This is a genomic window from Sphingobium cupriresistens (genome assembly GCF_004152865.1).
Classification (GTDB): Bacteria; Pseudomonadota; Alphaproteobacteria; order Sphingomonadales; family Sphingomonadaceae; genus Sphingobium; species Sphingobium cupriresistens.
This window is the reverse complement of sequence record NZ_SEOO01000031.1, coordinates 1-42,150: the sequence shown is the minus strand read 5'-3', so window position 1 is coordinate 42,150 and position 42,150 is coordinate 1. Positions and strand designations below refer to the sequence as shown.

40 protein-coding genes and 2 pseudogenes are annotated in these 42,150 nt (G+C 60.4%); 30 read left to right on the top strand and 12 right to left on the bottom strand.

Going from position 1 to position 42,150, the window contains the following annotated elements; genetic code table 11:
• Window positions 1-127 (top strand): annotated as a pseudogene (locus EWH12_RS16590) (IS5 family transposase); the annotation flags it as partial.
• Between the two features lie 172 nt (window positions 128-299).
• Here the strand turns inward: EWH12_RS16590 and EWH12_RS16585 are convergent.
• The 3 genes from EWH12_RS16585 to EWH12_RS16575 are packed head-to-tail and all read right to left on the bottom strand — an operon-like array spanning window position 300 to window position 2,301.
• Window positions 300-638, bottom strand: a complete 339-nt coding sequence (locus tag EWH12_RS16585) for a helix-turn-helix domain-containing transcriptional regulator (protein WP_129927272.1) — start codon at window positions 636-638, stop codon at window positions 300-302.
• Between the two features lie 4 nt (window positions 639-642).
• Window positions 643-996, bottom strand: a complete 354-nt coding sequence (locus EWH12_RS16580; RefSeq protein ID WP_242496099.1) for a type II toxin-antitoxin system RelE/ParE family toxin — start codon at window positions 994-996, stop codon at window positions 643-645.
• 36 nt (window positions 997-1,032) lie between these two features.
• Complete coding sequence (locus tag EWH12_RS16575) at window positions 1,033-2,301, bottom strand: tyrosine-type recombinase/integrase (RefSeq protein ID WP_129927271.1); 1,269 nt, start codon at window positions 2,299-2,301, stop codon at window positions 1,033-1,035.
• Between the two features lie 707 nt (window positions 2,302-3,008).
• On the opposite strand from EWH12_RS16575, the gene EWH12_RS22300 reads away from it, so the two are divergent.
• The 28 genes from EWH12_RS22300 (at window position 3,009) to EWH12_RS16435 (ending at window position 24,717) form a co-directional block, all read left to right on the top strand.
• Window positions 3,009-3,173, top strand: coding sequence for a hypothetical protein (locus EWH12_RS22300; RefSeq protein ID WP_165363648.1), 165 nt, complete (start codon window positions 3,009-3,011; stop codon window positions 3,171-3,173).
• A gap of 105 nt (window positions 3,174-3,278) precedes the next feature.
• Window positions 3,279-3,758, top strand: coding sequence for a hypothetical protein (locus EWH12_RS16570; RefSeq protein WP_129927270.1), 480 nt, complete (start codon window positions 3,279-3,281; stop codon window positions 3,756-3,758).
• Window positions 3,759-4,137: 379 nt separating this feature from the next.
• Window positions 4,138-4,455: a DUF736 domain-containing protein gene (locus tag EWH12_RS16565; protein ID WP_129927269.1), complete on the top strand. Its 318-nt coding sequence runs from the start codon at window positions 4,138-4,140 to the stop codon at window positions 4,453-4,455.
• Window positions 4,456-4,621: 166 nt separating this feature from the next.
• Entirely contained in the window at window positions 4,622-4,768 is a 147-nt protein-coding gene (locus EWH12_RS16560) for a helix-turn-helix domain-containing protein (protein WP_231382252.1), read from the top strand.
• Between the two features lie 226 nt (window positions 4,769-4,994).
• Window positions 4,995-5,258, top strand: coding sequence for a DNA -binding domain-containing protein (locus EWH12_RS16555; protein ID WP_129927268.1), 264 nt, complete (start codon window positions 4,995-4,997; stop codon window positions 5,256-5,258).
• Between the two features lie 137 nt (window positions 5,259-5,395).
• Window positions 5,396-5,593, top strand: coding sequence for a transcriptional regulator domain-containing protein (locus EWH12_RS16550; RefSeq protein ID WP_129927267.1), 198 nt, complete (start codon window positions 5,396-5,398; stop codon window positions 5,591-5,593).
• 118 nt (window positions 5,594-5,711) lie between these two features.
• Window positions 5,712-6,167, top strand: coding sequence for a DUF2285 domain-containing protein (locus EWH12_RS16545; protein ID WP_129927266.1), 456 nt, complete (start codon window positions 5,712-5,714; stop codon window positions 6,165-6,167).
• Between the two features lie 118 nt (window positions 6,168-6,285).
• Window positions 6,286-6,537: a helix-turn-helix transcriptional regulator gene (locus tag EWH12_RS16540; protein ID WP_006964014.1), complete on the top strand. Its 252-nt coding sequence runs from the start codon at window positions 6,286-6,288 to the stop codon at window positions 6,535-6,537.
• Complete coding sequence (locus EWH12_RS16535) at window positions 6,537-7,421, top strand: replication initiator protein A (protein ID WP_129927265.1); 885 nt, start codon at window positions 6,537-6,539, stop codon at window positions 7,419-7,421. Before EWH12_RS16540 ends, EWH12_RS16535 begins: the two co-directional genes overlap by 1 nt.
• A gap of 247 nt (window positions 7,422-7,668) precedes the next feature.
• Entirely contained in the window at window positions 7,669-8,190 is a 522-nt protein-coding gene (locus EWH12_RS16525; protein ID WP_129927264.1) for a DUF2840 domain-containing protein, read from the top strand.
• Window positions 8,187-8,780, top strand: a complete 594-nt coding sequence (locus tag EWH12_RS16520; protein WP_129927263.1) for a S26 family signal peptidase — start codon at window positions 8,187-8,189, stop codon at window positions 8,778-8,780. The genes EWH12_RS16525 and EWH12_RS16520 overlap by 4 nt, the downstream gene beginning before the upstream one ends.
• Window positions 8,777-9,109 carry a DUF736 domain-containing protein gene (locus EWH12_RS16515; RefSeq protein WP_017183359.1) on the top strand — a complete coding sequence of 111 codons (333 nt, stop codon included), beginning with the start codon at window positions 8,777-8,779 and terminating at the stop codon, window positions 9,107-9,109. The genes EWH12_RS16520 and EWH12_RS16515 overlap by 4 nt, the downstream gene beginning before the upstream one ends.
• A gap of 144 nt (window positions 9,110-9,253) precedes the next feature.
• A complete protein-coding gene (locus EWH12_RS16510; protein WP_129927274.1) occupies window positions 9,254-9,886 on the top strand; it encodes a lytic transglycosylase domain-containing protein in 633 nt (210 codons plus the stop codon).
• Between the two features lie 235 nt (window positions 9,887-10,121).
• A complete protein-coding gene (locus EWH12_RS16505; protein WP_129927262.1) occupies window positions 10,122-11,876 on the top strand; it encodes a relaxase/mobilization nuclease domain-containing protein in 1,755 nt (584 codons plus the stop codon).
• Between the two features lie 34 nt (window positions 11,877-11,910).
• Window positions 11,911-13,971, top strand: a complete 2,061-nt coding sequence (locus EWH12_RS16500) for a conjugal transfer protein TraG (protein WP_129927261.1) — start codon at window positions 11,911-11,913, stop codon at window positions 13,969-13,971.
• Window positions 13,968-14,390, top strand: coding sequence for a ribbon-helix-helix protein, CopG family (locus EWH12_RS16495; RefSeq protein ID WP_129927260.1), 423 nt, complete (start codon window positions 13,968-13,970; stop codon window positions 14,388-14,390). The genes EWH12_RS16500 and EWH12_RS16495 overlap by 4 nt, the downstream gene beginning before the upstream one ends.
• Window positions 14,391-14,497: 107 nt before the next feature.
• A complete protein-coding gene (locus EWH12_RS22705) occupies window positions 14,498-15,061 on the top strand; it encodes a hypothetical protein (RefSeq protein ID WP_242496098.1) in 564 nt (187 codons plus the stop codon).
• Between the two features lie 249 nt (window positions 15,062-15,310).
• Window positions 15,311-16,246 (top strand): P-type conjugative transfer ATPase TrbB, encoded by a 936-nt coding sequence (gene trbB / locus EWH12_RS16485; RefSeq protein ID WP_422917740.1) that lies wholly within the window; start codon window positions 15,311-15,313, stop codon window positions 16,244-16,246.
• Complete coding sequence (locus EWH12_RS16480; RefSeq protein ID WP_129927258.1) at window positions 16,243-16,575, top strand: TrbC/VirB2 family type IV secretion system protein; 333 nt, start codon at window positions 16,243-16,245, stop codon at window positions 16,573-16,575. The genes trbB and EWH12_RS16480 overlap by 4 nt, the downstream gene beginning before the upstream one ends.
• Window positions 16,575-16,844, top strand: coding sequence for a VirB3 family type IV secretion system protein (locus tag EWH12_RS16475; RefSeq protein ID WP_129927257.1), 270 nt, complete (start codon window positions 16,575-16,577; stop codon window positions 16,842-16,844). The genes EWH12_RS16480 and EWH12_RS16475 overlap by 1 nt, the downstream gene beginning before the upstream one ends.
• A complete protein-coding gene (gene trbE / locus EWH12_RS16470; RefSeq protein WP_129927256.1) occupies window positions 16,841-19,297 on the top strand; it encodes a conjugal transfer protein TrbE in 2,457 nt (818 codons plus the stop codon). The genes EWH12_RS16475 and trbE overlap by 4 nt, the downstream gene beginning before the upstream one ends.
• Window positions 19,294-20,013: a P-type conjugative transfer protein TrbJ gene (gene trbJ, locus EWH12_RS16465; protein WP_006964039.1), complete on the top strand. Its 720-nt coding sequence runs from the start codon at window positions 19,294-19,296 to the stop codon at window positions 20,011-20,013. The genes trbE and trbJ overlap by 4 nt, the downstream gene beginning before the upstream one ends.
• A 1-nt stretch (window position 20,014) precedes the next feature.
• Complete coding sequence (trbK-alt, locus tag EWH12_RS16460) at window positions 20,015-20,269, top strand: putative entry exclusion protein TrbK-alt (protein ID WP_129927255.1); 255 nt, start codon at window positions 20,015-20,017, stop codon at window positions 20,267-20,269.
• Window positions 20,266-21,546 carry a P-type conjugative transfer protein TrbL gene (gene trbL / locus EWH12_RS16455; RefSeq protein WP_129927254.1) on the top strand — a complete coding sequence of 427 codons (1,281 nt, stop codon included), beginning with the start codon at window positions 20,266-20,268 and terminating at the stop codon, window positions 21,544-21,546. The genes trbK-alt and trbL overlap by 4 nt, the downstream gene beginning before the upstream one ends.
• 21 nt (window positions 21,547-21,567) lie before the next feature.
• Window positions 21,568-22,251: a conjugal transfer protein TrbF gene (gene trbF, locus EWH12_RS16450; RefSeq protein ID WP_129927253.1), complete on the top strand. Its 684-nt coding sequence runs from the start codon at window positions 21,568-21,570 to the stop codon at window positions 22,249-22,251.
• Window positions 22,248-23,165 (top strand): P-type conjugative transfer protein TrbG, encoded by a 918-nt coding sequence (trbG, locus tag EWH12_RS16445; protein WP_129927252.1) that lies wholly within the window; start codon window positions 22,248-22,250, stop codon window positions 23,163-23,165. Before trbF ends, trbG begins: the two co-directional genes overlap by 4 nt.
• The gene (locus tag EWH12_RS16440; RefSeq protein WP_129927251.1) at window positions 23,162-24,493 is read left to right on the top strand and encodes a TraB/TrbI/VirB10 family type IV secretion system protein; all 1,332 of its coding nucleotides are present in this window, start codon (window positions 23,162-23,164) and stop codon (window positions 24,491-24,493) included. The genes trbG and EWH12_RS16440 overlap by 4 nt, the downstream gene beginning before the upstream one ends.
• On the top strand, window positions 24,490-24,717 hold the full coding sequence (locus EWH12_RS16435; RefSeq protein WP_066283704.1) for a DUF2274 domain-containing protein: 228 nt from the start codon (window positions 24,490-24,492) through the stop codon (window positions 24,715-24,717). The genes EWH12_RS16440 and EWH12_RS16435 overlap by 4 nt, the downstream gene beginning before the upstream one ends.
• Here the strand turns inward: EWH12_RS16435 and EWH12_RS16430 are convergent.
• A complete protein-coding gene (locus EWH12_RS16430; protein ID WP_129927250.1) occupies window positions 24,705-25,601 on the bottom strand; it encodes a LysR family transcriptional regulator in 897 nt (298 codons plus the stop codon). The two genes, EWH12_RS16435 and EWH12_RS16430, sit on opposite strands and share 13 nt — an antisense overlap.
• Window positions 25,602-25,807: 206 nt before the next feature.
• Here EWH12_RS16430 and EWH12_RS16425 point away from each other — a divergent pair, with 206 nt between their 5' ends.
• Window positions 25,808-26,560 (top strand): NYN domain-containing protein, encoded by a 753-nt coding sequence (locus EWH12_RS16425; RefSeq protein ID WP_129927249.1) that lies wholly within the window; start codon window positions 25,808-25,810, stop codon window positions 26,558-26,560.
• A 75-nt stretch (window positions 26,561-26,635) separates the two neighbouring features.
• Here the strand turns inward: EWH12_RS16425 and EWH12_RS16420 are convergent, their stop codons facing one another.
• The 8 genes and pseudogenes from EWH12_RS16420 to EWH12_RS16385 all read right to left on the bottom strand — a co-directional run.
• Entirely contained in the window at window positions 26,636-27,418 is a 783-nt protein-coding gene (locus EWH12_RS16420) for an HNH endonuclease (RefSeq protein WP_059152382.1), read from the bottom strand.
• Between the two features lie 24 nt (window positions 27,419-27,442).
• Window positions 27,443-30,100, bottom strand: a complete 2,658-nt coding sequence (locus tag EWH12_RS16415; RefSeq protein WP_129927248.1) for an ATP-binding domain-containing protein — start codon at window positions 30,098-30,100, stop codon at window positions 27,443-27,445.
• Window positions 30,093-30,443, bottom strand: coding sequence for a hypothetical protein (locus EWH12_RS16410; protein WP_129927247.1), 351 nt, complete (start codon window positions 30,441-30,443; stop codon window positions 30,093-30,095). The genes EWH12_RS16415 and EWH12_RS16410 overlap by 8 nt, the downstream gene beginning before the upstream one ends.
• Entirely contained in the window at window positions 30,440-34,390 is a 3,951-nt protein-coding gene (locus EWH12_RS16405) for an Eco57I restriction-modification methylase domain-containing protein (protein WP_129927246.1), read from the bottom strand. Before EWH12_RS16405 ends, EWH12_RS16410 begins: the two co-directional genes overlap by 4 nt.
• Window positions 34,390-37,179: a DEAD/DEAH box helicase gene (locus EWH12_RS16400; protein WP_242496097.1), complete on the bottom strand. Its 2,790-nt coding sequence runs from the start codon at window positions 37,177-37,179 to the stop codon at window positions 34,390-34,392. The genes EWH12_RS16405 and EWH12_RS16400 overlap by 1 nt, the downstream gene beginning before the upstream one ends.
• Complete coding sequence (locus tag EWH12_RS16395; protein WP_242496096.1) at window positions 37,176-40,814, bottom strand: Zn-binding domain-containing protein; 3,639 nt, start codon at window positions 40,812-40,814, stop codon at window positions 37,176-37,178. Before EWH12_RS16395 ends, EWH12_RS16400 begins: the two co-directional genes overlap by 4 nt.
• A 110-nt stretch (window positions 40,815-40,924) precedes the next feature.
• On the bottom strand, window positions 40,925-41,770 hold the full coding sequence (istB, locus tag EWH12_RS16390) for an IS21-like element helper ATPase IstB (protein WP_129927245.1): 846 nt from the start codon (window positions 41,768-41,770) through the stop codon (window positions 40,925-40,927).
• A pseudogene (locus EWH12_RS16385) lies at window positions 41,767-42,150 on the bottom strand (IS21 family transposase); the annotation flags it as partial. The gene istB and the pseudogene EWH12_RS16385, both read right to left, overlap by 4 nt.

Sequence of the window (42,150 nt, the reverse complement as noted above, 5' to 3'; positions counted from 1 at the left end):
CTTCAACAAGCTCAAGAATGCCCGAAGGCTGGCAACCCGTTACGACAAAACCGCCGACAGCTACCTCGGCTTCATCCACATCGTCTCAATTCGCCTGTGGACCCGTCAATTTGTCAACGCCTCCTAGACGATCTTCGGGCGAAGCGACGCCGCCAGCGATTGACAATTCGCGCCGAGCGAAACCCTTTTTGGGCGAGCAATGTACGGGTAACTGGCAAGTTTCATTATAAACCTAACCAACATCATGCTGAACCAAAAATCCAGTCATTCCCCTTAACTTTCAAGGGCTTGAAGCGCGATTAAAGGATTGCGTTCTTAAGCTGATCTACGGCGTGTGCCTCGAATGCGACACCGAGCCTTTTGCGCACTGCGCCAAAAATGGCAGCGAGATTATCCATGCTCGGGTTACCCTTTTCGGACAACATCCTATGGAGGCTCTTGCTTGGATGCTTGGTGTCCGCTGCCAAAGCCTCGAAACCCAATGACCCATTGACCAAATCGCGCAGGATCAGGCGCGCCACATGCGGTTCGCCATTCAGAAATGCAGTAGCCGCCTCATCAAGCATGGCCTTGGAGAAGGCTGGGTCGCGCATGGCGCGTTCCTTCACTGTTTCCTTGAAATCTCGGGTCAGCGCCATCTCGCTACTTCCTGCCTTTTTTGTCAGTCGCCTTGCGGACCTTGTATTCATTCAGCAGCACCCCCGCCTGATCGATGTCTGACTGCTGCCGCTTCTTCGTCCCACCTACGAACAGGATGACGAGTTCATCCCCTTCCTTGGCGAGATAGAGACGATAGCCTGGTCCCCAGTCGATCCGATATTCTCCCAGGCCGCCGCCGATCCATTTTACATTCGAGGCATTACCCAACTCCAACCGCACTATGGCTGTGGCCACCTTAGCGGAGGCCTGTGGATCCAGACCGTCGAACCATGACCGGAACGGACAGGAACCGTCCTCGCGGATATATTCCTGAACTATCAACTCATAGCCTTTCAAGTAACATATATGTTACCATATGTCCAGCGTCTGCGATCAGGCGACCAGTCGCAGGCGGTCAAGCTTGGCGGCCCCTTGTGCCAGCAGCTTGGCGATTTCATCCGAAGTCCGTCGGACGGCCAGTTTCAGGGCTTCATCGACGTGAATATAGTCCTGCGTCACATTCTGTGATGCGTGACCCAGCATCGCGCGGATCGTCAGTTCAGAAAAACCAAGTTCGGCAGCAATACTGGCAAAAGTGTGCCGCAAGGTGTGGGGCGTAACGCCCACTATGCCTGCAAATCCGCAGATACGTTGCAGGCAGGCACTGGCCGCAGTGAAGGGGCCGTCGCCTGTCGTGGCCGGGAAAACATGGGGATTGCCTGCGACCTGTGGCTGCGCCACGATCACCTTGATTGCTTCCGGTCCGATAGCCCGGATTTGCCCGCCGGTTTTGGTGTCGGGGAAGGCTACAAAACCGCCCATCGGGTTCACCCATGAGCGCTCCATCGCTTGGCCTTCTTCACGGCGATATCCCGTCAGGAGCAACAATTTGATCACCGAAATCCCGGTGGGACTAACACCCTGCTGCTCGGCATATACCATCGCCTTGCCCAACGTTTCGATCTCTGCAACGCTGAGCCGACGGGTCTTTTTGTTGCCTGCCAGCTTCTTGGCGCCTTTAGTGGGGTGTTCGGAAAGCAACCCTTTATGCCTGGCATGGCCCAGGATCGCCTGGATCGTTCCGAGGCAGCGCGCAGCTACGCCGGGACCACCGGTCGCCTTACCACCACGCCCGCCACTGCGGCTCTTCTGCGTCTTATGATTTTTGACGTCGTCCTGCATTGCCTCGACGTCGGCGATTGTCAGATGCCGTGCTATGCGCTTGCCGATCAGGGGCTTGATATGCGTCTTGATCCGGCTTTCATCCATTGCCAGCGAGGATTCCTTGATCGGACGGTTCTTGCGGCCCAGAATCCTGCCGGCCCGAGCCTCCGTCAGATACCAATCGCACAGTTCCGTGACGGTCATCTCCTTACGCGCACGACGTGCCTCTTCGGCAGGGTCTTCGCCGGCAGCAACCTCGCCAAGCTTGATCTTCGCCAGATCGCGCGCCTGATCCACCGTAATGACGCCGAAGCGACCGATCTTGACGCGTCTGATGCGGCCTTCCTTGTTCATATATTGGATGACGAAGGTCTTGGTGCCGGTCGGCCCTATGCGGACCCCGAACCCTTTGATCTCGGTATCCCAAACGAACCCCTGGCCCGATTTGGGCGGGGTGAGAGCATCGACCGTTCGCTTGTTGAGCTTGGCCTTCGCCATGCGCGCCTCCTCCATTTTATTACGCGAGCCCTGAAAAGCCGAAAAGTAATAAGGACGTAATAAAAATCGGTCGTTTCGTGGCAAATCGGAGGTTACTGCGTCGTAACTGTCATGGCAATATCCATTTGAAAAGGCGTAGAAAATCGTAGGATGGCGAATTCTGGCGTAACGGTGCAGATCGGGTTGCCAAGGTTGGGGTCGAGGGTTCGAATCCCTTCGCCCGCTCCAGTTTTCTCCCAGAAAACTAACGGTTTAGACCTCGCGTAGCTCGCGAGCGGGTGGTGACAAAGCCCTCTCTGTTGATCATTGTCACCACATTGTCACCAGCAGGAAGACTGCTCGGGGCATCTCCGGGAAGCTCCCGGCGAAAGCCAAAAAATTACCGCAGCGTTTCGGGCTTAGATGAAGCGGCGCACAATGGCACGTCATTCGGATTGGCTCGGTGACGTTGGTGTGAATCGCCGTCGGTGCATTCCAGTCCAACACACTCATGTGCGCAACGGATTGGGGGCTTGCTTCACAGAACCACTCACTCGCATTAGCCGCTGATCCCTGGGCTCGAAGCCTGTCCTCCTTCAATCAACCCGTGAAGGGTCCGCTACGCTTGCGCGTGCGGCCGCAGCGTTACTGCGGTGATTGCGGCCAGTCCCCGGCCTGTGGGGCGACTGTCGAGCGGGGTGGTCCCGCTCCAAGGCAGGAGCCGCAACATGCCACTGGCAACCGCACAATCGCTTGGCTGGAACCTCTCCCGGACGCTGATGACGGTCATCGTCCTCATTGAAACCAATCAGGGCTACTTCGTCATCCCTGCTGCCGAATTTGATGGCGACCCCGAACAGGTGGTTCGCGAATATGACCCCTTCAGCCGCTAATCTCAGGCACATTTCGCCTTTTCGGCCTGCGCCTTGCCGTGCTATTCTTGCACGGCAGATTGCGCTGAGGTGGTGGTGGCGAGCGCGTCCAGTCAAGGGACGCTTATGACCATTTTTCTCATCCTCGGGGCCGTTGCAGGCCTCTATGTGCTCGCGCTGCTCTTCCGCCTCGCCAGCTACGCGCTGCCTGTCTATGCCGGGCTCACTTGTGCTTTCCTGCTGCTCCGCCATGATGTCGGCCATCTCGGAGCAATCCTGGGCGGACTGGCGGTAGGCATTGCCACGCTTCTGATTGGGCAGGGCCTCATTGCCCTTATCCGCTCTCCCTTGCTGCGTGCCGGGATCGCGCTCCTCTTTGCTATACCCGCGGGCATCGCCGGTTTTCAGGCCGCGCACGCGCTTGGATCACTGGCAACGGACAACAGCATGCTGCTGGCGATCCTTGGATACATCGCTGCAATGGCGACATCCCTCTCGGCATGGCGAAGCGTGACGATGTCGGAGCGTGACACGTGCGTCACCTCACAGTTTGCCGGTCCCGTCGGTGGGCAATCCTCTACAGGCCAATCGATGTCGGCCGAGTGATGCCGCGAGGGGGAAATACCGGCGGTCCACTTGCTTCCTTTGCTTGGCCGATTTTGATCCGAGGATTCAGGACCAGCGTTCACCCGGGCCAGTGTATGCGATCAGCATCTGGCGTCCTTCCCGGCAGAACCGACCAGTGCGGCCTCTTTCGATCCGCGCCCATGTCAGCAAGACGCTTCGCTTGGTAGGCTTGCCGCAACGGTGCTTGCCGAACTTTCTTCCCCCGGCGTTCCGCCGTTCCTCGCGAAACAAGAAAGCCCGGCCACACCGTCCTTCGCTGACGCTGCGGGCTGACGCTGCGGCGCCTGCCACTGGCTGACCCTTATCCGCGCATCGAGGCCGCACTGGCGCGGTCCCGTCCAACGGAAAGGAAATACCCATGGCAAAGATCGGCAACTTCAAGATGGTTTCAGGTGAACTCCGAGGCCAGATCGTCACTCTCGCCCTTCAGGCCAAATCGGTCAGGATCGTCGCGGAAGAAAACGCTACCGGCAATGCCCCGACCCACCGTGTCCTCGTCGGCGAAGTCGAAATCGGCGCCGCCTGGAAAAAGCACACCCAGGACGACCGGCCTTACCTCTCGGTGAAGCTCGACGACCCCAGCTTCACAGCCGCTATCTTCGCTCAGCTCTTCGAGGCCGAGGACGGCAGCCACGATCTGGTCTGGAACCGCCCCAGCCGCCGCAGCGACCATTGAAAGCCCCCAAGTCATCGCCCGGGTGAAACCGGGCGATGACGAATCCCTAGTATATTGGGTGGCAGTATATTAGGGTAACGCCGACCCACGAAGCATGAGGCTTCGGGAGATTTTTGGGACGAATTTAAGGCGATTGCGACACGCCAGTGGGCTTTCGCAGGAGGAATTGGCGCATCGTGCCGGAATCAACCGAAACTATGTCGGCCTTCTCGAACGCGCAGCCAACTCGCCGACGCTCGACACGATTGAGCGACTCGCAGAAGAACTTGCCGTCGATCCTGTGCGATTTTTCGAAAAACCTGGCGGTCGTTGAACGCAAACCCACCGCCATTCACCGAATCTCAGCAGCAATTTTACAATTTCTGAACTACAACAGGCAGATCATTGCCTCTGGGAATGTTTTGTCCCGGCAATCTGGGCTCGGCATTATCCCGTGCTGGGGATAGCGCACTGCCCGATTGGGGGTAAGTTCACCCCGCTTCTCTGCGCGCGTTGCAGGGGCGCAGTCACTAAACAGGTTTTGCTACAAGGAGAGACCCATGTCGGCTCCTGAGTTTGCCGATGAACCACCGCAGTCAGACCGATTGAGCGCTTATGATGAGCGCCACCTTGTCACGTATCTTCGCCTGCTGGATGCCGAAAAGGACGAGGCATCATGGGAAGAGGTGGTTTCAATCATCTTCGCCATCGATCCTGCCAGTGAGCCGGTGCGCGCGCGAAGGGTCTATGATACCCATCTCGCCCGCGCCAAGTGGATGACGCAACACGGCTACAAGCACCTTCTGGTCCCACGAACCCAATAAAACCCGGCAGTTAACACCAATATGGCGCAATCGATTGTGCCCTGCCGCGGGGGAGCCCGGAACTGACTCGAGCACTTCTCTCGTGACGGCTCCGACGTGATCGTTCGACTCCAAAAAAACCTCATAGGAGAGGTGCGATGGAGAAGCCGCCCGACTGGCGTTCGGAGAATTACGCCAAAGCGTATGAAACCTATGACCGCACGGATTTCGCGCAGGAATTCCTGCGCCGCAATCCTGAATACCGCGACCAATATGCTGAAGCCGTTGACGCTGCGCCACTCGCGCTGAGTCGTCTGGCCCGGCACTGGGGGTTGGTCTTTCGCTGCGGACCCTGATCTTCCAGCCCACCATCTCCCGATCATCTGGCACCCATCTACAGCGGCCAGCGTCATCCTTCTGCGCTCGGTGCCTTTCCCTTGCGACGGCTGCAGCCAAGCCGAAATTGTCGGGAGCATGAATATCGCGGCCCAGCACCGCGATGAGGAAGGCCTGCATCTCGTCTTATCGACGGGGAAGCGCCGCTACCGCCTGAATATTTGCGGCGAGACAACAGAGACCGAACCGCTCGCCTACGTTCTTCCGGGCGATGCATTTTGGGAAACACGGCAGGCCGCTGTTTCCGACTTTCATGACCATTGCCATCTCGGACATGTGAAGAAGCTCCCGTTCTGCCTTGCGCCCGGTCTTTCAGAACACTGGCGCTTAGTCCAATGGCTTCGGTTGCTCGATGCGCTGTCCGGCGGTGCAACCACGCGAGAATTGGCCATCGAACTTATCGCCCGCGATGCCGGGCGATATTCGGCCGCCGAATGGGACACGTCGAGCGAGCGCAAACGGATTGCTCGCTGGCAGCGACAGGCGCTCGCTATGCGCGACGGCGGCTATCTCGCCCTGTTGAGCGGCCACTGATCGGGACATTCGGCAGCCACGCCTTATGTCCGTTCACCCAAGTCCCTGAAAATCTCAAATCTCGCCTCCTGCTCGCCGGGCCAACCCCTTGTGTCCGGCACTTCACAGGAGACGTTTCATGGATGGAGATTTCGTCCCGGTATTCCCGCGCTATGTCAGGACGCCCGATGCTGCCGTGCATTTGGGTCTCTCAGCCCGCACGCTTGAAAAGCATCGTTGCTATGGGACGGGGCCGGCCTTTCACAAACTCGGTCGGCGGATTGTCTATGCCATAGTCGATCTCGATGCCTGGGCGCAAAATGGTCGCCGCAATTCAACATCCGATCCCGGACAAGGCATTTGCCTGTCAGCGCGACCGGTGCGCCGTTGATGCGAAGTTCAGCTGCCTCTTCCGCGCATGAAAAATGTGCGCAGCTCGACCTGTTCTACTCGATGCCCGGTGACATTGCCGCGCGCGATGCTCAGGATCTGATGTCCTGGCCCTTCTTCAGCCTTGCCAAGTCGCGGCGCTCCGCGCCGATCGACTTCGCAATGGGGGCCACATGGATCTCGGTCGAAGCCGTAGCCGAACACGGCATGGCGACCATCTGGGATGCCGACATTCTGATTTGGGCGGCGAGTCAGCTCGTCGAAGCGCTCGACGCAGGCCGCCCGACATCTCGGCACATCGCCGCCCGTCCGCACGAGATTCTGACCTTCATCGGGCGTGGGACTGGCAAGGACCATTATGAGCGGCTGCGCGCAGCGCTCGACCGCTTGCAATCGACGACCGTTGCCACGTCGATCCGCCAGCAACACCAGCGCCGACGCCACCGCTTCTCCTGGATCAACGAATGGCGGGAGACACTCGACGACCGTGGCCGAGCCGTTGGCATCGAGCTCATCCTGCCCGACTGGTTCTATGCGGGTGTGCTCGATCGCGGCCTGATCCTGACAATCGACCGCGCCTACTTTGCGCTGACTGGCGGCGTCGAGCGCTGGCTCTACCGTATCGTGCGCAAGCATGGTGGACATCAGCGCGGTGGCTGGAGCTTCGACGTTCCGCACCTTCATCTCAAATCAGGTGCGCTTTCGCCGCTCAAGCAATTCGCATTCGAGCTGCGGACCATCGTCCGGCGGCAGTCTCTCCCGGGCTACCATCTGAGCCTTGAGCACAGCTTTGGTCGCGAGCGCCTGATCTTCAAACCCATCCCCGTCGACCCGTTCGTTGCCGCTGCCCGGCGCGTCGGTCTCCCTGTGGAGAAGTTGGCATGACACTCGGCCTATTAAAAACCGTCGGACTCGGCCCATCGGAAACCCGATTCTCGGCCTATCGAAAACCGGGATCATGCGGAAACCCGCAGAATTCTGCGGCAAATCGGCGCTCCTCTAACGATGCTAATAGAAAAGAATCCTTCGGATTCTTGCTAACCCTTTTGCAGCCTGTGGATAATCGCGGTGCGACGGGCCTGCTCAACGTCCGTGTCAAGCTTGTCGTGTTCGCGGTGGCAGGAGCGCGGCCATGAGCGAGCCAACTGCGCAGCGGCACAGCTCCTCGCACGCCATCAGGTCAGCAACAGCCAGCGCCCTGACCGAGGTCGAAGTGACCTGGATCGAGAAGCGCTACGAACAATGGATCCGCTTCGGTCGCATCGCGGCTGACACGATCATCAACCGCCGCACGCGCGTCATCGCCTTTCGTCCCGGCGCGGTCTTCGCCTTCGTGCGCTGGTCCTCGAACGACTATGGCACCATCCATTCGTGCATCGACATCGTGACGGCAGTGGCACCGGGCGAGGCCTATACGACGTTGCCGTTTGTCCGTCCCGGCGCTGACATTCTGCTGCACATCGAGGGCTGGCCCAAGGTCGCACAGGTGTTGCAGGCCGTCGATGCGGTCGAAGCCGCCGGTGTTGATCCGTGCGACGCATCGCCCGATCACTGGCGCCACGTCGGCAACCGGCTGAATGCCGGAATGCCGTTCAGGGCTTACACAGCGGAGCGGCACGCGGCCTGGCTCCGGCGCAAGGCGCTCGAAGCATGAGCCGCCGCCGCTATGTTCGCGCCACGATACTGTGGGCAGGCTTGTTCAGCGCCGGGTTCGCAGCAGCCGCCATCCTGTCGCCGCGACCGAGACTGATGTGGAACGCGAGCGCCAGTGCGCCCGTCGGCCTCTATCGCCTCGTGAGCGACACACGCCCAAGGCTCGGCGAGTTGGTCGCCATTGTGCCGCCGGCTGCGACCGCACGGATGATGGCCGATCGCCACTATCTGCCGATCGGCGTACCGCTCATGAAACATGTCGCGGCCTTGCCCGGGCAATGGGCGTGCCGCGCCGGTGCTTTCGTCTCGGTGGACGGCAACCGTGTCGCTATAGCCAAATCGCACGACAGATTGGGTCGGCCTTTGCCAAGCTGGCAGGGCTGTCACCGCGTTCGAACAGACGAATTGTTCCTGTTGAACCCTGCGCCCGACAGCCTTGATGGGCGCTATTTCGGCGCTCTGCCCGCAGCCGGTCTTATCGGCACGGCACACCCCATCCTTACCCGTGATGCACCTGACCAGCCCCTGCGCTGGCGTGGATTTGGTGCGTCCGCCGGTTCCCCAACCACCAACCAGGAGCACAAACCATGATGATCGGCGTCTTTCATTCCGCGCAGGACAGTTTCACCGGGCAAATCCGGACCCTCATGCTCGATGCTGTCGTGACGCTCGTCCCGGCTCCATCGAACGACAGCGACAATGCACCCGACTGGCGCGTGCTGCTCGGCGATGCCGAAACCGGCACTGAAATTGGTGCTGGCTGGAACCGCACAGGCGAGCGCGCCGGTGCCTTTGTCGCGGTGCAGATCGACGACCCGGCCTTTGCCCATCCCCTGCGCGCCAACCTGCTTCGCTCCATGTCCCGTGACGACGAGCATCACTTGCTCTGGTCACGTCCGACCAATCGCGATCGGAAATAGGCCATGACCGTTGCTTTGCTTCGCATTCGACGGTGTTCCGTAGTTCGGATTGCCGTTCGGCTGCGCCTTCACCTTCTCCTTCCCGGCACTTGTTTTGCTCTCGGCCTGGCAGCGGCAACTTCTCCGGTTGCCGCAGTTGCGACGGTGCCTGACCAGTTTGCAGCGCATCCCTATGCGCCGCATGTCGCAGAGGCATCGCAGCGCTTCGGCATTCCCGAGCTCTGGATATGGGCGGTGATGCGGGCGGAAAGTCGCGGCAATTCGCGCGCGGTTTCGCCCACAGGAGCCATGGGGCTGATGCAGATCATGCCCGGCACTTGGTCTATGCTGAGCGCGCGGCATGGCCTTGGCTCTGACCCGTTCGATGTGCGTGCGAACATCCTTGGAGGTGCGGCCTATCTGCGCGCCATGTGGAATCGGTATCGCAATGTCAGCTTGATGCTGGCGGCCTACAATGCGGGACCAGGCCGTGCCGATGACTATGCTGCCGGTCGTCGCAGTCTTCCGGCAGAAACCGTCAACTACGTCGCCCAGATCGCGCCAAGTCTTGGAATGGTCAGCATCGCTTCGCCTGCTGCCATGCCACCTGCCAATGCTCATCCCTGGCGTCAGGCTACATTGTTCACACCGCGCGGCGATGGAGAAGCGAGCAGCACTGACGGTGCTGCCGATGTGCATCCACAGCGCACCCAGCTTGCGTCGCCGTCGGCCTCTTTGCCGTCACCGACCCCCGCGCCGCACCCCCTGTTTGTGTCGCTTTCACCGCGAAATCCGTGATGGGATGCTCAAGCATACCTCAGGCAGCTCTGGCGTCGTGTCGGATGGACACGGCGGGGAAGCATGTGTTTGAGCGAAAGGGCAATTTTGGAGGGCAAGATAAAAGGAGTGCCAGCACCTGGCCCTCATGTGGTTGTTGTAGCGAGATAATTCCGTATGGCACCGGGCAAAGCCTGCCATACAATGCTTCCCAAACGCCCGGAAATCTGCCGCGCAATCGTCTGGCACCTTCAAAATGAGCCGCGACGACAATGAATTTCGGGTGCGGCCGGGAAGAAGCAGGGACAGCGGTGCAGCCTCTGGGCGGCGGAGCCAGAAGCTGGCGGCTCAGGTCCAGCGGGCCGCCAACAAGGCGGGCCATGCGGGTTCACGGCGAGCGGGTCTGAAACGCGGCAGTGGCAGCGGCAAAGCTGCGCGCGGACGTCGGACGGTCGCCGCGATGCGCCGCACACCTGGCCAACGCCGCGTTACTGTCATGGCGCGCATCGCTCGCCATAACGGTGCGCATTACCGCGCCGCACCGCTGGCAAAGCACATCAAGTATCTTGAGCGTGACGGCGTGTCCCGCGACGGGCGCGACGCCTCGATGTTCGATGCCCAGACCGACAGGGCTGATCGGGATGCCTTTGCAGGGCGTTGCGAAGATGACCGGCACCACTTTCGCTTCATCGTCTCGCCCGAAGATGCCGGGGACATGGAAGACCTGCGCAGCTTCACCCGCGAATTGATGGCTGACGCGGCCAAGGATCTGGGCACCGAACTGGACTGGGTAGCCGTTGACCATTGGAACACCGACAATCCGCACATCCATGTGCTGGTGCGCGGCGTTGCCAGCGACGGCACTGATCTTGTTATTGACCGGGGCTACATAAGCGAAGGGCTGCGGTTCCGGGCGGAAGAGCGGGTGACGCTCGAACTGGGGCCGCGCACAGAGCTGGACATCCGCACCGCGCTCGAACGCGAGGTCGATGCCGAGCGCTGGACCAGTCTTGACCGGCAGCTTGAACGCTTGGGGCAGGATACTGCAGGCCTTGTCGATCTGCGTCCAGGCGGCGACGCCGATCCCGAAATGCGCCGGCTGCTTCTGGGCCGCGCCGCCAAACTGGAACAGCTGGGACTGGCGGCACGCGAAGGGCCTGCGGTGTGGGCGCTGGAGCCCGGTGCCGAAAACACATTGCGCGATCTTTCGGTGCGCAACGACATCATCAAGACGATGCACAATGCCATAAGCCGCGACGGCGGGCGGTTTGATGTATCGGCATTGGCCCTGCATCAGGACGTTCCAAGCGAACCGGTCATCGGACGCCTGGTCGAACGTGGCCTCCACGACGAGCTGACGGGCAGTGCCTATGCCATCGTCGATGGTGTCGATGGCCGCACGCACCATCTGCGGTTCAAGGACATGGAGATGACCGGCGATGCCAAAGCCGGATCGATCGTCGAGCTGCGCTCATGGGAGGATGCCAAAGGGCATGACCGGCTGTCGCTCGCCACACGATCAGACATACCTCTCGAGGCACAGATCAAAGCACCTGGCGCGACGTGGCTTGATCGCCAGCTTGCTGCCCGCGATCCCGTAGCAACGGGCAATGGTTTCGGGCGCGAGGTGCGCGATGCCCTGGATGCCCGCGCCAGCCATCTCGAAACGCAGGGGCTTGCCCGCCGGCAGGGCCAGCGGGTCATCCTTGCTCAGGATCTCGTCGGGACGCTGAAGAATCAGGAACTGACGGCCGCCACGCAGGCCATCGCCGCGCGCACGGGACTTGAGCACAAACCGTCGGGCGCAGGCGACTATGTCAGCGGCATCTACCGGGAGCGGGTGACGCTTTCGACGGGCCGCTTCGCGATGATCGACGAAGGACTGGGCTTTCAGCTCGTGCCCTGGCGCCCGGCGCTCGATCAGCACCTCGGCCAGCACATCACCGGCACCATGTCGCCGGGCGGTACTGTCGACTGGGCCTTGGGCCGCGGACGCGGGATCAGCCTGTGACCCTCATTTACCCCCTCATCAGGAGTAACTTTCAATGAACGCCACCCGTATTCTCTGGGGTCAGGTCATCGCCGTCATCAGCGTCACCTTGCTTGGCATCTGGTGTGCCACCCAATGGACGGCCCACGCCCTTGCGTACCAACCCGAGCTCGGCGAGCCCTGGTTCTGGCTTGGACCTTGGCCAATCTATCCGCCCTATGCCTTCTTCTGGTGGTGGTTTGCGTTCGACGCCTATGCACCACAGATCTTCCAAACCGGCGCTTTCATCGCGGTCTCAGGTGCCTTGGCCGCCATAGTCATCGCGATTGCCATGTCGGTGTGGCGCGCGCGGGAGGAGAAGCAGTCAGAGACCTATGGGTCTGCGCGGTGGGCAACCGACAAGGAAATCAAGAAGGCAGGCCTCCTGAAACAGGACGGCGTGGTGATCGGCTCGCACAAGAATCGGTATCTGCGGCACAATGGCCCCGAGCATATTCTCTGCTTTGCGCCGACCCGTTCCGGCAAGGGCGTTGGTCTCGTAATCCCCTCGCTGCTCGCCTGGCCGGGCAGTTGCATCGTCCACGATATCAAAGGCGAGAACTGGGATCTGACGGCGGGCTTTCGCGCCCGGCATGGCCGCGTCCTGCTGTTCGATCCGACCAACCCCGCATCCAACCCCTACAATCCGCTGCTCGAAGTCCGGAAGGGCGATTGGGAGGTGCGTGACGCCCAAAACATCGCCGACATCTTGATCGACCCCGAAGGGTCACTGGAAAAGCGCACGCATTGGGAGAAGACCAGTCATTCGCTGCTCGTCGGCACGATCCTGCACGTCCTCTATGCCGAGAAGGACAAGTCGCTGGCCGGGGTCGCTGGCTTCCTGTCTGATCCGCGCCGTTCGATCGAAACCACGCTGCACCGGATGAAGACGACCCCGCACCTGGGTAAGGACGGTGTCCACCCCGTTGTAGCAGCCGCCGCGCAAGAACTGCTGAACAAGTCTGACAATGAGCGGTCTGGCGTCCTGTCGACGGCCATGTCGTTCCTCGGCCTCTACCGCGACCCTGTGATTGCGCAGGTGACCGGAGCCTCGGACTGGCGCATCACCGATCTTGTCGATTCAGCGGCACCTGTGTCGCTCTATCTGGTCATTCCTCCTTCCGATATCAGCCGGACCAAGCCGCTCGTCCGCCTGATGCTCAATCAGATCGGGCGCCGCTTGACCGAAGAGCTGAGAGCCAAAGGACGCCGACAGCGCGTCATGTTCATGCTCGACGAATTCCCGGCTCTGGGGAGGCTCGACTTCTTCGAAAGCGCCCTGGCCTTTGTTGCAGGCTATGGGATCAAGGCATTCCTGATCGCGCAGTCGCTCAACCAGATTGAAAAAGCCTACGGGTCAAACAACGCCATTCTCGACAATTGCCATGTCCGCGTCGCGTTCGCGGCCAATGATGACAATACCGCCAGCCGCGTTTCCAATGCGCTCGGCACCGCCACCCAGATGCGGGCAATGAAGAATTATGCCGGGCATCGCCTCTCGCCATGGCTCGGCCATATCATGGTCTCACGTACTGAGACCGCGAGGCCGTTGCTGACCCCCGGCGAAGTTCAGCAATTTTCTGAGCACGAGGAGATAGTGCTGGTGGCCAGCACTCCGCCGATCCGCGCGGAAAAGGCAAAATACTTTCTCGACCCACGGTTTCGCGCGCGTCTTCTACCCGCACCCACTCCCAAGCCGCTGCACCCAAAAAAACGGCCAAAGGACGACTGGTCTGCGCTCGCACCCATTGCGGCACCGCTGCCGACCAAACCAGCCAAGGCAGAAGAGAAATGCTCCGAACAGCCGCCAGTTGATCAGCCAAAGCCGGGTGTGCCGTCAGCTGCTGATCGGGCCAAATCAGAAAATGATACGGCGAACTCCGGGATCAGGCGAGAACCCGAACTGGGCGAACATGAGGATGTCGTTCCCGTCCCCAAGCCACCGGTCAATGAGTTCGATCTTGATCGCGATGTGCCCGAGGATGACGCAGCCACGGTCAAACGGGAAGCTGATCGCACAATGAACCGCAATGCCCGCAATGCATCGCTCGACCCCGATGACGGCATCGACCTGTGAGGAAGAAGCCCCACAGCAAACAAACCTTCCGGCTCGATATCGAACTGGCCAAATTGCTGGAGGAACGCGCTCATGCCCGCGGCGTCTCGCGCACCGAAGTGGTGGAGGCGGCGTTGATGTCTCTGCTGCAGTCCGATCAGGATGAACGGATGGAAGCCGCTCTGGCGAGACGGCTCGATCGTCTGTCGCGGCAATTGGATCGGCTCGAATGGCATGTGGAATTGACGAACGAAGCGATCGGCCTGTTCGTGCGCTTCTGGCTCACCAGCAATCCGCCGCTGCCTGATGCCGCGATGAAGGCGGCGCAGGCGATGGGCAAGAAGAGGTGGCACGGATTTGTGGAATCACTCTCGCGGCGCATGGAGGCGGGGCCGAAACTGCGGGATGAGATGGAGCGCGAGAATCGAGATACCGCCTGAAGGTCAATTCATACTTGCAATCAAAGGAATGCAAAAATTCATTGTATTTGTATCATTCAGTTGGGGAAAGCTTTTGCTAGAAATTTCTTGGCTCGAAAGGTTGACCGATGATGGCGAAATGTGATGACCACGATTTTCCGTGCCAAAGCCCGGAATACGATGACTTCGACAAAATGGCACGTGAGGAGCTATCGCAGCCGCTTGCTGCCAATGATTTAGTGAACTTGAGCGAATATTGCATGATGATACCGGTCGCTGATGACTTCGTGATTGGCGATTTGAATCACAAAATATTTCTTAAAACTCTCAAGGGTCAGTCCGGTCTTTATCACCTGTGGACTGATTACGAATCATGTGATGACCATGAAACCCATACGATGTTGTGTGCCTATGTCGGGAAAGGGCCGCCCGACGCCCGCATCGCTAGCCACATTAAATCTAAATGGCCAGATGGGGTTCTGCTTTATGCGACATTTACAAAAATGAACAATCGCCTAGCCAAGTATTATGAGCAGCTATTTCTTGATTGTTACGACTTCACCTTAAACAAAGCGGAAAATTCAGGGACCAGGGCACTGTATGCCGTATGGGATAGTGACCGCCACCATATGGGGACTCATTCAAATGAGGTTTCCGGCATGAGCAAAATTGAAAGTTTCGACGATTGGTAAGTGATCAAAGGCTGGCGGGACCATGCCACCGTCTACGGCCTTCCAGCCATACGGTGGGAGCAGCAAACTACGCTCATCCCTGTTTTTCTATCCCCCACTGCTACGACGCTAAATCCTTGTTGAACTAGCCCCTTTTCTGCGTCTCTTACTCGTCCCCGTCGAGCCGGACGATCCTGTCCCGCTCCCGAAGCGGGGTATCCGATGGGCGCTGAGCCAGTCCGAATTGAAGCACGTTCACGCGGCGCACGCATGCTGCGCACGGCGATGGGCGTATCGATCGCGACCTGGCTGGCTGACCCGCAGGTCATCGAGATCATGCTCAATCCGGACGGACGCCTCTGGATCGACCGGCTGGGCATCGGACTATCCGACAGCGGTGAACGCCTGACCGCAGCCGATGGTGAGCGCATCATCCGATTGGTTGCCCATCATGTGGGTGCCGAAGTTCACGGCGATGCACCGCGCGTGTCAGCGGAGCTGCCGGAAAGCGGAGAACGGTTCGAAGGCCTCCTGCCACCGGTGGTGGCGGCTCCCACTTTTGCCATCCGCAAGCCCGCCGTCGCGGTGTTTTTGCTCGATGACTACGTCAGCACAGGAATCATGTGCGCAACTGAAGCCGAAAGTCTTCGTTCGGGTGTTGCAGAGCGGCTGAACATCCTTGTCGCTGGGGGCACTGGCACCGGCAAAACGACGCTCACGAACGCGCTGCTTGCCGAGGTCGCCAAGACCACCGACCGGGTGGTTCTCATCGAAGATACCCGCGAGCTCCAATGCCGCGCCCCGAACCTTGTGGCGATGCGGACCAAGGATGGCGTTGCCTCGCTATCCGATCTGGTCCGTTCCAGCCTTCGCCTTCGCCCTGACCGGATTCCGATTGGCGAAGTGCGCGGCGCCGAGGCGCTTGATCTCCTCAAGGCCTGGGGCACCGGCCACCCAGGCGGGATCGGGACGATCCACGCCGGAAGCGCGATCGGCGCCCTGCGGCGGATGGAGCAGCTGATCCAGGAAGCGGTCGTCACTGTCCCGCGCGCCCTGATCGCCGAGACCATCAACCTCGTCGCCGTACTGGTGCGCGATGGCACCGGGCGGCGCCTCGCCGAACTGGCCCGCGTCGACGGGCTCGACCCGGTCACCGGCGACTATCGCCTGATTCCTGCCACCCAAACCCAAGGAGACCCCCTATGATCCATGCCCTCCGGCGCGGCACCAATCGCGCTGCGCTCGCTGTCACCGCTGCTTTCGTGATGGTGGCCACTGCCACCCCGGCGCATGCCGGCGGTTCGTCGATGCCGTGGGAAGCCCCGCTGCAGTCGATCCTCGAGAGCATCGAGGGGCCGGTCGCCAAGATTGTTGCGGTGATCATCATCATCGTCACCGGCCTCAGCCTTGCCTTTGGCGATACATCGGGCGGCTTTCGCCGGCTGATCCAGATCGTGTTCGGCCTCTCCATCGCCTTTGCCGCATCGAGCTTCTTCCTGAGCTTCTTCAGCTTCGGCGGCGGAGCGCTGATCTGATGACATCGGCAGACGACATTCCCGGCTTCTATGCCCCGGTCCACCGCGCACTGGCCGAGCCGATCCTGCTCGGCGGTGCGCCGCGTGCACTCGCCATCGTCAATGGCACGCTGGCGGGCGCGATTGGCCTCGGCTTGCGGCTCTGGCTCGCTGGCTTTGCCATCTGGGCAATCGGCCATGTGCTTTCGGTCTGGGCTGCACGCCGCGATCCGCAGTTTGTCGATGTCGCGCGCCGCCATCTCAAATATCCGACCTGGGTGCGGCCATGATGTCGCTTCAGGAATATCGGACCAAATCCGCCAGTCTCGCAGACTTCCTCCCCTGGGTCGCACTGGTGGGGCCGGGCGTGGTGCTCAACAAGGACGGATCGTTTCAGCGCACGGCGCGCTTTCGCGGTCCCGATCTCGACAGTGCCACGCCCGCTGAACTCGTGGCCGTCACCTCCCGGCTCAACAATGCCCTGCGGCGGTTGGGCTCGGGATGGGCGGTTTTCGTCGAAGCGCAGCGCACCGCGGCGCAAGCCTATCCGCAATCCCGCTTTCCCGATCCTGTGTCGGCACTGGTCGACAGGGAACGCCGCGAACAGTTTCGTGAGGAAGGCGCGCATTTCGAAAGCGGCTATTATCTGACTCTGCTGTGGATGCCGCCGCCCGAGGAAGCGGCGCGCGCCGAAGGCTGGCTCTACGAAGGCAAGGCGTCGACCGGGGTCGATCCCAAGGAACTCGTCAAATCCTTCGCTGATCGTACCGACCGCGTGCTGCATCTGGTTGAGGGATTTATGCCCGAGGCCGCGTGGCTGGATGACGCTGCCACGCTGACCTATCTCCACAGCACGGTATCGACCAGGACGCAGCGCGTTCGCGTGCCCGAAACGCCGGTCTATCTCGACGCGCTGCTGGCCGATGAGCCGCTCACCGGCGGGCTCGAGCCCCTGCTCGGCGCCCTTCATCTGCGCACGCTCACGATCACCGGCTTTCCGACGGCGACCTTTCCCGGGCTGCTTGATGAGCTCAACCGGCAAGCCTTCCACTACCGCTGGTCAACGCGGGCAATCATGCTCGACAAGACCGACGCCACCAAACTGCTCTCGAAGATTCGGAGGCAATGGTTCGCCAAGCGCAAGTCGGTCGCCGCCATCCTCAAGGAGGTGATGACCAACGAGCAATCGGTGCTGATGGATTCGGACGCCTCGAACAAGGCTGCTGATGCCGACATGGCGTTGCAGGAGCTTGGCGCAGATCATGCCGGCATTGCTTACGTCACTGCGACGGTCACGGTCTGGGACCGCGACCCGGCGCTGGCGGCGGAGAAGCTGAGGCTGGTCGAAAAGGTCATTCAGGGCCGCGACTTCACCTGCACAGTCGAAGGTATGAATGCGCTCGAGGCATGGCTCGGATCGCTCCCCGGCCATGTCTACGCCAATGTCCGGCAGCCGCCCATTTCCACACTCAATCTCGCCCACCTGATCCCCCTGTCAGCGGTATGGGCGGGAGCGGAACGGGACGAGCATTTCGGTGACGCCCCCTTGCTTTACGGCAAGACCGAAGGCTCGACCCCGTTCCGCCTTTCCCTTCATGTCGGCGATGTCGGCCACAGTCTGATCGTCGGCCCGACAGGGGCAGGCAAATCCGTGCTGCTGGCGCTGATGGCGCTGCAGTTCCGGCGCTACAAAGGCAGCCAGATCTTCGCTTTCGATTTTGGTGGATCGATCCGCGCTGCTGCGCTCGGCATGGGCGGCGACTGGCAGGATCTCGGAGGCGCGCTGCATGCCGAGGAAGGCGACAGCGATGCCGTCGCCCTGCAGCCGCTTTCAAGGATCGACAACGCCGGCGAACGCGCCTGGGCCGCCGAATGGCTGGCGGCGATGCTGGCCGGCGAAGGCATGGTGATTGACCCTGCCGCCAAAGAACATCTCTGGTCGGCCCTGACATCGCTTGCTTCCGCACCACCTGCCGAGCGCACACTCACCGGTCTCGCGGTCCTCCTGCAATCCCAGGAATTGAAGCAGGCACTCGCCCCGTATCTCATCGGCGGTCCATGGGGACGGCTTCTCGATGCTGAACAGGAACGGCTGGGTGAGGCGTCCGTGCAGGCTTTCGAAACCGAAGGTCTGATTGGCGCATCATCGGCCGCGGCTGTGCTCGCCTACCTGTTCCACCGGATCGAGGGGCGGCTAGACGGCTCGCCGACCATGATCATCATCGATGAAGGCTGGCTTGTTCTCGACAGCCCGGCCTTCGCCGCGCAGCTGCGCGAATGGCTGAAGACGCTGCGCAAGAAGAATGCGAGCGTCATCTTCGCGACCCAGAGTCTTGCCGACATCGAGACGTCGGCCATCGCGCCTGCCATCATCGAAAGCTGTCCGACGCGCATCTTTCTGCCCAACGAGCGCGCGGCCGAACCGCAGATCGCACGGGTCTATGAGCGGTTCGGCCTCAATGATCGCCAGATCGAAATCCTGAGCCGGGCTACCCCGAAACGCGATTATTACTGCCAGTCGCGGCGCGGCAACCGGCTGTTTGAGCTGGGACTCGGCGATGTCGCACTCGCCTTCAGCGCCGCCTCTTCCAAAACCGATCAGATCCGCATCGCCGAGCTTTTCGCAGCCCATGGCCGCGAAGGCTTTGCAGCGGCCTGGCTCCAGAACCGCAGCCTCGAATGGGCGGCCGAGCTGCTTCCTCCCCCGCCGCCCGCACTAACCGACAAGGAAAACCACCCATGAAAATACCCGTCCTCCGCCGCGCTCTTATGGCGACGGCGATCGCCACTTCGCTGGTATCAGGCACCATGATCGCCGCGCCGGCGCAGGCCCAGTTTGGCGGGATCGTCTATGACCCCAGCAACTACGCGCAGAACGTGCTGACCGCCGCCCGGACGCTGCAGCAGATCAACAACCAGATCCAGCAGATCCAGAACCAGGCGACCAGCCTCATCAACGAGGCACGCAATCTTGCCAGTCTGCCGGTCTCGACGATCCAGACGCTGCAGCAACAGGTAGACCAGACCCGCCAGTTGCTGAACCAGGCCCAGCGCATCGCCTATGACGTGACCGACGTGCAGCAGGTGTTCAACGGCCGTTACAAGGGGGCGGCACTCACCGGCGGGCAGGCCCAGATGGTCGCTAACGCCAATGCGCGATGGCAGGACAGCGTCGGCGCCTTCGAAGACGCAATGAAGGTTCAGGCCGGGATCGTCGGCAATTTGGGTGCGACCCGCAGCTCGATCACGACACTGGTCGGCGCCAGCCAGTCAGCGACCGGGGCTCTGCAGGCGGCACAGGCCGGCAATCAGCTACTGGCTTTGCAAACCCAGCAACTGGCCGATCTGACCGCCGCCATTGCGGCGCAGGGCCGCGCGCAGTCGATCGAGGCCGCGCGCAATGCCGCGACCGAGGCCGAGGGCCGCGAGCGTTTCCGCCGCTTCCGGACCCGGAACTGACATGAGCCGGTCGGTCAAGCTGGCGGCAGCCGCTGCTTTTGGCGGATTGCTGATCGCGGTCGCGGTTGTGTCGGCAACGCGGCCGCCGGCTCGGCACGACACAACGACCTATGTCGCGGAAGAGACAGGATCTCCGAACCCTCACGCCGAAGAACTCAAGCGCTGCAGCACGATCACCATGCCGGAATCGGGATGCGATGCGGTCTGGGAAGCTGAGCGCCGCCGATTTTTCCATGGAAGGGACCGGCAGCCATGAATGATACCGGCGTCATCGACCAGTTTCTGACGGTCTTCACCCAATACATCGACAGCGGCTTCGGTCTGCTCGGCGGTGAGGTCGGCTTCCTGTCGACCACCCTCATCGTCATCGACGTGACCATAGCAGCCTTGTTCTGGGCCTGGGGCACCGATGAAGATGTGCTGCAGCGCCTGATCAAGAAGACGCTCTACATCGGCACTTTCGCCTTCATCATCGGCAACTTCTCGAATCTCGCTGGCATCATGCTTCAGAGCTTTGCCGGGCTTGGCCTGCAGGCCAGTGGCAGCGGCATGGCGATCGGCGATTTCATGCGCCCCGGCGTTGTGGCCGCAACCGGTCTTGATGCCGGGCAGCCACTGCTCGATGCCACCGCCGACCTTGTCGGACCGGTGGGCCTATTCACCAATTTCGTGCAGATCCTGATCCTGCTGATTTCTTGGCTGATCGTCGTCATCGCCTTCTTCGTGCTGGCGATCCAGGTCTTCGTCACCATCATCGAGTTCAAACTGGTGACGCTTGCAGGCTTCGTGCTGCTGCCGTTCGCCTTTTTCGGGCGCACCGCCTTCATGGCCGAGCGCGTCCTTGGCCATATCATTTCCTCCGGCATCAAGGTTCTGGTGCTTGCCGTCATCACCGGCATTGGCACGACCCTCTTCACGCAGTTCATCAATGCCGGTATCGGGGCCGAACCCGACATCCAGCAGGTCATGGCGATTGCGCTCGCAGCGTTGACCTTGCTCGGCCTTGGTATCTTTGGTCCCAGCATCGCCAACGGCATTGTGTCGGGCGGACCGCAGCTTGGCGCAGGCGCGGCAGCAGGTACGGCGATCGCCGCTGGCGCAACGATTGCGGGCGGTATCGCAGGTGCCAAACTCGCCGCAGGGGCCGCCGGCTCGGCCATGGCGGGCGCGGCCACGGGCAGTGCCCGCGCGGCAGGCGGCGCATCGGGTGCCTATGCAGCCGGAGCCGCTGGCAAAACCGGACGGGCTGCGGCTGCTTCGGGTCTCGCCAATGTCGCAAAATCAGCCGCAAGCAGCGCAGCGTCACCACTTCGCCGGGCCGCGGACAGCCTCAAAGCGAACTATGCCGCTGGCAAGGCCGGGACGCCCGCCAATGCGGCAGCGACCGGCGCCGGCGATGGCCCCCCTGCATGGGCCACCGCGATGAAGCGGCGTCAGGCGATGACGCAGGGTGCCAACATGGCCTCGCATACCCTCAAGGGCGGCGACAGCCACGGCGGCGGCTCTGGCCCCGACATCTCCGACAAAAGCTGAAACTTCCGAAAAGGATCCGACATGTTTCGACGCCCCTCTATACGCTACGGGACCAGTCACGAGCCCGTCACACCCTATCAACGCGCCGCCCAGGTCTGGGATGACCGCATCGGTTCGGCCCGCGTGCAGGCGAAAAACTGGCGGCTCGCCTTTTTCGGCTGCCTGGCGCTTTCGGGAGGGCTGGCAGGCGGTCTCGTCTGGCAATCGGCGCGCGGCACGATCACGCCCTGGGTGGTCGAGGTCGACAAGCTCGGCCAGGCACAGGCCATCGCGCCTGCTGATGTCGATTATCGCCCAACCGACCCGCAGATGGCGTTCCACCTTGCTCGCTTCATCGAACAGGTGCGCGCCATTCCCGCCGATCCGATCGTGCTGCGGCAAGACTGGCTCAGGGCTTACGACTTCACCACCGACCGCGGAGCGCAGGCGCTCAATGACTATGCGCGCAACAACGATCCCTTTGCCCAAGTCGGCAAGGTGCAGGTCGCGGTCGATGTGTCGAGCGTCGTTCGTGCGTCGAACGACAGCTTTCGCGTCGGCTGGACCGAGCGGCGTTACCAGGATGGCGCACTTCTCGAGACTTCGCGCTGGTCAGCGATCCTGACCACCGTCGTGCAGCCACCACGCACCCCCGATGCCCTGCGCAAGAATCCGCTCGGCCTGTTCATCAACGCCATCAACTGGTCAAAGGAGCTTAGCCAATGATCCGCCCGACGCGCGCCCTGCGCACATCCATTATGCTCTCAGCGGTAACGCTGCTCTGCATCCCTGCTCAAGCCATGGCGCACGAACAGCGCGGTCAGCCGCATGCAATTCCTGCTGCATCGGCGCAGACCGTTGAGCCTGTCGACCCGCGCACCCGTGTTGGTAGGGCCAACGCCGCAGCGCGCGTGGAACCGGAGCGCACCAGCTATTTCAACGCTATCCAGCAATATGCCTATACCGATGGAGCCCTGTTCCAAATTTACACCGCACCGGGGCAGATCACCGACATCATGCTGCAGGAAGGCGAGGAACTCGTCGGACCGGGGCCGGTCGCATCGGGCGATACGGTCCGCTGGATCATCGGCGACACGGTGAGCGGTGCCGGAGCAGCGCGCCGCGTTCACATCCTCGTCAAGCCGACGCGGGCCGACATTCGCACCAACCTCATCATCAATACCAATCGGCGCACCTATCATCTTGAACTCAGCGCGACGAACTCGACCTATATGGCCGCTGTCTCCTGGACCTATCCGCAGGACGCCTTGATCGCCCTGCGTACTGCCGAGGCCGAGCGCGAACGCACGGCTCCGGTGGCGGCGGGAATCGATTTCTCAAGCCTGAACTTTCGCTACCGCATCGGGGGCGATCATCCCGGATGGCGACCAGTACGGGTGTTCGATGATGGCCGGCAGGTGTTCATCGAGTTTCCGGGTGACATCGCGAGCGGTGATATGCCGCCGCTGTTCGTGATCGGCGCGGATCAGGCGGCTGAGCTGGTGAACTACCGCGTGCAGGGCCGCTACATGGTTGTCGACCGGCTGTTTGAGCGTGCCGAACTGCGGCTTGGCGCAGGCAATAGCGCCAAGCAGGTTCGCATTGAGCGTGAACGCGCACGCCGCCGGAGCCGCTCATGAACACGCGACCGCAGGATGATGGTGTGCCACCTGTCGCCAACCCGATTGTTGAGGCTGACGTCGAGTCCGACGTTGAAACTGACGTTGACGTTGACGTCGATGCCGAAGGCGATGAGCCTGACGACGAGCGCCCGGTTGCACCAGCCAACCCCGACGGGTTTCGCCTTGACGGCGAACCACCCCGCGTCATGCGCCTGTCACGCAAGGCACTCGCAATCCTTGGTCTTCTCGCCAGCGTCGGGATTGGTGGTTCGCTGATTTATGCACTTCAGCCCAAGAACCATGCGCCAGCCGAGAATCTCTACGACACGAACAGCCGCAACCGCGCGGACTCGGTCAACGGTGCGCCTGCCAACTATGGCGACGTGCCCAAGTTGGGGCCTGCACTTCCCGGTGATCTCGGCGGCCCGATCGTTGCCGCGCAGCAGCGCGGGCAAAATGTCCCGATCCCGCCCATTGGCACCGCCCCGGCCGCAGGACAGCCCGATCCGCGGATTGCCGCCACCGAGCAGGCGCGCGAGCGCGCGGCCCAGGAGCGTGACAGTGCCCGGACCAGTCGCCTGTTTCTTGCCGGAGAGACCGGAACGACCGACAATCGGTCTGCAACCGCAGTAGGGCCAGCGCCATCAGCTTCGCTACCAGGTGCCGATCCAGCTCAACCGTCTGCACCAACAGCCACGTCAAGCCGCCGCGCATTTCTCGGACAGCGCGGCAACCGCAGCACGGAAAGCCCTGAGCGCATCATGCGCCTTGCATCGCCTTACGTTGTGCAAGCCGGAAGCGTGATACCGGCAGCGCTCATAACCGGCATCCGGTCCGACCTTCCAGGTCAGATCACAGCGCAGGTTACACAAAACGTCTACGACAGCCCCTCGGGCCGCATACTTCTGATCCCCCAAGGCTCAAGGCTGATCGGTGAATATGACAGCGACGTAGCCGCCGGACAGAACCGCGTGCTGCTGGCGTGGGACCGCCTCATCCTTCCCGGAGGTCAATCGATCCTGCTTGATCGCCTGCCCGGCGCTGATGCTGCCGGTATGGCCGGCCTTGAAGACCAGACCAACTATCATTGGGGCAACATGCTCAAGGCCGCGCTCATTTCGACATTGCTGGGGGCTGGTACAGAGCTCATCTCGAACGGTGATAGCGATCTCATTCGGGCGCTGCGTTTCGGCACGCAGGACACCATAAGCCAGACTGGCAGGCAGGTCGTGCAGCGGCAATTGAACGTGCCGCCGACACTGACCGTGCGCCCCGGATTTTCGCTGCGCATCATCGTGACTCGCGATCTGGTGCTCGAACCGGTGCCTGCAGGAGGAATGCGATGACCCGTCTCAAACTGGCTGATCTCGCCGACGAAAAACCGGTGCGGCTGACCTTGGAGCTCTCTGCACGACTTCACCGTGATCTGGTGGCTTATGCGCTCGCCGTAAACGGCGGGGATGCCAAAGGTGCGCCGACCACCGAGCGGCTTATTCCGCCCATGCTTGAGCGGTTTATCGCAACTGACCGGGCTTTTGCCAAAGCGCGCAAGACACCTCAGACGGGGTAACGCTCGTTGAGCAGCGTGAAGAAGCGTTGCAGCGCGGGATTGTCATTGTCTTCTCGCCAGTAAACCGAGAATTCGAGGCGCGTCGTGCCGTTCTGATCGTGGATATCGCGGAAATGGATATCCGGCCATGTCACGCCCTGCGAGGCTTCGGTTGCGATTGATATGAAGCGGCCGACCGACACAATGCTAAGCACGCTTTCGAGGCTCGTATTCTGCACGATGATGTTCGGCCGCCCGCCTTGCCCGGTCAGCCGCGCAGCAAGCAGATTGGCCAAAGTCGGACCAATGCCGCCGCCCGGTACCACGAAAACCTCGCGGCGCAGATCACTCCAGTAGATCCGGTCGCTTTCGAGAAGCCGATGGCCCGACTGCAAGGCGACCATCAGCCTGTCAGACCAGACCGAGCGCGTCAGAATGCCGCTCTCTTCCATCCCGGCCGGTGCCACCGCGACATCGATGGTTCGCGATTGCAGGGCATTCATAAGCTTTTCGGGAGCGGCTTCCTCGCCATCAAACTGGACGTCAGGAAATCGGGTCAGATACTCGGAGAAGGTCTGCTTCAGATTGCCTGCCATCAGGGAGGAGCTGTAACCGACGGCAAGCCGTCCCTGCTCGCCATAGCTGACCGCCCGCGCGGTGGTTTGCAGATTGTCGATGTCAGTGATGATGCGCCGCGCAGACTCAAGGAAGACCTGGCCCATCTCGGTTGGCTCAGCTCCCCGCGTCGAGCGCGTAAACAACTTGATGCCGAGTTTGTCCTCAAGTTGCGTAACCCGCAGGCTCAGCGTCGCCTGCTTCATGTTGAGCGCCGTGGCAGCACGGGAAAAGCTGCGGGTATCTGCGGTCAGAACGGCGTAGCGGAGTTGCCGAACCTCGATCGTCATGCTGCTAATGCTCCCCCGTTCTCTTTCTTGCCGACATTGAGGCGCAATCGGACTGAAATCGCAATATAAATTCGCGATAATGGAATGAGGTCAGAGATCGATCCGTAAGTTTACTTGCCCAGTCAGGCGGATGCCGGAATTTAACTTCAAATCTGTTTGATCTATTTTGGAGATAAATTTTAACGGCGGCGTGGTAAGGATTCAACATGTCGAATGAACCCCGTGCTCCACGTCTTGCTGTCCTCATCGACGCTGACAATGCCTCCTCCCGTATCGCTACCCGTCTGTTCGAAGAGATCGCCAAGATCGGTGAAGCCAGTGTGCGCCGGATTTATGGCGACTTCTCCGGAACCCGCCTCAAATCCTGGGCAGAGGTGCTTTCAACCCACGCAATCCGGGCGCAGCAGAATTTCGCCTACACCACCGGCAAGAATGCGTCTGACATTGCGCTCGTGATCGACGCCATGGACCTGTTGCATACCGGGCGCTTCGACGCCTTCTGTCTGGTATCGTCTGACAGTGATTTCACCGGGCTTGCGGCCCGCATCCGCGAGCAAGGCATCGATGTCTATGGCTTCGGCGAGCAGAAAACCCCCGAGAGCTTCCGCCAGGCTTGCCGACGCTTCATCTACACGGAGAATCTTCTGCCGGAGGCTCCGACCTCGGAAGAGCCCGAACGCGCCGACCTGCGTCCCGCGGCAGCCAAACAAGCCCCAAGCGCGGCCGCCCCGCTTATTCGCAAGGCCATTGCGCAGCTGGACGATGACGGTGGCTGGGTTCCCTTGGGCCGAGTGGGCCAGCGTCTCGCTGAACTCGCGTCGGATTTCGATCCGCGTACCTATGGTCAGGCCAAGCTCAGCGATCTCGTCGACAAGGCGGGTGCCTTCGAATCTCGAAGGACGGAGTCAGGGCATGTCCAAATCCGGCTGAAAACCAATGGAAAGACGATAAAAAAATGAACGTTGGTCCAGCCCAATCGAGGCGTATCAGCAGCCCCTGGGCACAGACCTTCGATACTCATCCAGCTGAATTCTTTAATCGGCCACCCATATTTCGCTGCGGTGCCAAGCCAGTCGGCTTCTTTGTTCATCTACCAACTGCAACGGCGGCGCTTTTTCCAGCGCCAGTGCAAGACGCGCTGATTTGCCAAGGCTGGGCGAGGCAATAGCATTGCCCAAGTCGTCGAAAGTCACCAGGCCGCTGTCGAATGCGGCGTCCCACAAGGACGACAGTAGCAAACCATTGTGGACATTCAGCCTTTCCTGATCGCTTTCGCAATCGGCCCAAGGGATTATATGTGAGGCGCGAAGCAGTTGCGGCTCAACTACGCCAGTGAAGGGGCAAGTTCTGTTCCAGTAATCCATGACTGCTACCCGGAATCGATCCTGACCTATCCGGACCTTCTGAGCGCGTTCGGCCTCTGTGTCGCCCAGGTGAGAGGTTTCCCGAATGAAGTCTTCAAAGGGCAAAGTCGGCAGGCTCAGCGACAGGCGGTAGACTGCACTGACGCCCGCAAAGAGGGCGTCTCTGGTCATGAAGGCAAAGGCTGCGGCGTGCCCCTTTGCACAAGGCCCGGCAGACTCCGCCTTGAGTTCCCTAGCTGCACCTGGATGAGCGACTGACAAGAAAAATGGCCCATTCAAGCCAGATGCCGTCGCAGCGACAGCAATCTCGCCCGGCGCAGACGCAGACGAATAAAACAGCCAACCAGCTGCCTGACCTTGGGCAATGCGATACCCCTGACCATTGGCGGCATCCCGGAGCTCAGATTCAAGCGCAAACGGGTAATCAAAAAGGCGCTGCCCGGTGTCGATCATGCGATAGGTTCGCTTTCAATCTGGTCACCAGTTCTCGTGAAAGAGCTGTGAAACCGGTTCCATCGATCCCGGGAGTGCGTTCCCAGAACAAGTGAGCCCCAAAAAAGTCGCAGCACGGGTAGCGCCGACGTAAATATAACGCTCGAAGAGCTCGGGTTCTTGGCGGGCAAGTTCGTCAATATCGACAAAGAAGATTGCCTCGAACTCAAGGCCCTTGATGTGCTGAACCTCAAATATTCTCACGTCATTTTCGGGACCGATAGCCTGACCCTTTGGACATGCCACAGCACGAATGGCTTGGTCTTCCAGGGCCTCATTCAAGGCATCGGCAAGCGGTTGGAGCTGGTCTTCCCGATTCACAAGCACCGCAATTGACGGAAGAAGCTCGGAGAATCGTTCGATCTCGCGAACTCGCGCAGCCAACCATCGAGCAAGCAGCCCTATATCCGCCAGATCCATTCCAAGGACTGGCGAAACCCCTTCATTTTCCATGAATTCGGGGAGGGTGGATTGGCTTTCTGCGTCACCTGCAATGACCAACTGATTGGCGAATTCATTCAGCTTCCGACTTTGCCGGTAGACGATCGAAACTTCCCTGATGTCAATGTCAGGGAAAAGCCACTTGAGCTCATCCTTGGATCTCGTGCCCCATTTTGTGAGGCGCTGATTGAAGTCGCCGATCGCAAAGAACGAATCTGTGCGGGGGTCGACCAAGGCCGTCATGCAGGCCAATTGAACTGGCGAAAAGTCGGTGGCCTCGTCGACTAGGATCTGATTGCGCTGCAATCCAGCTACATCTTCAAGAATTGCTGGAGACCGATCACCCAGACGACGGAGCAGCTGGGCATCGCCAGAAATCTGGCGGGCTGCACGCAACATCGCCAATATCACGATATCAAGCTCAAGCGCATCGACATCTGCTGGCCCGAGTAGCGCTGAATACCAGTTACCCTCGGCCAGTGATTCACGGCGGAAACGGCGATATCTTGCCGGAATCTTTGCCACAAAATTAGTCGGCGCTTTGGAAAGCTGGGTCATGGCACGCTGCATGACAATGTTCGCACCGACCCCACCAAGAGCCGGCAGCACCAGTTTCCTATCGTCCAACCAGGACAAAACCTGAGCATTCCGGCTGGTCTTGGCAGGAGCTCTCTTTGTGACTTCTGCCACAGCTTTTGCGCGCAACGCCTTATAGAAAGCAGCCTCGGCGGCCCGAAGACCCTGTTGAGGCACCGGCTCGTCGTCCTCATCGTCACCGTCGGGGTCGTCGAGCTCGTCCTCATTCTCTGGTGTCAGCGTAGCGACAAAACGCGCTAGCGCCTCAAGCAAACCCTTGTCCTTGCGGACCTCGAGGGAAAGCATCGATCTTAGGCGTTGCCGGGTTTCGTCCCGCGATGTCGCCAACAGCTTCTGCAAATCTTCGAGCAGACCTGCCAGCTCGAACAGGAGGCGCGCAGGCCTCCCCTGGCTCCGCTCGATCGCCGCGCCGATCTGGGTTCCAATTGCCGCGACCTTCGGGTCGTTAACCGCATCAAGGCGACCCGCAGCTTCCCCCAGTTCGTCAAGGAACAGCGCCTGCTGAAAGGCGGTGAATGCTTCGAACCACTCGATCTGATGAGCGGGCGTTTCAGTCTTCAGAATGCCTGGCTCGGGCTTGATCACCATGCCCTTTCGCTTGCCGGACCGGAGGATCGGCAGGCTACGCCGGGCAATTACGTGGCGATAATCTTCCCATGTCTGGATGCGCTCGTCAGTGACGGGCACATCTTCCCTGTTGAACGCCGCCTTCACATACTCCTTTAGAAGCGTGGTAGGCGTGAACATCAGCCAGCTGTGCGCATGATCCAGTCCGCTCGCTCCGGGCTCTTCAACAAGGTCCTGTTCCTCTGGATCGAGGTGAGCAAAGTCCAGTTTCTGACGCAGGCGCTTGATCAACGTGGTCGTCTTGCCTGAACCGGGAGGGCCAAGGATGGCGAGACGGCTATCCAGCGGCAGGCGGAAAATCTCGTCCTGATACTGGTCCAGCAGCGGCTGGACGCGCATCTGCATGGCGGTCAGAACCGAGCGTTGAAGACCCTTCACAATGTTGTCTGCCGCGTCTGCCTCGGCCAGCTGCCGCTCCAGCTCATCGATCTCGTCTTCAGCGAAACCGTCCGCGCGCAACAATTCGCGCAGCGATTTGATGGTCTGCGGCGGCTGCTTTTCCAGAAAATGGACCGCCGGGCGGGAATCCCAGACATCCTGATCGGTCGTCGGCTCGAACGTCAGCTTTTGCCGAACTTCAAAATAGCGCCGGCCAGCGGGCAAAGTGATATCGGTCCCTTCGCCCACAGGCAGGGAGGCAAGCCGCCCCTTGCCACGATTGTTCAGATAACTGCAAAGCTTGATGCCGGGAATGCTGAGCTCAGCGTTCGGCGTGATGTAGATCGTTTCTACGTTGTCATCTTCATCGGCCACTTCAAGTCGCGCAATCGCTGGCTTGCGGCATAGCTGACGCAGATTGCCGGTCCGCTCCAAATTGCGGTCCTGCATACTCTTCGCAAGCGTATCGGCTGTTGCATGATTGATGCTCGCCATCGCATCCAGCGAAAGCCCTCGTTCGCCAAGGCGCTTTTTGGCTGAATCCGCAATCGTTTCGATTGTGATGAGCGCTTCGTTGGCAAGGCTCTTCAAGTTATCCATTTGCACCCCCGAATTCAGACGGCTGCGGCTGCTCTTGCGCAGCCGGAGCCTCTATCCCTTGATCTGTCACTGGCGGCTTGCCCGCCCACATTGAAAAGCAGCCCATGGCTGCCGCCACTTCTTCGGTCGTGCTGGCGCCGCTCACATCGATGCCGAAATCTTCCAGCGCATCCCGCGCGCCGTTGAACCAGGCCCGCAGGTAAGGGCGCAGCGTGAACAGATCGCTGTCCAGCTCCGTCGCGATAATCCGGGAGACTTCCATGAAGTTGCGCTGACCGGCTTCCAGATGGAAACCGGCCACCTGCGCGCCACTGGAAAACATCTCGGAATCGAACTCGCTCACCGATACCCCTCCGTGCGGGGCCGCATGCCGTCTGTTACCAGCGCGTCATAGGCGGCGAGGACGAGGCGCTGGGTGCGGTATTCGCCGTGTTTGGCGATTTCGTTCTTTTGCAGGACGCGGAAGGTTTCGCTGGGGTAGTCTGCGCCCATCACGTCCTTGGGGTCGAGCACATAGCGCAGCTCGTCGCGGGTCAGGCCGTAGGCGAGCGCATACCAGGCATCGAGTTCGGCGCGCAGATGGGCGCGGCGGTCTTCGTCCCATGCGAAGGGTTCGCCATCATAGCCCAGATCGCGGGCGAAGGGGGCCATGCTATGGCTGGTATAGCTCAGCTCTAGCACGCGAGGGACGATGAAGGTGAGATCGGATTTGAAATAGGCGGTGGGAGGCAGAATGGGAAGTTGCTTCAAATATCCTTGGGTAACATGCGAGCCTCCGACCTTCTGCCTCGCGACATAGTCCAAGACCAACGAATTTAGGTTTGCAATCAATACAGATGCACGTTCCTTGTCATTATTTACCCGCATGACCGGCAATGTATGCCCGGCTGCCGAATATGGAAACGGCGCAAAAACAATGGTCCGCTCAACTTTGGCATTTGAGACATCTCTCCAGCCAATTAGCCAATAATCATTGATATCAAGACTTTGTAGCCTTGAACTAACTACACCTGCCTTTACCCAATAACGCGGTGTAATCTCAAATTTAGGATCATTGTATTCGTCAATTTCTACAGGCGGCAAGCCGCGACCGCCTCGACCTTTTGCGATTCCTAAATTATGATATGAACTAAATCTATGATCGAAGTGCCAAATAAACTTGCCTTCATAGAGCGGGACACAATCAGCTTCCTCCTTCTCGAAAAACAGATCCGAGTCGCCAGCCATATGGAATGGTGCAGAAAAGCCAACGTCCCATAAATTCTGAGGTTCATTCGGGTCTTTTGGCCCTTTGAAGAAAGTGGGTATTCTTTTGTATAGGCTTTCAGTTAGCGATTTATCCGCTGACGCTCGAAACGCTGGGCAGGTCAAAGAAAGTGGATTCATTAGATCCAAATCCTCCGATTTCAAATAATATCGACGGCGGTCATCCTCGATATCTCCAATTTGCCGGAGATAGAATGCGAGCTCGCAGCCGGGTTCCCGCATTTTTTGGCGCGAAATCGTAAACAATCCAAACCTATTAACGTTAGCGATGCCTGGAAAAATAAACTCCTCATTTTCGAAGCATATTGCCGATACTAGAGACCCGCTTATGAATAGATCATAAAAGAATAGCTTCAACGGATCGCTTGTTAGCAAATCTGTTGGAGCAATAATGCCAGAATTTCCTCCAATTCTTAGTAATGATCTAAAGTGCTCAGTGAATAGACCGTATGTATTTACGTCACCGGTCCCGCTAAGCGCAAATCGCCCGCCATCTTGACCAGACACTCTTGCAAATACGCTATTGGCTTCCGCAACTCGCTTTGCCATCTCGAACTTAGAGTATAAGGTTCGTGCGCCAGAACCTTCAATGGATTCCGCCAATTCCTTGATCATCTTTGATCGAACAGAAGCGTTGGATGCATTAGCGATATCAGGATCGAGCGCGGCAAAGAACTCCTGCTCTTGTAGCTTGATCCGCTCCCATGGCGGATTGCCGAGCACAACATCAAACCCGCCCTTGCCGATCATCACCTCCGGAAAGGCGAGTGGCCAATGGAAGGCGCGAGCAAAACCCGCCGCATCGACAACGGCAGCTTCCAGCGGTCCATAAATCTGTCCGCCACCCAATCGCGTTCGCAGATGAGACGTCGTCGGCACGGTTACGCTGTTGGCATTAACGGGCACGCCGCCCTTTTTGGGTAGTAAGAAGGCGGCGATGTAGAGATCGCAGGCGACCTTGGTCGCATAGCGCTTCGGGTCTGCCTCCCACGCGGCGAAACGACGGCGCTTTTCCGCGATCTGGGCCACGCTATCTTCGGGCAGGTGGCGCAGATCGTCCATCGTCGCGGCCAGCTTGGCCGGGGGCAACGTGCCGCCGCCGCCGATGAAATCGAGCGTGCCCTGGCCCTTCTTCTCATCCTTGTTGCGCTTGGCGAAGTATTTCGCCGTATCCTTGTCGTCGCCGGTCAGCGCCTTGTAGGCATCATCGGGAATGCCCTCATCCAGCGCCTTCAGGTCGAACACGCCCAGCAGACTATCACCGCACTGGATATTGGCATCAAGGAAGCCGAGCGGCTTGCCCGGTTCCACCGATTCAATCCACAGCGCCACCTTGGCCAGCTCAATCGCCATCGGGTTGCGGTCCACGCCGTGGATGCAATTGCGCACCACATCGCGCATGGCCGCATTGTAATCGGGCGCATCGGGATTGCGCAGCTGCGCCACCCGCGTCGCCATCCGCCGCGCAGCGCCCAGCAAGAAATGGCCCGATCCGCAGGCCGGATCGATGACGTTGAGTTCGAGAATAGCATCGGCACCGCCTTCTGCCTCGGCCCGCTCCAGCACAGGATCGAGCGCGGAATCGAGCAGGCACTGCACCAGACTGTCCGGCGTGTAATAGCTGCCCGAAACCTTACGCGCATTGCCGCGCGCTTCCGCGCCGCCCGCGAAGCTGAAGGTGCGCCCCTCATCCTCTCGCACCGGCACAAGTTCGAGCAACCCTTCATAGACGCTGCCCAGTTCCTCGGTCGCCATATCGCGCCAGTTGATCCGCACGCGGCGGCCATCTTCGATCAGCCAGCCCAGCTTGAACGCAGCCGCCAGCAGCGAGCGGTTGGGGATTTGCGCGGCATCGAGATCGGGGGTGAGCGCACGGTCGAACAGGCCGCCCAGTGCGGGGAGGCCCAGCAACTTTTCACCGCGTTCCAGAGCGCGGAACGTGACCTTCACGCCTTCCCAGGCATCGTGATGATGATCATGCGCGTTACGGCGCGTTGATCTGTCCCGTGCCCAGGCGAACCCATAATTGTTGCTGTAGAGATCGCGTACCGCCTTTGGCGTTGCAGGAGGGTGCAGCAGATCACGGTCCTCGGCCACGCCAAGGAAGATCAGACGATAGACCACGCGCAGCATCTGTTCGAACAGGTGCGGCATGGTCAGTTGATTGCTGTCGAGCCGTTCCCGGATGGCGGGGTTGGCATCGAGGATGCCTTGACCCAGCGCCATCAGCGCTTCCTCGACATTGACGCGCAACCGCTCACGCGCGGAGGTGCCCGCCCTCATGCCAGCTTCGCGCCAGCGTTCCAGCGCGCAATCGCTAGCCGCAGCGCCCTCGGCTCCGAAACGGCTCGCGTGGATCAGCAGCCACAGCGCCGCGAAATCGGCGAACATCTCGTCGCGGAAAATCGCGCCGAGGTCTGCCTCGATCCATGCAGGCCGGGTCAGGCTGGCATTGTCCCGCATCAGCCGCACCCGGTCGCCCGCGAAGACCAGGCCCCAATAGAAGTCCGGATTGGCATTGAGCCAGTCCTGCAACAGTACGGTGGGGGAACGGCGCGCGATACGACCGTCGGCGCCATCGCCGAACTCGGGCAAAGCGCGGGCGAAGCCGTCGCCAGCCTTGCCCTTATCTGCCGGAGCGGGAGGCGCGATGACGATGGGCACGCGTCCGCCTTTGGCTTCCCAGGCGATGGTGAAGCGTCGATCCTCACGCATTTGGTGGTGCGGCCCGGCCAGTTCAAAGCCGAATGCCTGCTCGAGCAGATTGCGGGCGAACTCCGCCGTCTGCTGCATCGTCGGCTGTTCGAGCCGCGCGTAACCCTGCCAATGGGCCTGGGCGATACGGAAATAACGCGTGATCTCGTCGCGCAGGCCCGTGCCCTTGGGGCAGCCATAGTCCGCCGCAGTCTTCTGATCGGGCGCGGCTGAGGCGATGGCCTGAACCTGATCGGGCGCGATCAGCCCGCCTTCGATAGTGAGCGCGGCAAAGCCGGTGTCGCTTGAGCGTTTGGTGTGCCGGGACATCAGTTCACCTCCGGCAGCAGGACATAGAGGCCGATGATATCCGCCGGGAGGACTGGGGTCACCTTGACGGTTGCACCGCCGCCTGCCGCTTCGGTCAGCCGCAGATGATCGTGAGACAGGGCTTCACCTCTTCGATGCGCGAAGGCCTCGATGGCCGGGCGATAGGCGGTAAGACGTTCATGCGCGGCCTCGATCTGCCGAATGCGGGCGCTTTCATCCATGTTGCTTGATGCCTCGGCCTCAAGCAGCGACAGCGCGCCTTCGGCATTAAGCGCGACGTCCTGACCGAGGCCAGAGAAGGCAAGCCCTGTAGCCTCTTCGGCCAGCAGCAGCCGGTTCAGACGTCCGCTCGTCACCAGCTTGTAGCGCAGCCGCAGAACGAGCAGCGTCGTCATCTGGGTGACCGCCCGAGTCCGCCAGACGCCTGCGCGGCCAAGGGCCTTGCCGTCTGCGCCAGCAGGATCGAGTGCGCCTTCGGCCAGTGTTTCGGCCAGCACCGCGACGATGGGATGCACCCGCCCGACATAAGTGACGCCGGGAAGTGGATCATCCTCAAAGCTGATCCGCCTTGTCCCTTTAAGCCCGCGCTGCTGGAGCCGTTCGCGCATCATGTCAGGCAGGAAATCGGTGTGGAGAAGGGAGTGACCCTTTGAAGCCTCAAGCGGGGCCTGCAAACGTTTCAGGGCACGCTCTGTGAATCGGGAGACCTCTTGCGGGCCTCCGTTGAGCGCCCGCATCTTGCGCCATTCGGGCAGGACTTCATCTGGCTTCAGCGCGCCTTGTGCATAACGTGCGCGGCTGGCCTTTGCGCCTTCCGCCGTATCGCGCCATTGGCGTTCGAACAGCTCGGCACCCGGGCCGAAATCAAAAGCCATCTGGCTGCGCGCGCTACCGCCGCGATGCAGCAAAACCGCCTGCATCAGCGCGGAAGTCACACTCTCCTGATCCTCCGGCATCGGAACGCTGACGCCGGTGGCCTTTTCGATGGCTTCAGCTTTGCGCAGGATCACGTTGAGCACGGCACCATCGATGGGGCTGTTGTCGCCATACATCATGATCGAGCGCACGACCTTCGCCCGCTGGCCGAACCGGTCGACCCGGCCTTCGCGCTGTTGGTGCCGTGTCGGGTTCCAGCTGAGATCATAATGGACCACCGCATCGAATAGGCTCTGGAGGTTGATCCCCTCCGACAGGCAGTCCGTCGCCACCAGGATACGGTTCTCATGCGGCTCCAGCGCATCCACCCTAACCCGGCGTTCGTCGGGTGCCAGCGTGCCAGTCACCACCGCGATCTGATGTTTTGGGAAGATTGTGCGCAGCGTTTCCCCCAGCGCTTCAGCCGTAGCAATGAAGCGGCAGAAAATGACCGGTTTCACGCCGTCCTTCAGCAGGGGGCGAAGTTCGGCAACAAGCTGTCTCACCTTCGGATCGTCATCACGCCTGCTGCACAGGGTTTGTGCAAGGTCGATCAGACCGCGCAGCGCAGCCCCCTCTTCGCCATGCTCACTTGCGGTCGCGGGTTCTACATCGCTGTCATTGAGCACACCGTCCTCAGCATCGAAGACCACCGGCTCGATTGCTTCCTCCTCGGCCATCCCGCCCAGCCGATTGCGAAGGGCACTCAAGGCCGCAGCGGGCGATGAGCCAACGCAGCGCATCAGGGCCAACGTTCCCCAGAAGGCAAGGCGGCGATGGCGCTGATCAGACCCGGCGCGCTCGGTCACCGAAAGGCAATAGTCCAGCACTGCATCCTGAAATGCGGCGAAGTCTCCTGTCAGCGTGAACGGCGCTTCCTTGGCCTCGTGTTTCGCAAAGGCGCGCTGTTCGTCCCAGCCGTCCTGAATGTCTGGGCGGCGACGCTGTACAAAATGCTGCGCCAGACGTCGGGCGTAGCGCTCTCGGGCATTGCTGTCGCCCGCATCGGGGCCGCCCTGCAGATCCTTGTGCACAAGGCCAAGCAAACGATCGTAGGCCACAGTGTCGCCGCTATGTGGCGTGGCTGTGAGCAGGAGCAAGTGCCGCTCGCCTTCTGCGGCAAGTCGCTCAAGCAAATCGTAGCGTTGGTGCTTGCCACGTTCGTTGCCGACGCAGGCATGCGCCTCATCGACAATCACAAAGGGGGGGCACGCCCGAGCAAAATCGTCCCGGCGACTGTCGGCCTTGATGTAGTCGAGACTGACGACCGTAAAGGGATAGGCCTCGAAGAGGCTTTGTGAGGTGGGCAGCCCCCGCTCAAGACCGCGCGCCCTGGCAGCCGTTACAGCAACCGCGTCGATATCGAACTTTTCGCCAAGTTCGCTAACCCATTGGTCGACGAGATGCGGCGGGCAAAGCACGGCAAAGCGATCAACGATCCCGCGATCCAGCCATTCGCGCAGGATCATGCCCGCCTCGATGGTTTTGCCTATGCCGACATCGTCTGCGATCAGCAGCCGAGCAACCGATTGCTTGAGCGCCATCATGAGCGGAACAAGCTGATATGCGCGAGGCTCTACCCCGAGATGGGCCGCGCTTCGAAATGGCCCAGCCCCGCGGCGAAGAGACAGCCGCAAAGCATCCGCCAGCAATCTGGCGCCGTCCTGCGTGTCTAGGCGATCCGAGGTCGGTGCGGCAAAGCTTGCGGCCGAAACTGGAGATGCTTCCAGCGCGGGCGCTATCAGCTGAGCGTCATCATCCGTGCCCGACAATGGCCGCACATTGAGCAACTCTTCCGACGGGGAAGGCAGAACAATCCATTCGCGGCCACGCGCGCGCACCATGTCTCCGGGAGAAAAAACAATCGCGTTCATGCGCTAATTCCCAAAGCTGCAAGGAGTTCGTGCCTAGCCTGCTCATCAGGCGTCAGAGGCAACGATATGATGTCGAGAATGCCAAGCGCAGAAGCTTCAGCCACCAGGCCGGGTGTCGGGCCGCCAGGCACTGCGAGGACGCCTCGCGCGGGCCAGAACAATTCCTGCACCGATCCGTCGATGGTGATCGCGGAAGGTGTTGGAACACCCCATTGCTCAACTGAGGCCAGCCATGGATGCTCCGTTCCAGTGTTTTCCAGCCCAACTTCAGTCGCATGTGCGAGCTTGCAAAGGACTTCGATCACCTGTTCGTGACGGCGATCAATCAGCTCGTGATCGGGCTGATTGAAATAGGACAGGATGCAGCGATAACATCCCGCAACGCAGGCATCATCGGTCTCCAGCATATCGGCGGGCTCGAACGGCTCGCGATAATGCATGAGTGTGAGCGCCACCTGAGCGACTTCGGCGACCTTTTTGGGGTCAGCCACCAGCCGGTTCAGCACGCCAGCGCCGCCCTCGGTCGCCTCATAAAGAAGAATGGCATTGCGAATGTCGCGGCTCGGCAAAGATTCGCCGAGAATTTCACCCTCTTCCAGCTCGAAAACCAGCTGTGTGCCGCGAATAAACGCGTGCTGGAATGTCGCCATTTCCTCCGTGCTGAAGGATACCTGTGGTTGCAACAACAGTGCGTTCTTGTGATCCTCGACCATCGGGACGATTCGCTGCGGCTTGGCCTGGGTCGGATCGCCCATGCCATCATCATCGTCACCATTGGCAGGGTCTTTCAGCCATCGTCCCGAATTGGGGTCGATGAAGAATCCGCAGATCGATTTCGATTTTCGCCGCCGCAGCCCCTTGTTGATGCGCGAGAGCTTTGTCGCAGCGCCATAATCCAGTCTGAGCAAGTCCTCTCCATCGTGCTCAAGCACCGTGGATCGGATGTCTGGCCCACCGTTTTGGACCGGCCATTGAAAGACCGTCTGGATCTCGAAACCGCGGCGTTGACGATCCTCGTCATTGGCCGTGATCCGCTCTGCGGGCGCGGTCTCGACATTGTCGATGCGGAACACTGTATCGAGCCGCTCCGCACCGCCCAGCGAAGTGTGGCACGCGTGGCAGCGTTCCTGAAGCTCGTCGGTATGCGCAGCTCCGCACTCCGGGCACAGGATCAGTGTCGACGTCGCCAGCTGTCCGTTGTCCATTCGGCCCTCAGCGGGGAGTTTTGCCTTGGTTACGCGGTAGGCCCGGCCTTCATGATAGATCATGCTATTCGGCCCGAATTCGGCAATCGCGAGGAAGCGCGGACGTTGCAAAACCGCGCTCTTGGCAGCCGGGATGAAGGCATACAGCGGGAGACGGGGGAAGTTGTAGCCCGGCAGAAAGCCCTCGGTGGCGAGGTAGCGATAGGTATAGAAATCCGAACTGTTGGATGCCTTCCCGCACTCAAGGATCTCAAGCTCCCTGGATGCATTGCGATACCGACCTGCTGCTGCAGTTCTCTCCCCGGCCTTCAGACCCACCTTATTCTGGATGGCGTGAGCCAGTTCCTGTTCGCGGCGCGCACTGCTGTGCAAATTGCGCCAGCGATCGAAGGCCTCACTCAACGAGGCCAAGGCCTCCTTGTCGGTCCGCTCGACAAAGGCATCGACGTCCGCAAGCCAGGGTGCATCACGAAGATTGACTGCAGGTAGCATGGAATCGATGAGGCGGCGCAGGATTGGCTTGGCTGCCCCACTTGCTGCAAGCATCTGTAAGCCGTCGTTGATTTCTACCGTCAACGGCTTCCCATCTCCGCCCATGTCCAGGTTTTCCGGAATAGAGGATTTCAGCGGCACATTGGCTGCAGCCAGCCATTCGGCGTGGAGGTGGCTACGCAGGAGGTCCTGATTGGCGAGATCAAGCGCTGGCGGTCGCACGGCGCCTGCAACCACAGCCTGTTGATCCGCGAAATAATATTGATCGTGGGGCGATTGGGCAGCGCAATAGACAACGATCAACGCCGCTTGCCCGCTACGCCCCGCTCGGCCTGAGCGTTGGGCATAGTTGGCGGGAGTCGGAGGCACGTTACGCAGGTAAACAGCATTCAATGCGCTGATATCGACGCCAAGCTCCATTGTCGGTGAGCAGAACAGAGCAGGAAGGAAGCTATTCGGCTCACCTTGCTCTCGCATCTGCTCAAGATTGGTTTTCAACCTTTCACGATCCGGCTGCTCAAAGCGGAAGCGATCTTCCCGCCACGCTCGTACTTCCTGATCGACCTGTGCCGTGTGTTCCCTGGCCTCGAAACTGTAGGGAAGATCGCCGGGATGGCTGAGCATGTCTGCGACCTGCTCGTACAAATCCCGGAAGAAAAGGTTTTGCCGCTTGCCATCACGACGTGCGTCAGCAGGGATCAGGCGGATTGCTGTCGGCGCCATGCGCCATGCCGGCGCCTCATAACCGACATTGACCCGTCGCACGAACTGATGGGCCTCGGCAGCCTTCAGCAAGGTCTCGATCAGTTCGTCATACTCTTTCGCCGGAACCTGTTCGTTGTTCCAAAGCTTAGGATGGCGCAGGGCTTTGCCGAGCTTGCTCTGGCGGCCAGCCCGCAGAATCAAGGCTGCTTCAGAAGCTCGTATGGTGCCGCTTCGAGGAGGCGAAATCATCAGGAAACCACACTCCCGCAGCGTGTTTTCCTCCTCCCTGTCGATAGCCCACGGAAGCCGCAGGCGGTTGCGTGATACTTCTGCCGATTGCTTCACCTTGCCCCGGTCAAGCGCGTCCGTTGCAACCGCGAGACCCTGCCGCATCTGATCGAACAGTATTTCGAACAAATGACGTCTCTGGTCTGGCGTTGCCGACGCCAGGCGCGGATTGCCGGCAAACTCTTCGTCGTCGCCAATCAGATCATCCAGCCCCGGGAAGTGCGCCGTGACCAGACCGACTTCTTCCAGATTGGGATTTGTGTAACGCCACCCTCTGCGCAAATCTGCCCAAAGCCGGTGAGCCAAAACTTCGGACAGAGCCTCTTGGGCCTCCTGCCGGTTTTGGTAGCCCTTGGCGTTCGGATCGAGCATCCATTCGCCAAGGCGTTCCTTATCTTCGAGGTCGAAGCCCAAGGCCAACCGCACGGCCTCACCAAACTTGTCTGCCTTTAGCCCCTGGGGACCGGCATTCCTGACCGCCCGCAGGATCGCTGCACGCAGAAGGGTGACAAAGATAAAATCATTGAAGTGACCTGCCTGAAGCGCTGCGTCTTGCCGGTTGTCGGTGAAGCCGAGCAACTTGCGGGTATGCGGGTCGAGCGACCCATCCCGCTCCATCCATGCCAGAATGGTAGCAACGATCAGGGTGGTAGCCGAACTTCGTCCTTCAGCGGACAGACCGGCCAGCTTGTTGATTTCACGCGCTTGTGATGCTGGCTGATGACCGCACTCCGGGCAGAAGCGGTACTTTCCTGAAAAGAACCAAGCCGGGATGCCCTCGTCGCCAAAGCTGCCGTCCGGGCGCACCATGACAAGCCGCCCTTCATGCTTTCCGCGATGCGCGGACTTCAGACGAATCTCACCGCTTGCCGTAGGCTCCAGCCATTCGTCAGGGTAGTCATCCGGACTGCCTGCAAACCGGAAACCTGCGTTGACCGCAGGCACCAGATAACCCTATAGCGCGACGATCTGGATGAGAGGCGGGCGTCAATCAGGATGAGAACAGATTGTCGCGACTGTTCCTGTTTGGCTGTGTTGATTGACGCTGGCAAGAGCTATTGGGCGGGTTGATTGTCGCGGAGCGACATTTCGTCGACGGCTTTGATTGTCGCGTAGGTTGGTGGTCTGCCGGCCTTTGATTGTCGCTGGATGGCAGCTCGGCGGCGGTAGCTCTCGACGTTCATCTCGAAGATGGTGGCGTGGTGGACAAGGCGATCGACAGCTGCCAGCGTCATGGCAGGATCGGGGAAGATCCTGTTCCATTCGCCGAAGGGCTGGTTTGCCGTGATAAGCATGGACTTGCGTTCGTAGCGGGCACTGATCAGTTCGAACAGAACAGAGGTCTCGGCCTGATCCTTGGCGACGTAGGCCAGATCGTCGAGGATCAGCAGATGATATTTGTCGAGCTTGGTGATGGCAGCTTCGAGCGCGAGTTCGCGACGTGCGACCTGGAGCTTTTGGACAAGGTCAGAAGTGCGGGCGAACAGGACGCGCCAGCCATTTTCGATGAGGGCAAGGCCGATGGCGGCGGCGAGATGGCTCTTTCCTCCGCCCGGCGGCCCGAACAGGATGAGGTTGGCGCCCTGTTCGAGCCATCCATCGCCAGAGCACATCGCGGTCACCTGAGCGCGCGAGATCATCGGCACAGCATCGAAGGCGAAGCTGTCGAGGGTTTTGCCCGCAGGCAACCGGGCATCGCTCAGATGCCGTTCGATCCGACGTCGATCGCGCTCAGCCATTTCATGCTCAGCGATGGCAGCAAGCAGGCGTGCACCAGGCCAGCCCTCCTTGTCAGCCCGTTGCGTGAAGTCGGGCCAGACGACCTTAATCGCGGGCAGACGCAACTCGTTGAGAATGAAGCTCAGGCGCTGGGCGTCGATATTATGGGAAGCGTTGCTCATGCGGCCTCTCCCATCAGCAAGGCATCGTAATCGCTCAGAGGACCGAGCTGAACGACTACATCGGGCAGAGCGGCCGGATCGGGCGCAAAGCGCACCCGCAATGCGTTGATGTCAGGTAGTCGGTTGGCTTCGAGATCCTGGGCCAGCAAATCAGCAAGCTCAGCTTCGCAGGCCCGCTCATGCGCCATGCTCAGCAACTCGACCATCAGGCGGCAGGCGTTGCGTTCTGGCATGGCATCGGTCAGCCGTTCGAACATCAGCCTGTAGGCATCCCGCGGGAAGAGCTGGTCCCGATAGGACAATCGCATCAGCGCCATGGGTTTGCGCCGCAGACTATGGATGACGTGACGATAGTCGATCCTCCGACCGCAAACGCCGGA

What these genes read in the sequence shown, in the direction of transcription:
- istB (WP_129927245.1), bottom strand. Translation starts at nt 41,770, where the DNA reads ATGAGCAACGCTTCCCATAATATCGACGCCCAGCGCCTGAGCTTCATT.
- EWH12_RS16435 (WP_066283704.1), top strand. Translation starts at nt 24,490, where the DNA reads ATGACCCGTCTCAAACTGGCTGATCTCGCCGACGAAAAACCGGTGCGG.
- EWH12_RS16505 (WP_129927262.1), top strand. Translation starts at nt 10,122, where the DNA reads ATGAGCCGCGACGACAATGAATTTCGGGTGCGGCCGGGAAGAAGCAGG.
- EWH12_RS16500 (WP_129927261.1), top strand. Translation starts at nt 11,911, where the DNA reads ATGAACGCCACCCGTATTCTCTGGGGTCAGGTCATCGCCGTCATCAGC.
- trbB (WP_422917740.1), top strand. Translation starts at nt 15,311, where the DNA reads ATGCTGCGCACGGCGATGGGCGTATCGATCGCGACCTGGCTGGCTGAC.
- trbJ (WP_006964039.1), top strand. Translation starts at nt 19,294, where the DNA reads ATGAAAATACCCGTCCTCCGCCGCGCTCTTATGGCGACGGCGATCGCC.
- EWH12_RS16405 (WP_129927246.1), bottom strand. Translation starts at nt 34,390, where the DNA reads ATGTCCCGGCACACCAAACGCTCAAGCGACACCGGCTTTGCCGCGCTC.
- EWH12_RS16570 (WP_129927270.1), top strand. Translation starts at nt 3,279, where the DNA reads ATGACCATTTTTCTCATCCTCGGGGCCGTTGCAGGCCTCTATGTGCTC.
- EWH12_RS16400 (WP_242496097.1), bottom strand. Translation starts at nt 37,179, where the DNA reads ATGAACGCGATTGTTTTTTCTCCCGGAGACATGGTGCGCGCGCGTGGC.
- EWH12_RS16515 (WP_017183359.1), top strand. Translation starts at nt 8,777, where the DNA reads ATGATGATCGGCGTCTTTCATTCCGCGCAGGACAGTTTCACCGGGCAA.
- EWH12_RS16415 (WP_129927248.1), bottom strand. Translation starts at nt 30,100, where the DNA reads ATGGATAACTTGAAGAGCCTTGCCAACGAAGCGCTCATCACAATCGAA.
- EWH12_RS16565 (WP_129927269.1), top strand. Translation starts at nt 4,138, where the DNA reads ATGGCAAAGATCGGCAACTTCAAGATGGTTTCAGGTGAACTCCGAGGC.
- EWH12_RS16425 (WP_129927249.1), top strand. Translation starts at nt 25,808, where the DNA reads ATGTCGAATGAACCCCGTGCTCCACGTCTTGCTGTCCTCATCGACGCT.
- EWH12_RS16475 (WP_129927257.1), top strand. Translation starts at nt 16,575, where the DNA reads ATGACATCGGCAGACGACATTCCCGGCTTCTATGCCCCGGTCCACCGC.
- EWH12_RS16575 (WP_129927271.1), bottom strand. Translation starts at nt 2,301, where the DNA reads ATGGCGAAGGCCAAGCTCAACAAGCGAACGGTCGATGCTCTCACCCCG.
- EWH12_RS16545 (WP_129927266.1), top strand. Translation starts at nt 5,712, where the DNA reads ATGAATATCGCGGCCCAGCACCGCGATGAGGAAGGCCTGCATCTCGTC.
- EWH12_RS16520 (WP_129927263.1), top strand. Translation starts at nt 8,187, where the DNA reads ATGAGCCGCCGCCGCTATGTTCGCGCCACGATACTGTGGGCAGGCTTG.
- trbL (WP_129927254.1), top strand. Translation starts at nt 20,266, where the DNA reads ATGAATGATACCGGCGTCATCGACCAGTTTCTGACGGTCTTCACCCAA.
- trbK-alt (WP_129927255.1), top strand. Translation starts at nt 20,015, where the DNA reads ATGAGCCGGTCGGTCAAGCTGGCGGCAGCCGCTGCTTTTGGCGGATTG.
- EWH12_RS16555 (WP_129927268.1), top strand. Translation starts at nt 4,995, where the DNA reads ATGTCGGCTCCTGAGTTTGCCGATGAACCACCGCAGTCAGACCGATTG.
- EWH12_RS16430 (WP_129927250.1), bottom strand. Translation starts at nt 25,601, where the DNA reads ATGACGATCGAGGTTCGGCAACTCCGCTACGCCGTTCTGACCGCAGAT.
- EWH12_RS22705 (WP_242496098.1), top strand. Translation starts at nt 14,498, where the DNA reads ATGATGGCGAAATGTGATGACCACGATTTTCCGTGCCAAAGCCCGGAA.
- EWH12_RS16525 (WP_129927264.1), top strand. Translation starts at nt 7,669, where the DNA reads ATGAGCGAGCCAACTGCGCAGCGGCACAGCTCCTCGCACGCCATCAGG.
- trbE (WP_129927256.1), top strand. Translation starts at nt 16,841, where the DNA reads ATGATGTCGCTTCAGGAATATCGGACCAAATCCGCCAGTCTCGCAGAC.
- EWH12_RS16440 (WP_129927251.1), top strand. Translation starts at nt 23,162, where the DNA reads ATGAACACGCGACCGCAGGATGATGGTGTGCCACCTGTCGCCAACCCG.
- EWH12_RS22300 (WP_165363648.1), top strand. Translation starts at nt 3,009, where the DNA reads ATGCCACTGGCAACCGCACAATCGCTTGGCTGGAACCTCTCCCGGACG.
- EWH12_RS16585 (WP_129927272.1), bottom strand. Translation starts at nt 638, where the DNA reads ATGGCGCTGACCCGAGATTTCAAGGAAACAGTGAAGGAACGCGCCATG.
- trbG (WP_129927252.1), top strand. Translation starts at nt 22,248, where the DNA reads ATGATCCGCCCGACGCGCGCCCTGCGCACATCCATTATGCTCTCAGCG.
- EWH12_RS16550 (WP_129927267.1), top strand. Translation starts at nt 5,396, where the DNA reads ATGGAGAAGCCGCCCGACTGGCGTTCGGAGAATTACGCCAAAGCGTAT.
- EWH12_RS16420 (WP_059152382.1), bottom strand. Translation starts at nt 27,418, where the DNA reads ATGATCGACACCGGGCAGCGCCTTTTTGATTACCCGTTTGCGCTTGAA.
- EWH12_RS16480 (WP_129927258.1), top strand. Translation starts at nt 16,243, where the DNA reads ATGATCCATGCCCTCCGGCGCGGCACCAATCGCGCTGCGCTCGCTGTC.
- EWH12_RS16535 (WP_129927265.1), top strand. Translation starts at nt 6,537, where the DNA reads ATGCGAAGTTCAGCTGCCTCTTCCGCGCATGAAAAATGTGCGCAGCTC.
- EWH12_RS16540 (WP_006964014.1), top strand. Translation starts at nt 6,286, where the DNA reads ATGGATGGAGATTTCGTCCCGGTATTCCCGCGCTATGTCAGGACGCCC.
- trbF (WP_129927253.1), top strand. Translation starts at nt 21,568, where the DNA reads ATGTTTCGACGCCCCTCTATACGCTACGGGACCAGTCACGAGCCCGTC.